The 54719-nt window shown below is 73.3% G+C and carries 62 protein-coding genes and 1 pseudogene (1 of these 63 running past the window's edge); 34 read left to right on the top strand and 29 right to left on the bottom strand.

The features are described from left to right. Positions 1-1268, bottom strand: partial view of a 3-oxoacyl-ACP reductase gene (locus AB0J24_RS18465; protein ID WP_358682835.1) — the 5' portion only. Its footprint begins 100 nt before the window's first position; the window shows 1268 of its 1368 coding nt (coding positions 1-1268); the start codon lies at positions 1266-1268; the stop codon falls past the left edge of the window. Beyond that, positions 1265-2632 (bottom strand): acetyl-CoA C-acetyltransferase, encoded by a 1368-nt coding sequence (locus tag AB0J24_RS18460; protein ID WP_358682833.1) that lies wholly within the window; start codon positions 2630-2632, stop codon positions 1265-1267. Before AB0J24_RS18460 ends, AB0J24_RS18465 begins: the two co-directional genes overlap by 4 nt. Before the next feature lie 88 nt (positions 2633-2720). Between AB0J24_RS18460 and AB0J24_RS18455 the strand changes: the two genes are divergently transcribed. Then, positions 2721-3407, top strand: coding sequence for a TetR/AcrR family transcriptional regulator (locus AB0J24_RS18455; protein ID WP_358682831.1), 687 nt, complete (start codon positions 2721-2723; stop codon positions 3405-3407). Further along, complete coding sequence (locus tag AB0J24_RS18450; RefSeq protein WP_358682829.1) at positions 3404-5383, top strand: acyl-CoA dehydrogenase; 1980 nt, start codon at positions 3404-3406, stop codon at positions 5381-5383. The genes AB0J24_RS18455 and AB0J24_RS18450 overlap by 4 nt, the downstream gene beginning before the upstream one ends. Positions 5384-5450: 67 nt before the next feature. On the opposite strand, the gene AB0J24_RS18445 is transcribed toward AB0J24_RS18450, so the two are convergent. Then, entirely contained in the window at positions 5451-5636 is a 186-nt protein-coding gene (locus AB0J24_RS18445) for a hypothetical protein (RefSeq protein ID WP_085913327.1), read from the bottom strand. A 211-nt stretch (positions 5637-5847) separates the two neighbouring features. Between AB0J24_RS18445 and AB0J24_RS18440 the strand changes: the two genes are divergently transcribed. From AB0J24_RS18440 to AB0J24_RS18420, 5 genes are all read left to right on the top strand, one after another. Next, positions 5848-6318, top strand: a complete 471-nt coding sequence (locus AB0J24_RS18440; protein WP_358682826.1) for an Rrf2 family transcriptional regulator — start codon at positions 5848-5850, stop codon at positions 6316-6318. A gap of 9 nt (positions 6319-6327) precedes the next feature. Continuing rightward, the gene (locus AB0J24_RS18435) at positions 6328-6807 is read left to right on the top strand and encodes a carboxymuconolactone decarboxylase family protein (RefSeq protein ID WP_358682824.1); all 480 of its coding nucleotides are present in this window, start codon (positions 6328-6330) and stop codon (positions 6805-6807) included. 125 nt (positions 6808-6932) lie between these two features. Beyond that, the gene (locus tag AB0J24_RS18430) at positions 6933-9251 is read left to right on the top strand and encodes an FdhF/YdeP family oxidoreductase (protein ID WP_358682823.1); all 2319 of its coding nucleotides are present in this window, start codon (positions 6933-6935) and stop codon (positions 9249-9251) included. Positions 9252-9355: 104 nt separating this feature from the next. Further along, positions 9356-10573, top strand: a complete 1218-nt coding sequence (locus AB0J24_RS18425) for a multidrug effflux MFS transporter (RefSeq protein WP_358682821.1) — start codon at positions 9356-9358, stop codon at positions 10571-10573. A gap of 42 nt (positions 10574-10615) precedes the next feature. Beyond that, positions 10616-12457, top strand: a complete 1842-nt coding sequence (locus AB0J24_RS18420; protein WP_358682819.1) for an ABC transporter ATP-binding protein — start codon at positions 10616-10618, stop codon at positions 12455-12457. 11 nt (positions 12458-12468) lie between these two features. Here the strand turns inward: AB0J24_RS18420 and AB0J24_RS18415 are convergent, their stop codons facing one another. From AB0J24_RS18415 to AB0J24_RS18405, 3 genes are all read right to left on the bottom strand, one after another. Continuing rightward, positions 12469-13017: a bifunctional nuclease family protein gene (locus AB0J24_RS18415; RefSeq protein WP_358682817.1), complete on the bottom strand. Its 549-nt coding sequence runs from the start codon at positions 13015-13017 to the stop codon at positions 12469-12471. A 130-nt stretch (positions 13018-13147) separates the two neighbouring features. Continuing rightward, the gene (locus AB0J24_RS18410; protein WP_358682815.1) at positions 13148-13885 is read right to left on the bottom strand and encodes an SDR family oxidoreductase; all 738 of its coding nucleotides are present in this window, start codon (positions 13883-13885) and stop codon (positions 13148-13150) included. Between the two features lie 445 nt (positions 13886-14330). Beyond that, positions 14331-15326 (bottom strand): AraC family transcriptional regulator, encoded by a 996-nt coding sequence (locus AB0J24_RS18405; RefSeq protein ID WP_358682813.1) that lies wholly within the window; start codon positions 15324-15326, stop codon positions 14331-14333. 121 nt (positions 15327-15447) lie between these two features. On the opposite strand from AB0J24_RS18405, the gene AB0J24_RS18400 reads away from it, so the two are divergent. From AB0J24_RS18400 to AB0J24_RS18390, 3 genes are all read left to right on the top strand, one after another. Then, positions 15448-16323, top strand: a complete 876-nt coding sequence (locus AB0J24_RS18400) for an NAD(P)H-binding protein (protein ID WP_358682811.1) — start codon at positions 15448-15450, stop codon at positions 16321-16323. Then, entirely contained in the window at positions 16320-16748 is a 429-nt protein-coding gene (locus AB0J24_RS18395; RefSeq protein ID WP_358682809.1) for an anthrone oxygenase family protein, read from the top strand. Before AB0J24_RS18400 ends, AB0J24_RS18395 begins: the two co-directional genes overlap by 4 nt. 125 nt (positions 16749-16873) lie before the next feature. After that, positions 16874-17152, top strand: coding sequence for a hypothetical protein (locus AB0J24_RS18390; protein ID WP_358682807.1), 279 nt, complete (start codon positions 16874-16876; stop codon positions 17150-17152). Between the two features lie 72 nt (positions 17153-17224). Here AB0J24_RS18390 and AB0J24_RS18385 read toward each other — a convergent pair whose 3' ends face one another. Further along, positions 17225-18688: an oligopeptide:H+ symporter gene (locus AB0J24_RS18385; RefSeq protein ID WP_358682805.1), complete on the bottom strand. Its 1464-nt coding sequence runs from the start codon at positions 18686-18688 to the stop codon at positions 17225-17227. A 101-nt stretch (positions 18689-18789) separates the two neighbouring features. Then, a complete protein-coding gene (locus AB0J24_RS18380; RefSeq protein ID WP_358682803.1) occupies positions 18790-19779 on the bottom strand; it encodes a Gfo/Idh/MocA family oxidoreductase in 990 nt (329 codons plus the stop codon). A gap of 143 nt (positions 19780-19922) precedes the next feature. Between AB0J24_RS18380 and AB0J24_RS18375 the strand changes: the two genes are divergently transcribed. Further along, the gene (locus AB0J24_RS18375) at positions 19923-20330 is read left to right on the top strand and encodes a VOC family protein (protein WP_358682801.1); all 408 of its coding nucleotides are present in this window, start codon (positions 19923-19925) and stop codon (positions 20328-20330) included. A gap of 79 nt (positions 20331-20409) precedes the next feature. On the opposite strand, the gene aroQ is transcribed toward AB0J24_RS18375, so the two are convergent. Genes aroQ through AB0J24_RS18355 form a run of 4 tightly spaced genes read right to left on the bottom strand, consistent with a single transcriptional unit; the run spans position 20410 to position 22714 of the window. Then, positions 20410-20883 (bottom strand): type II 3-dehydroquinate dehydratase, encoded by a 474-nt coding sequence (gene aroQ, locus AB0J24_RS18370; protein ID WP_358682990.1) that lies wholly within the window; start codon positions 20881-20883, stop codon positions 20410-20412. A gap of 9 nt (positions 20884-20892) precedes the next feature. Beyond that, positions 20893-21561 carry a response regulator transcription factor gene (locus tag AB0J24_RS18365; protein ID WP_358682799.1) on the bottom strand — a complete coding sequence of 223 codons (669 nt, stop codon included), beginning with the start codon at positions 21559-21561 and terminating at the stop codon, positions 20893-20895. After that, a complete protein-coding gene (locus AB0J24_RS18360) occupies positions 21558-22121 on the bottom strand; it encodes a histidine kinase (RefSeq protein ID WP_358682988.1) in 564 nt (187 codons plus the stop codon). The genes AB0J24_RS18365 and AB0J24_RS18360 overlap by 4 nt, the downstream gene beginning before the upstream one ends. Then, positions 22112-22714 carry a hypothetical protein gene (locus AB0J24_RS18355; protein ID WP_358682797.1) on the bottom strand — a complete coding sequence of 201 codons (603 nt, stop codon included), beginning with the start codon at positions 22712-22714 and terminating at the stop codon, positions 22112-22114. Before AB0J24_RS18355 ends, AB0J24_RS18360 begins: the two co-directional genes overlap by 10 nt. A 167-nt stretch (positions 22715-22881) precedes the next feature. Between AB0J24_RS18355 and AB0J24_RS18350 the strand changes: the two genes are divergently transcribed. The 3 genes from AB0J24_RS18350 to AB0J24_RS18340 all read left to right on the top strand — a co-directional run bounded on the left by AB0J24_RS18350 (position 22882) and on the right by AB0J24_RS18340 (position 24328). Continuing rightward, positions 22882-23421 carry a DUF1707 domain-containing protein gene (locus tag AB0J24_RS18350; RefSeq protein WP_358682795.1) on the top strand — a complete coding sequence of 180 codons (540 nt, stop codon included), beginning with the start codon at positions 22882-22884 and terminating at the stop codon, positions 23419-23421. 102 nt (positions 23422-23523) lie between these two features. Further along, positions 23524-23856, top strand: coding sequence for a metalloregulator ArsR/SmtB family transcription factor (locus tag AB0J24_RS18345; RefSeq protein WP_358682793.1), 333 nt, complete (start codon positions 23524-23526; stop codon positions 23854-23856). After that, positions 23840-24328, top strand: coding sequence for an SRPBCC family protein (locus AB0J24_RS18340; protein WP_358682791.1), 489 nt, complete (start codon positions 23840-23842; stop codon positions 24326-24328). The genes AB0J24_RS18345 and AB0J24_RS18340 overlap by 17 nt, the downstream gene beginning before the upstream one ends. Positions 24329-24398: 70 nt before the next feature. On the opposite strand, the gene AB0J24_RS18335 is transcribed toward AB0J24_RS18340, so the two are convergent. Then, positions 24399-24971 carry a DUF1992 domain-containing protein gene (locus tag AB0J24_RS18335; RefSeq protein ID WP_358682789.1) on the bottom strand — a complete coding sequence of 191 codons (573 nt, stop codon included), beginning with the start codon at positions 24969-24971 and terminating at the stop codon, positions 24399-24401. A gap of 104 nt (positions 24972-25075) precedes the next feature. Between AB0J24_RS18335 and AB0J24_RS18330 the strand changes: the two genes are divergently transcribed. Both AB0J24_RS18330 and AB0J24_RS18325 read left to right on the top strand, forming a co-directional pair. After that, on the top strand, positions 25076-25723 hold the full coding sequence (locus AB0J24_RS18330) for a nuclease-related domain-containing protein (RefSeq protein ID WP_358682787.1): 648 nt from the start codon (positions 25076-25078) through the stop codon (positions 25721-25723). A gap of 72 nt (positions 25724-25795) precedes the next feature. Then, positions 25796-27934, top strand: coding sequence for a chorismate-binding protein (locus AB0J24_RS18325; protein ID WP_358682785.1), 2139 nt, complete (start codon positions 25796-25798; stop codon positions 27932-27934). A gap of 85 nt (positions 27935-28019) precedes the next feature. Here AB0J24_RS18325 and AB0J24_RS18320 read toward each other — a convergent pair whose 3' ends face one another. Beyond that, positions 28020-28733: an alpha/beta hydrolase gene (locus AB0J24_RS18320; protein ID WP_358682783.1), complete on the bottom strand. Its 714-nt coding sequence runs from the start codon at positions 28731-28733 to the stop codon at positions 28020-28022. 98 nt (positions 28734-28831) lie between these two features. Here AB0J24_RS18320 and AB0J24_RS18315 point away from each other — a divergent pair, with 98 nt between their 5' ends. Together AB0J24_RS18315 and AB0J24_RS18310 are read left to right on the top strand one after the other, a co-directional pair. Next, a complete protein-coding gene (locus tag AB0J24_RS18315; RefSeq protein ID WP_358682781.1) occupies positions 28832-29716 on the top strand; it encodes an alpha/beta hydrolase in 885 nt (294 codons plus the stop codon). Then, the gene (locus AB0J24_RS18310; RefSeq protein ID WP_358682779.1) at positions 29716-30723 is read left to right on the top strand and encodes a TIGR03617 family F420-dependent LLM class oxidoreductase; all 1008 of its coding nucleotides are present in this window, start codon (positions 29716-29718) and stop codon (positions 30721-30723) included. The genes AB0J24_RS18315 and AB0J24_RS18310 overlap by 1 nt, the downstream gene beginning before the upstream one ends. A gap of 99 nt (positions 30724-30822) precedes the next feature. On the opposite strand, the pseudogene AB0J24_RS18305 reads toward AB0J24_RS18310, so the two are convergent. The 5 genes and pseudogenes from AB0J24_RS18305 to AB0J24_RS18285 all read right to left on the bottom strand — a co-directional run. After that, positions 30823-31203, bottom strand: a pseudogene (locus tag AB0J24_RS18305) (transglycosylase family protein); the annotation flags it as partial. Positions 31204-31586: 383 nt separating this feature from the next. Next, the gene (locus AB0J24_RS18300) at positions 31587-31991 is read right to left on the bottom strand and encodes a hypothetical protein (RefSeq protein ID WP_358682777.1); all 405 of its coding nucleotides are present in this window, start codon (positions 31989-31991) and stop codon (positions 31587-31589) included. Between the two features lie 2 nt (positions 31992-31993). Then, positions 31994-32626: a class I SAM-dependent methyltransferase gene (locus AB0J24_RS18295; RefSeq protein ID WP_358682775.1), complete on the bottom strand. Its 633-nt coding sequence runs from the start codon at positions 32624-32626 to the stop codon at positions 31994-31996. Positions 32627-32675: 49 nt separating this feature from the next. Continuing rightward, complete coding sequence (locus AB0J24_RS18290; protein WP_358682773.1) at positions 32676-33080, bottom strand: hypothetical protein; 405 nt, start codon at positions 33078-33080, stop codon at positions 32676-32678. Positions 33081-33139: 59 nt separating this feature from the next. After that, positions 33140-33664, bottom strand: a complete 525-nt coding sequence (locus AB0J24_RS18285; RefSeq protein WP_358682771.1) for a PadR family transcriptional regulator — start codon at positions 33662-33664, stop codon at positions 33140-33142. Between the two features lie 473 nt (positions 33665-34137). On the opposite strand from AB0J24_RS18285, the gene AB0J24_RS18280 reads away from it, so the two are divergent. The 10 genes from AB0J24_RS18280 (at position 34138) to AB0J24_RS18235 (ending at position 39893) form a co-directional block, all read left to right on the top strand. Beyond that, positions 34138-34461 carry a putative quinol monooxygenase gene (locus tag AB0J24_RS18280; protein WP_358682769.1) on the top strand — a complete coding sequence of 108 codons (324 nt, stop codon included), beginning with the start codon at positions 34138-34140 and terminating at the stop codon, positions 34459-34461. Between the two features lie 295 nt (positions 34462-34756). Next, the gene (locus AB0J24_RS18275) at positions 34757-35317 is read left to right on the top strand and encodes a L,D-transpeptidase (protein ID WP_358682767.1); all 561 of its coding nucleotides are present in this window, start codon (positions 34757-34759) and stop codon (positions 35315-35317) included. Positions 35318-35446: 129 nt separating this feature from the next. Next, positions 35447-36289: a class I SAM-dependent methyltransferase gene (locus AB0J24_RS18270; protein ID WP_358682765.1), complete on the top strand. Its 843-nt coding sequence runs from the start codon at positions 35447-35449 to the stop codon at positions 36287-36289. 138 nt (positions 36290-36427) lie between these two features. Beyond that, on the top strand, positions 36428-36901 hold the full coding sequence (locus AB0J24_RS18265) for a hypothetical protein (RefSeq protein WP_358682763.1): 474 nt from the start codon (positions 36428-36430) through the stop codon (positions 36899-36901). A 186-nt stretch (positions 36902-37087) separates the two neighbouring features. Next, positions 37088-37558, top strand: a complete 471-nt coding sequence (locus AB0J24_RS18260; RefSeq protein ID WP_358682761.1) for an Asp23/Gls24 family envelope stress response protein — start codon at positions 37088-37090, stop codon at positions 37556-37558. Continuing rightward, entirely contained in the window at positions 37555-38031 is a 477-nt protein-coding gene (locus tag AB0J24_RS18255; protein ID WP_358682759.1) for a hypothetical protein, read from the top strand. The genes AB0J24_RS18260 and AB0J24_RS18255 overlap by 4 nt, the downstream gene beginning before the upstream one ends. Before the next feature lie 66 nt (positions 38032-38097). Beyond that, complete coding sequence (locus tag AB0J24_RS18250) at positions 38098-38301, top strand: hypothetical protein (protein WP_358682986.1); 204 nt, start codon at positions 38098-38100, stop codon at positions 38299-38301. A gap of 7 nt (positions 38302-38308) precedes the next feature. Beyond that, complete coding sequence (locus AB0J24_RS18245; protein WP_358682757.1) at positions 38309-38758, top strand: Asp23/Gls24 family envelope stress response protein; 450 nt, start codon at positions 38309-38311, stop codon at positions 38756-38758. After that, positions 38755-39294, top strand: a complete 540-nt coding sequence (locus AB0J24_RS18240) for a DUF6286 domain-containing protein (protein ID WP_358682755.1) — start codon at positions 38755-38757, stop codon at positions 39292-39294. The genes AB0J24_RS18245 and AB0J24_RS18240 overlap by 4 nt, the downstream gene beginning before the upstream one ends. Next, on the top strand, positions 39294-39893 hold the full coding sequence (locus AB0J24_RS18235) for an alkaline shock response membrane anchor protein AmaP (protein WP_358682753.1): 600 nt from the start codon (positions 39294-39296) through the stop codon (positions 39891-39893). The genes AB0J24_RS18240 and AB0J24_RS18235 overlap by 1 nt, the downstream gene beginning before the upstream one ends. Here AB0J24_RS18235 and AB0J24_RS18230 read toward each other — a convergent pair. Next, positions 39890-40732 (bottom strand): hypothetical protein, encoded by an 843-nt coding sequence (locus tag AB0J24_RS18230; RefSeq protein ID WP_358682751.1) that lies wholly within the window; start codon positions 40730-40732, stop codon positions 39890-39892. The genes AB0J24_RS18235 and AB0J24_RS18230 overlap by 4 nt on opposite strands. A gap of 201 nt (positions 40733-40933) precedes the next feature. Further along, entirely contained in the window at positions 40934-41878 is a 945-nt protein-coding gene (locus AB0J24_RS18225; RefSeq protein WP_358682749.1) for an aldo/keto reductase, read from the bottom strand. A gap of 89 nt (positions 41879-41967) precedes the next feature. On the opposite strand from AB0J24_RS18225, the gene AB0J24_RS18220 reads away from it, so the two are divergent. The 3 genes from AB0J24_RS18220 to AB0J24_RS18210 are packed head-to-tail and all read left to right on the top strand — an operon-like array spanning position 41968 to position 45250. After that, on the top strand, positions 41968-42522 hold the full coding sequence (locus AB0J24_RS18220) for a Chromate resistance protein ChrB (RefSeq protein WP_358682747.1): 555 nt from the start codon (positions 41968-41970) through the stop codon (positions 42520-42522). Further along, positions 42519-45065: a cation-transporting P-type ATPase gene (locus tag AB0J24_RS18215; RefSeq protein WP_358682745.1), complete on the top strand. Its 2547-nt coding sequence runs from the start codon at positions 42519-42521 to the stop codon at positions 45063-45065. The genes AB0J24_RS18220 and AB0J24_RS18215 overlap by 4 nt, the downstream gene beginning before the upstream one ends. Beyond that, the gene (locus AB0J24_RS18210) at positions 45062-45250 is read left to right on the top strand and encodes a hypothetical protein (RefSeq protein ID WP_358682743.1); all 189 of its coding nucleotides are present in this window, start codon (positions 45062-45064) and stop codon (positions 45248-45250) included. Before AB0J24_RS18215 ends, AB0J24_RS18210 begins: the two co-directional genes overlap by 4 nt. Positions 45251-45326: 76 nt before the next feature. On the opposite strand, the gene AB0J24_RS18205 is transcribed toward AB0J24_RS18210, so the two are convergent. The 5 genes from AB0J24_RS18205 to AB0J24_RS18185 form a co-directional block, all read right to left on the bottom strand. Further along, entirely contained in the window at positions 45327-45734 is a 408-nt protein-coding gene (locus AB0J24_RS18205) for a hypothetical protein (protein ID WP_358682741.1), read from the bottom strand. Between the two features lie 290 nt (positions 45735-46024). Then, complete coding sequence (locus tag AB0J24_RS18200; protein WP_358682739.1) at positions 46025-46378, bottom strand: hypothetical protein; 354 nt, start codon at positions 46376-46378, stop codon at positions 46025-46027. A 171-nt stretch (positions 46379-46549) separates the two neighbouring features. After that, positions 46550-47329, bottom strand: a complete 780-nt coding sequence (locus AB0J24_RS18195) for a GAF and ANTAR domain-containing protein (RefSeq protein WP_358682737.1) — start codon at positions 47327-47329, stop codon at positions 46550-46552. Positions 47330-47385: 56 nt separating this feature from the next. Next, positions 47386-48183: an MBL fold metallo-hydrolase gene (locus AB0J24_RS18190; protein WP_358682735.1), complete on the bottom strand. Its 798-nt coding sequence runs from the start codon at positions 48181-48183 to the stop codon at positions 47386-47388. Positions 48184-48264: 81 nt separating this feature from the next. Continuing rightward, a complete protein-coding gene (locus AB0J24_RS18185; protein WP_358682733.1) occupies positions 48265-48717 on the bottom strand; it encodes an Lrp/AsnC family transcriptional regulator in 453 nt (150 codons plus the stop codon). Positions 48718-48822: 105 nt separating this feature from the next. Between AB0J24_RS18185 and AB0J24_RS18180 the strand changes: the two genes are divergently transcribed. Beyond that, positions 48823-49446, top strand: coding sequence for a LysE family translocator (locus tag AB0J24_RS18180; protein ID WP_358682731.1), 624 nt, complete (start codon positions 48823-48825; stop codon positions 49444-49446). 211 nt (positions 49447-49657) lie between these two features. On the opposite strand, the gene AB0J24_RS18175 is transcribed toward AB0J24_RS18180, so the two are convergent. Further along, a complete protein-coding gene (locus AB0J24_RS18175) occupies positions 49658-50347 on the bottom strand; it encodes a DUF1345 domain-containing protein (protein WP_358682729.1) in 690 nt (229 codons plus the stop codon). Positions 50348-50654: 307 nt separating this feature from the next. Between AB0J24_RS18175 and AB0J24_RS18170 the strand changes: the two genes are divergently transcribed. Next, positions 50655-51614: a PHB depolymerase family esterase gene (locus AB0J24_RS18170; RefSeq protein ID WP_358682727.1), complete on the top strand. Its 960-nt coding sequence runs from the start codon at positions 50655-50657 to the stop codon at positions 51612-51614. Between the two features lie 277 nt (positions 51615-51891). On the opposite strand, the gene AB0J24_RS18165 is transcribed toward AB0J24_RS18170, so the two are convergent. Continuing rightward, complete coding sequence (locus AB0J24_RS18165; protein ID WP_358682725.1) at positions 51892-52074, bottom strand: hypothetical protein; 183 nt, start codon at positions 52072-52074, stop codon at positions 51892-51894. 432 nt (positions 52075-52506) lie between these two features. On the opposite strand from AB0J24_RS18165, the gene AB0J24_RS18160 reads away from it, so the two are divergent. Then, positions 52507-53163: a class I SAM-dependent methyltransferase gene (locus AB0J24_RS18160; protein WP_358682723.1), complete on the top strand. Its 657-nt coding sequence runs from the start codon at positions 52507-52509 to the stop codon at positions 53161-53163. Between the two features lie 415 nt (positions 53164-53578). On the opposite strand, the gene AB0J24_RS18155 is transcribed toward AB0J24_RS18160, so the two are convergent. Next, positions 53579-54719, bottom strand: a 1141-nt coding sequence (locus AB0J24_RS18155; RefSeq protein ID WP_358682721.1) for a protein rep, incomplete at its 5' end; no start/stop codon positions are given.

Below are 54719 nucleotides of genomic sequence, written 5' to 3'. Positions count from 1 at the left end.
ACCGGCAACCCGCCCTGGCGCAGCGAGTTGATCCGGCGGCCGCCCTCCCGGGTGGCCAGCGGCATCGACGCCGTCATGTCGGTCTCGATGAACCCCGGCGCGACCGCGTTGATCGTCGCACCGCGCTCGGCGAACCGCGGGGCCAGCGCGCGCACCATCCCGATCACCCCGGCCTTGGACGCCGCGTAGTTGGTCTGCCCGCGGTTGCCCGCGATCCCCGACTGCGACGACACGCAGACCACCCGGCCCGCCTCGCGCAGCGGCGACCCGGCGGCCAGCAGAGCGTCGTTGATCGTCAGCTGGGCACCCAGGTTCACCGCCAGGACCGCGTCCCAGCGGTCGGCGGTCATGTTCGCCAGCAGCTTGTCCCGGGTGATGCCGGCGTTGTGCACCACCAGGTCGACACCGTCGTGCCGGTCGGCCAGATGCGTGAGCAGCCGGTCCGTGGCGTCCGCGGCGGTGATGTCGAGCTGCAGGGCGGTACCACCGGTGCGGTTCGCGGTCTCCGCGAGCCGCTGCCCGGCGGCCGGGACGTCGACCGCGACGATCGTCGCACCGTCCCGGGCGAGGGTCTCGGCGATCGACGCGCCGATCCCGCGTGCCGCCCCGGTGACCACGGCGACCCGCCCGGCGAGCGGCCGCTCCTCGCCCCGCGGGTCGTCCACCTCGGCGGGTTCGGGCAGCACCCCGACCGGGGCGGCCACGTGCACCACCTGGCCGTCGACGTAGGCCGAGCGGGCCGACAGGAAGAACCGCACCGACGAGTCGATCGCGACCGGCGCCGCCTCCGCCGCGACCACCAGCAGGTTCGCGGTGGCCCCGGCGCGCAGCTCCTTGGCCACCGACCGGACCAACCCGTCCAGCGCCTGGGCCACCGCGGCCGCCTCGGCACCCCCGGCCTCGAACGCCTCCGCCGGCTCGGCACCGATCAGCAGCAACCGGCCCGACGGACCCAGCTTGCGCACCGCCGGGGTCAGGATCTGCTGTGCCGCGGCGAGATCAGCCAGCGTGCGCGCCCCGGACAGGTCGACGACCACGCCGTGCAGCTTCTCCTCGCCCACCTCACCGAGAGCCGGCCGGCCGCTCTCCTCGACCAGCGCGGCGACCGCCTCGGCGAACCGGCCACCGGACCCGCCCACGGACGCCACCAGGACCGGGCCGGCGAGCAGCGGGTCACCCGGCCGGTGCCGGCGCAGCACCGGCACCCTCGGCACGCCCAGCTGCTTCGCGATGCCGGTGTTGGACAGGGTCGCCAGCAGGTCGCTCACTTCTTCGCCTCCAGGATCGCGACGACGCCCTGGCCGCCCGCGGCGCAGATCGAGATCAGGCCGCGCTGGTCGCGGCCCTCGGCGTCGGCCTTCTCCCGCAACAGCTTCGCCAGGGTCGCGACGATCCGCCCGCCGGTCGCCGCGAACGGGTGCCCGGCCGCCAGCGAGGAGCCCGCGACGTTGAGCCGGTCGTCGTCGATCGGGCCCAGCGGAGTGTCCCGGCCGAGGCGCTCCTTGCAGAACCGGGCATCCTCCCAGGCCTTGCGCTGCACGAGCACCACCGAGGCGAACGCCTCGTGGATCTCGTACAGGTCGAAGTCCTGCAGGGACAGCCCGTTGCGTTCCAGCAGCCGCGGGACGGCGAACACCGGCGCGGTGAGCAGACCGTCCTTTCCGTGCCGATGGTCGGCTCCGCCGGCTCCGCCTCCGTGCCGATGGTCGGCTCCGCCGGCTCCGCCTCCGTGCACGTAGTCGACGCCCGCGGTCTCCGCGTCCACGACGTGCGCCAGCACCGGCAGCCGGTGCTGCGCCGCCCACTCGTCCGAACCGAGCAGCACCAGCGCGGCGCCGTCGGTCAGCGGTGTGGAGTTGCCGGCCGTCATGGTGGCGTCCGGGCCCTTCCCGAACACCGGCTTCAGCTTCGCGAGCTTGTCCACCGAGGAATCCGGGCGCAGGTTGTCGTCGCGGGTCAGCTTCAGGTACGGGGTGAGGAGATCGTCGAAGAACCCGCGCTCGTAGGCGGCCGCCAGGTTGCGATGGCTGCGCACGGTCAGCTCGTCCTGCTCGGCACGGCCGATGCCCCACTCCAGCGCGGTGCGGGCGGCGTGCTCGCCCATCGACAACCCGGTCCGCGGCTCGGAGTTCTGCGGGATCTCCGGAACGATCTGCCCCGGCCGCAACTGCCCCACCAGCTTCAGCCGGTCCAGCGTGGTGCGCGCCGCGTTGAGCTTCACCAGGACCCGGCGCAGGTCGTCGTTCAGGGCGATCGGGGCGTCCGACGCGGTGTCCACACCGCCCGCCACCCCGGACTCGATCTGCCCGAGGGCGATCTTGTTCGCGACCGCGATCGTCGCCTCCAGGCCGGTGCCGCAGGCCTGCTGCACGTCGTAGGCGGGGGTCGCCGGGCTCAGCCGGGAGCCCAGGACCGCCTCCCGGGTCAGGTTGAAGTCGCGCGAGTGCTTGAGCACCGCCCCGGCCACGACCTCGCCGAGCCGCTCACCCGCCAGCCCGAACCGGGCCACCAGGCCGTCCAGGGTCGTGGTGAGCATGTCGAGGTTGGACGCGCCGGCGTACGCGCGATTGGCCCGTGCGAACGGGATCCGGTTGCCACCGATGACGGCGGCGCGCCGGGTGCTGGCTGGCATGGGGTCGTCCCTCCTGGGGTAGGACCGGGTGTGCGGGAGAACTACCACCGGGTAGCCGATACTCAAGGTACACGGTACCCTCGGTGCCGTGAAGGTGGGACGGGACAGGCGGGACAGCCGATGGGACGCGCACCGCGAGCAGCGGCGCGTCCAGCTGGTCGCGGCCGCGATCGGGGCCATCCGCCACCAGGGCGCCGGGATCGGGATGGACGAGATCGCCGCCGCCGCCGGAACCAGCAAGACGGTGATCTACCGGCACTTCGGTGACCGCAGCGGCCTCTACACCGCGATCTGCGAGTCGGTCGCCGGGGTGCTGCTCACCGAGGTCCGCCGGGCCACCGCCGACGCACTGGCCGACCCGTCCGGCGGACACCGCGGGGCCGTCGCGGCGGGCATCGACGCGTACCTGCGGCTCATCGAGAGCGACCCGGAGCTCTACCGCTTCGTGGTGCACCGTCCGCTGCTCTCCCAGGGCCCGGCAACCGGTCGTCGCGGCCCCCGGGAGCACGGCACCGTCGACCCGGTCAACGACCTGGTCACCGTGATCGGCGACGAGATCGCCGCCGTGATCGGCACCCGCCTCTCCGGTGACGACGGTCCCGCCGCGGCCCGGATCTGGGGACACGCCATCGTCGGGCTGGTCCGGGGAGCCGCCGACGACTGGCTGGCCCGCCCGGACGGCACCACCCGCGAGCGGCTCACCACCCACCTCACCGACCTGGCCTGGTCCGGACTCTCCGGCCTGGCACCGCACGTGCAGGAGGTTCAGCAATGACTCCCACCCTTCCCGCGCCGGACCGCATCCCGACGGACGCCCTGCGCGACGTCGTCGACGGCCGGTGGGCCGACGTCCGGCGGGAGACGCGCGAGCAGCTGGCCACAGCAGGCGTGCTCGCCGATCCGGACGCCTCCTCCGAGGAGTACCGCGCCCGGATCACCGACGCGCTCAAGATCCTGGCCGACTCCGGGCGGCCGCAGAGCGGGTTCGCCCCCTCGGTCGGCGGCCGGGGCGATGTCGGCGGCGTCGTGACCGCGTTCGCGATGCTCGCCTACGGCGACCTCTCGCTGCTGGTCAAGGCCGGGGTCCAGTGGGGGCTGTTCGGCGGTGCCGTGCAGGTGCTCGGCACCGCGCGGCACCACGAGCGCTACCTGCGCCGGATCATCGACGGCGAGCTGCTCGGCTGCTTCGCGATGACCGAGGCCGGGCACGGTTCGGACGTGCAGCACCTGCACACCACCGCGACCTACGACCCGGGGGCCGGGGAGTTCGAGGTGCACACGCCGTACCCGCAGGCACGCAAGTCCTACATCGGCAACGCGGCCCGGGACGGCCGGATGGCCGTGGTGTTCGCCCAGCTCGTCACCGGCGGTGCGACGCACGGCGTGCACGCCTTCCTGGTCCCGATCCGGGATTCCGACGGCAACCCCGCACCCGGCGTCACGATCGGTGACGACGGCCGCAAGGCCGGCCTGAACGGGGTCGACAACGGGCGGCTGAGCTTCGACCGGGTCCGGATCCCGCGGGAGAACCTGCTCAACCGGTTCGCCGACGTCGCCGAGGACGGCACGTACTCCTCGCCGATCGAGAACGAGACGGCCCGGTTCTTCACCATGCTCGGCACCCTGGTGCGCGGCCGGATCTCGGTCGCCGGTGGGGCCGGTGGCGCGACCCAGAAGGCGCTCGCACTGGCGGTCCGGTTCGGGGAACGGCGCCGCCAGTTCTCCCACCCCTCGACCGGCGAGGAGATCGCCGTCCTGGACTACCTGGCCCACCAGCGCAAGCTGCTGCCCGCGCTGGCGACGACGTACGCGCTGCACTTCACCCAGGAGGACCTGGTGGCGCGGATGCACGACATCCAGTCACCCGGCTCGGGCCCGGTCGGCGCTCGCGAGCAGCGCACCCTGGAACAGGCCGCCGCCGGGATCAAGGCGGTCGCGACCTGGCACGCCACGCAGACCATCCAGACCTGCCGGGAGGCCTGCGGCGGCGCGGGCTACCTGGAGGAGAACCTGCTCCCCGCGCTGAAGGCGGACACCGACGTGTTCACCACCTTCGAGGGGGACAACACGGTACTGCTGCAGCTGCTGGCCAAGGAGCTGCTGTCGGACTACGGCCGGACGATCCGCAAGGGCAACCCGCTGCAGATCGCACCACTGCTCGGTCGCCAGCTCACCGCGGTGCTGTCCGAGCGGACCGGCCTGGCCTCGGCGGCCCGGCGACTGCCGCTGCGCGGCCTCGACCTGACCGACCCGGCCCGCCGCCGCGCGCTGCTGCGGGTGCGCCGCGACGACACCCTGGCCGCCGCGATCCGGAGCCTGGCGCCGGCGATGCGCCGGGGCAACGACGAGTTCACCGTCTTCAACGCCCACCAGGACCTGCTGCTGACCGCCGCCCGGGCGCACGTGGACGTGCTGGTCGAGGAGTCGTTCGCGGCGGCGCTCGACCGGATCTCCGACACCGGCGTGCGCGCGCTCCTGGGCCGGGTCCACGACCTGCACGTGCTGAGCGTGATCGAGCGCGAACGGGCCTGGTACACCGAGACCGGGCGGCTGACCGCTGCCGAGTCCCGCTCGGTGCGCCCGCTGGTCAACGAGCTGTGCCGGGAGCTGCGGCCCTACGCCCGCACGCTGGTCGACGCGTTCGGCATCCCGGAGAACCTGCTGGCCTGCCCGATGCTCGACGACGAGGCGTGGGCCCCGGCACCGGGCGCCCCGGCCGAGCCGGTGACCGCCCAGGTCGAGACGGGCTGAGCCCGCGCACACGAACGGCCGGCCCCGTGGACCTCGGGGCCGGCCGTTCGAGCGTGGTGGGCCGGGATCAGGCCGCGAGGCCCAGCGCGTCGAGCACGCCACCGACGGTCGAGAGCAGGTCGGCGACGGTGGAGTCGACGTACTCGGCGATCGGGGTGATCTCGGCGGCGCTGGCCGAGCCGGCGAGGCCGAGCATCAGCAGCGGGGCGGCCAGGCCGGCGACGGTGATTCCGGCGATGCGGCGCTTGCTCATGGTGATCGTTTCCTTTCGGGGAGCGGACTGACCCGGCCATCGTGGGTCGCCCGAAGCGGATCTTCCAGACATCCGGCGGAGATGTAACCGCCCGCTTACACCCGTCCGCCGGGGCAATCTTCCGGACATATGGAGTCTATCTCACCGCCTTACGGCCTATCGCTTACTATTCCTGGACATCTGACATCCAGGATGTGTAGTGTCCAGATCTATGCGGATGGGACGGGGCGTCGAGTGGGCGCTGCACTGCTGCGTCAACCTCGCCTGGGCCGGCGTGCCGGTGTCCACCGCACGGCTCGCCCAGCTCTACGACCTGCCGTCGGCATACCTGAACAAGCAGCTCCAGGCACTCGTCCGGGCCGGGGTACTCGCCTCGGTGCCCGGGCCTCGGGGTGGTTTCGCGCTGGGCCGGGAGCCCGCGCAGGTGTCCCTGCTCGATGTCGTCGTCGCCCTGGAGGGCCCCGAGGACGCGTTCCGGTGCACCTCGATCCTCGCCGCGGGGCCGGGTGGCGAGCCCGGCCGCGACTACGCCGGCTCCTGCGCGATCTCGCTGAGCATGCGCCGGGCCGAGCTGGCCTGGCGCCGCGAGCTGGCGGCCCGATCGCTCGCCGACGTCGCCGCCGACGTCCTGCGTCACACCCCCGGCGCGGCCGACCGCGTCCGGACCGCGCTCACCACCTGAGGAGAGATCATGGAACCGCGCATCACCAGGCCGTACTCGCACGTGCCGGACAGCTATCGCGCGCTGCTGGCGTTGGAGGGCTCCACCCGCGACGACTCCGTGCTCACCCGCGAGATACAGGAGCTGGTGCGGTTGCGGGCCAGCCAGATCAACGGCTGCGGGTTCTGCGTGGACATGCACTCGCACGACGCGCTGGAGGCCGGAGAGAGCACCGAGCGGCTGCTCGCCGTCGCCGCATGGCGGGAGGCGCCGTACTTCACCCGCGAGGAGCGGGCCGCGCTGGCGCTCGCCGAGGCGGTGACCCGGTTGGCCGACCGTCCGGATCCGGTGCCCGACGAGGTCTGGGACGCCGCCGCCGCGGTGTTCGACGAGCGCGCGCTCACCCTGCTCGTCACCACCATCGCCACGATCAACGCCTGGAACCGGGTCGCCGTCACCACCCGGCAGGTCGCCGGCAGTCACCGCCGCGGGGGCGCCCGCGCCGTGTGAGCCGACCCACCTCGTTCCGGCGGGAGACCGCGGCCGGGCGCGCTTAGGCTCGACGGTGCAGGAAACCCGGCGCCGGACATCGGCGCCGGACGTTCGACACCGAAGTCTGTGCAGGTGAGGAAGCCGTGGCCGTCTCCCCGATCCATCCGCCGGTCGACGCCGAGGAGTCCGAGCTCCGGGTGACCGAGCGGAAGACGAGCGCGGCCGGGGCGAAAGCCGTGGCCGTCTCGATGCGACGCTCGCTGGCCGAGCAGGGTGTGGTCAAGACCGCACGCAACCTGCTCGGGTTGAACCAGGTCGACGGTTTCGACTGCATGAGCTGCGCCTGGCCGGACCCGGAGCCCGGCGAGCGGCACACCGCGGAGTTCTGCGAGAACGGGGCCAAGGCGGTCGCCTGGGAGGGCGACCGTCGCCGGGTCGGTCCCGAGTTCTTCGCCCGGCACTCGATCGAGGACCTGCGCACCCGCAGCGCACACTGGCTGGAGAGCCAGGGCAGGCTGGTGCACCCGATGGTCCGCCGCGGCGGCGGCGCGCACTACGAACCGATCAGCTGGGACGACGCGTTCGGGCTGATCGGTGAGCACCTGCGGGCACTCGCCTCGCCGGACGAGGCGATCTTCTACACCTCGGGCCGGGCCTCCAACGAGGCCGCGTTCGTCTACCAGCTCTTCGCCCGCGCCTTCGGCACGAACAACCTGCCCGACTGCTCGAACATGTGTCACGAGTCGACCGGTGTCGGCCTGGCCCAGTCGATCGGCATCGGGAAGGGTTCGGTGTCGCTGCGCGACATCCACGAGGCCGAGCTGATCGTGATCTCGGGGCAGAACCCGGGCACCAACCATCCCCGGATGTTGTCCGCGCTGGAGCGCGCCAAGAAGAACGGCGCCCGGATCCTGGCGATCAACCCGCTGCCCGAGGCCGGGTTGATGAAGTTCGACAACCCGCAGCACGCGCGGGGCATGACCGGGATCGGTACCCGGCTCGCCGACGAGTTCCTGCAGATCCGCTCGGGTGGTGACCTCGCGCTCTGGCAGGCCTTCGGGCACCTGCTGCTGGCCGCCGAGGAACGCGACCCCGGCACCGTGCTCGACCACGACTTCCTCGACCGGCACACACACGGCTTCGAGGACTACGCCGCCCACGTCAGGGATCTGGACCGGGACGCCGTCGTCGCTGCGACCGGGCTCGACTGGGTGCAGATCGAGCGGGCCGCCGCGATGCTGCTGGCCTCGGAGCGGACCGTGAACTGCTGGGCGATGGGCATCACCCAGCACCGCAACGCGGTCGCCACGATCCGCGAGATGGTCAACGTCGCGCTGCTGCAGGGCATGATCGGCAAGCCGGGCGCCGGGCTGTGCCCGGTCCGCGGCCACTCGAACGTGCAGGGCGACCGCACGATGGGGGTCTGGGAGCAGATGCCCGACACCTTCCTCGACGCCCTGCGCGACGAGTTCGGCTTCGAGCCGCCGCGCGAGCACGGTCACGACTCGATCGCCGCCGTGCAGGCGATGGCCGCGGGCCGGGCGAAGGTCTTCGTCGGGCTGGGCGGCAACTTCTCGCAGGCCATGTCGGACACCGGGGTCACCGAACCCGCCCTGGAGCAGTGCGCGCTGACCGTGCAGATCTCCACCAAGCTGAACCGCTCGCACGTCGTCGCGGGCACCGACGCGCTGATCCTGCCGGCGCTCGGCCGCACCGAGTCCGACCTCACCGGCGGCCGGGTGCAGCAGGTCACCGTCGAGGACTCCATGTCGGCGGTGCACGCCTCGCGCGGCCGCTCACGGCCGGCCGGGGAGCTGTTGCGCTCCGAGGTCGACATCGTCTGCAACATCGCCCGCGCCACCCTCGGCGACGACCACGTCGTGCCGTGGGCCGGGTTCGCCGCCGACTACGACCGCATCCGGGACCGGATCGGCCGGGTCGTGCCGGGCTGCGAGGCCTACACCGAGAAGGTGGCCCGCTCGGGCGGCTTCACCCTCCCGCACCCGCCGCGGGACTCCCGGCAGTTCCCGACAGCGTCCGGGAGGGCCGAGTTCGCGGTCAGCCCGCTGACCGTGACCACCCTCCCCGAGGGGCGGCTGGTGCTGCAGAGCCTGCGCAGCCACGACCAGTTCAACACCACCGTCTACGGCCTGGACGACCGTTACCGCGGCATCCACTCCGGCCGCCGGGTGGTGTTCATCTCGCCTGCCGACCTGCGCGAGCTCGGTTTCGCCGACGGGGACCGGGTGAACCTGGTGAGCGAGTGGACCGACGGGACCGAGCGCCGGGCCGACGACTTCCGGCTCGTGTCGTACTCCACGCCGAAGGGCTGCATCGCCGCGTACTACCCGGAGACCAACCCGCTGATCGCGCTGGACTCCTACGCCGAGCAGTCCCGCTGCCCGACCTCGAAGTGGGTCGAGGTGCGGTTGGAGCCCGCGACCGCGGCGCCCGCGATGTGAGAGTGGTCACCCAGAATACGGGTGGACCTCGGAATCCCGCTCACGACCGGTGCGGTTGAACGTTCCGGGGGTCCACGTGCGTGGGCCCCACGGAGGGGGACCGGGTGAGTGCCACGACCACCGCGGCTCCGAGCAGGCTGCGGATCGCACTGATCCTCGGTGCGCTGATCGCGCTCGGACCGCTCACCATCGACACCTACCTGCCGGCGTTGCCCCAGGTCGGGCAGGACCTGGGCGCATCGGGTACGACGGTGCAGCTGACGCTGACCGGTACGCTCGCCGGGCTCGCGCTCGGCCAGCTGCTGATCGGCCCGCTGTCGGACGCCTACGGCCGTCGGCTGCCGCTGCTGTTCGGCACCGGTGTGCACGTGCTGGCCTCGGCGCTGGTCGCGGTCGCACCCTCGATCGAGGTGCTCACCGCGCTGCGCGTGCTGCAGGGGGTCGGGGCGGCGGCCGGCGCCGTCGTCGGGCTGGCGATCGTGCGGGACCTGTTCACCGGCCGCGCCGCGGCGACCATGCTCTCCCGGCTGATGCTGGTGATGGGTGCCGCGCCGGTGCTCGCGCCGACCGTGGGCGGGTTGCTGCTGACCTGGACGTCCTGGCGCGGGGTGTTCCTGTTCCTCGCCGGGTACGGCCTGGTGATGCTGGCGGTGGTCACCGCCGGGCTGCCCGAGACGCTGCCACCGCAGCGCCGCCGGTCCGCCCGGTTCGGCCCCACCGTGCGCACCTACGGAACGCTGCTGCGCGACCGCGCCTTCGTCGGGCTGGTGCTGGTCGCCGGGCTCTCGATGGGCGCGCTGTTCAGCTACGTCTCCGGCGCCGCGTACGTCTTCCAGGAGCAGTTCGGGGTGGACCAGCAGACCTTCGGGTTGCTGTTCGGCGCGGGCGCCATCTGGCTGGTCGTCGGCACCCAGCTGAACCCGGTGCTGCTGCGCTACGTGGAGCCCCGCCGGGTGATGACCGGAGCGGTCGGCGCCGGCGTGCTGGCCGGGCTGGTGCTGGCCGTCCTGACCGCGACCGGGACCGGTGGGCTGCCCGCCGTGCTCGCCGGGGTCTGGGCGTTGCTGCTGACCTGCGGTTTCATCCTGCCGAACGCGCCCGCGCTGGCGCTGGCCCGGCACGGCCGGACGGCCGGCACCGCCGCCGCGTTGCTCGGTTCGCTCCAGTTCGGCATCGGCGCGGCGACCTCGCCGGTGGTCGGCCTGCTCGGCAACGACGCGGCCGCGATGGGCCTGTCGATGTTCGGCGCGATCGGACTGGCCGGAGCGGCGCTGGTGCTCGTCGTGCGGCCGTGGACGCTGCCCGACCTCGACGAGTCCTGATTCATTGACCTGAAGTCAACTTCAGACCATAGCGTCCGCCGCATGGACGCGAGCATCTACATGGCCATGCGCAACGCGGGCACCGAGCCGGGTCGACGCCGGCGGCCCGCCGCCGAGACCGGTCGCCGGATACTCGGCCTCGCCCGGCCGCACCGCAGGCGAATCGCCTGGTTCCTCGCCACCAGCACCGTCGGCGCGGTGCTCACCGTGGTCACGCCGGTGCTGGCCGGGCGGGCGACCGACGCCATCACCGGTGGCGCCCCGCTCACCGTGCTCGGCGTCGTCGCCGGACTGATCGCGGCCGCCGCGGTCGCCGAGGCCGGGGTCGGCCTGGTCACCCGCTGGCTCTCGGCGAACCTCGGGGAAGGGCTGATCCACCAGCTCCGCACCACCGTCTTCGACCACGTGCAACGGATGCCGGTCGCGTTCTTCACCCGCACCCGGACCGGGGCGCTGGTCTCCCGGCTGAACTCCGACGTCCTCGGCGCGCAGCGGGCGTTCTCCGACACCCTCGCCGGGGTGGTGTCGAACCTGGTGACGCTGCTGCTCACGCTCGGCGTGATGCTCGCGATCTCCTGGCAGGTCACGGTGCTCGCGGCGCTGCTGCTGCCCGCGTTCCTGGTTCCGGCCCGGCTGATGGGACGCCGGCTGGCCGCCCTGGAACGCGCCGCCGCGGACCACAACGCGGCGATGAGCACCCGGATGACCGAGCGTTTCTCCGCTCCCGGTGCGACCCTGATCAAGCTGTTCGGACGGCCGGCGCAGGAGTCCGCGGAGTTCGCCGACCGGGCCGAGCGGGTGCGCGCGATCGGGGTGCGCTCGGCGATGCTGCAGTGGGTCTTCGTGACCGCGCTGACGCTGGCGTCCTCGCTGGCGGTGGCCCTGGTGTACGGCGTCGGCGGCGGGTTCGCGCTGGCCGGCGCGCTGTCCGCCGGTGATGTGGTGTCCCTGGCGATGCTGCTGACCCGGCTCTACCAGCCGCTGACCGCACTGGCCGGAGCCCGGATGGAGATCATGACGGTGCTGGTGAGCTTCGAACGGGTCTTCGAGGTGCTCGACCTGGAGCCGTCGATCCGGGACCGCCCGGGGGCCCGGGAGGTGCCGGACGGGCCGCTCGACGTGGAGTTCGACCGGGTGTCGTTCGCCTACCCGACGGCCGATCAGGTCTCGCTGGCCTCCCTGGAGGAGGTCGCGACCCTGGACACCCGCGGCGGTGAGCAGGTGCTGCACGACGTCTCCTTCACCGCACCGGCCGGACGGATGGTCGCGCTCGTCGGGTCGTCCGGCGCGGGGAAGTCGACCGTCGCGCAGCTGGTCGCCCGGCTCTACGACGCGTCCTCCGGCACCGTCCGGATCGGCGGCGTCGACGTGCGCGACCTGACCGCGGAGTCGGTGCACCGGGCGGTCGGGTTCGTCACCCAGGACGGGCACCTGCTGCACGACACGGTCGCCGCGAACCTGCGGATCGGCGCACCCGACGCCACCGACGCACAGTTGTGGGAGGCGCTGCACCGGGCCCGGCTCGACGACGTGGTGGCGACCCTGCCGGACGGCCTGGAGACCGTCGTCGGCGAGCGCGGATACCGGCTCTCCGGTGGCGAACGGCAGCGGCTGACCGTCGCCAGGGTGCTGCTGGCGAAACCGCGGATCGTGGTGCTCGACGAGGCCACCGCCAGCCTCGACACGACGTCGGAGGCCGCGGTGCAGGCCGCGCTCGCCCAGGCGCTGGAGGGACGGACGGCGATCGTCATCGCGCACCGGCTGACCACCGTGCGCGACGCCGACGAGATCCTCGTGCTGGAGGGCGGGCGGATCGTCGAGCGGGGTGTGCACACCTCGCTGCTGGAGCTCGACGGCCGCTACCGGGCCCTGAACGCTGCGTGAGGTCCGGCGAGCTACTTGAAGTCCTCCGGCGACACGTCGTCGATGAACTCGCGGAACTCGCGCAGCTGCTGCTCGGGATGCTCGGCCGGCTCGGTGGGGATCCCGCCGGTGGCCGCGCGGGCCTGAGCGGCGATCCCGCTGGCGTCCTCCGAGTCGGGCGGCAGGACCTCCTCGATCGGCTGGCCGACCTCGTCGAGCACGTGCTCGGCCATCCCGATCGGCAGGCCCTCGCGGACCGCGATGGCCAGCGCGTCGGACGGCTTCACCTCGAGCCGCACGTCACCGTCGAACACCAGCTCGGCGGTGTAGACGCCGTCGGTGAGGTCGCTGATCTCGACCGACTCACAGGTCCGCCCGAGCGCCTCCACCACGGGCAGCAGCACGTCCTGGGTGAGAGCCACGCTGGAGTCGTCGCGCCGCCCGGCCGCGATGACCTCGGCCTGCGGCGGTCTCAGGAACACCGGGACGCAGCGGTCCCCGCCGGCCTCGCCGAGCAGCAGCACCGGCTGCCGTGAGCGAGCGTGAACGATCAGTCGAAGGACGTGCATCGTCCGGGTCATCCGCCCTCCTGTGACAGGGGTCACGGCAGTATCCCATCCCGGAGGGCGGTCCGTGTCTCACAACGAGACGTATCCCGCCGGTCGGGCGGGTGTCGGCGGCGGAACCCGGTCGAGCGCTCCCGGCACGGCATCAGCCGCGGGCCAGCCAGGGCATCGTGGTCTCGGTGATGGTCAGGAACGGCACGTTCGCCGACAGCGGCAGCCCGGCCATGTAGACGACGGCCTCCGCGACGTGCCGCACGTCGAAGGTCCGCTCCGGCCGCACCGAACCGTCCGCCTGCCTCGCCCCGGCCTCGACGCCTGCGGTCATGTCGGTCGCCGCGTTGCCGATGTCGATCTGTCCGCAGGCGATGCCGAACTCCCGGCCGTCCAGCGACAGCGACTTGGTCAGCCCGGTGACGGCGTGCTTGGTCGCGGTGTAGGCGGCGCTGCCGGGGCGCGGGGCGTGCGCCGAGATCGAGCCGTTGTTGATGATCCGGCCGCCCTGCGGGTCCTGTGCGCGCATCGCACCGAACGCCGCCCTGGCGCACAGGAACGAGCCGGTCAGGTTGGTCGCCACCGTCGCCGTCCAGTCCTCGACGGAGATCTCGTCGACGGTGCCGACGGGTCCGAACGCGCCGGCGTTGTTGACCAGCAGGTCGATCCTTCCCCAGCGGTCGGTGACGGTGGCGAACAGCGCCGCGACCGATCCGGGATCGGTCACGTCGGTGGGGACGCCGAGCGCCCCGGCGTGCCCTGCGGCGACGGCGTCCAACCGGTCGGGGCGCCGGCCGGCGAGGGCGACCCGCCAGCCCGCGTCGAGCAGACCCCGCGTCACCGCCGCCCCGATGCCCGATCCGGCCCCGGTCACCACCGCCACCCCGCTCATGGCCCCACTGTGGCAGGTGCACGGCTGCGAGCCACAGAACACACGGTGTCGCGTCGCCGGGCCGGCTGCCCACACCGGGGACGCCGACAGGATCGGGAACTATCGGGCCCTCTCGGACCGAGCCGAGAATGCTGCAGACGGCGGCATGAGAGCAGATCGATGTCGCCGTCTACCCGTCTCTCGGATTTCTCCGAGAGATCACGACAGACCGGCATCGGCGCCCGGATCGGCTCCGCTACCCCATTCTAGCCCGAGAGCGAGACACACGAATAGAGCGCCAGCGAGCTGGCTCGATGACACCGCATACCGCTCTCTACCGTCCTAGCGATACTGCTCGATAGCGGACGATCGAACAGTATCGACGGTCGCGATCCGACCGTGTCGTCGCAGCGTAACAGCACTGCGTCGAACGTGTGTGCGACACCCCGGATGCTCGGGTGAACGGTCAGATCGCGTCGGCGAACGCGCCGATCCCGGCCGGTCCACGCCCCGCCGCCCGCCGCCGCACCTGCCCGGCAGGCTCACCGACGACCCGCAGGAACGCCCGGGCGAACGCCGCCTGCGAGCGGTAGCCGAAGCGGCGGGCGACCTCCGCGACCGTGACGTCTCCCCCCGACAGGACGTCGACCGCCGCGTGCATCCGCCAGCGGGTCACGTAGGCCATCACCGGCTCACCGACCAGTTCGGTGAACCGCGCGGAGAACGCCGACCGGGACATCGCGGCCGTCTCGGCCAGCGCCACGACCGTCCAGGCCCGATGCGGTTCCCGGTGCACCGCGGCGAGTGCCCGCCCGATCCGGTCGTCGGCCAGCGCGCCGAGCCAACCGGTCCGGGCCCCCTCGTCGCGCTCCAGCCAGCCCCGGACCGCCTGGATGACGAGCACGTCGGCCAGCCGGGTGATCACCGCCTCGCTGCCCGGACGGCCGTCCTCGACCTCGGCCGCCATCAGCCGGAACGTGTCCTGCAGCCGGTCCCCGGCCGGGGACGGTTCGAACCGCAGCAGTGCCGGGAGCCGGTCGACCAGCTCACCGGCGGCGGGATGGCCGAACCGCACGGCACCGCACACCATCCGGGTCAGCGGGCCGTCACCGCCGTGCCGGAGCAGGGCGTAGCGGTCGTCGAGCATCGGGTGCGGGATGGCCCGGATGTCCGGGGCGAACGCCCCCGGAGCACTGCGCAGCGCGTGACCGGTGCCGTGCGGGACGAGCGCGAGCTCACCGGGCCGCAGCACGATCTCGTCCTGTCCGTCGACCGCGAGGCGGCACCCGCCCGAGGTGACCACGTGGAACCAGAGACAGCCGGGCGTCGCCGGCAGCGTGATCCCCCACGGAGCACCGAGCTCGGATCGGCCGTAGAAGACGCCGTCCATCCGCAGGGCGTGCAACGCCTCGCCGACCGGGTCGGTGACCGGGAACGGCGGGAACGACAGGGCTGCCTCCATCCGGCCATCATGCCGGACCGTCCACGCCGCAGGACGGACGAGCAACGGATCCGGACTGATGGGCATCGTTCGTCCCACGTCGGCCGGTCATCGTGGACTCATCCGAGGAGAGGGGAACATCATGATCACTGTTCTGGGGGCGACCGGGAACGTCGGTTCGCAGGTCGTCCGCGACCTGCTGGCGGACGGCGTCGCCGTGCGGGCGGTGGCGCGCACCGCGGGCCGGCTGGCGGCCGCGACCACGGCGGGCGCCGAGCCGTGGGCCGGCGACCTGACCGACACCGGCTTCCTGCTCCGCGCCTTCGACGGTGCGGCGGCCGCGTTCGTCCTGCAGCCGCTCGACCTGTCCGAACCCGATCACGCCGACCACCAGCGCCGGGTCGGCGAGTCGGTGGTCGCCGCGCTGCACGGTGCCGGCGTCGGGCGGGTGGTCGCGCTGAGCTCGCTGGGCGCCGAGGTACCCGGCGGGCCCGGCCTCGCCGCGACCGGGTTCCTCGGTGCACTGCACGAGCAGGAACGACGGCTCGCGGAGCTGGACGCCCGGGTCACCCTGCTGCGCCCCGGCATGTTCCTCGAGTCGTTCCTGCCCGCGCTCGGACCGATCCGGGAGGACGGCGTGCACCACGACTCGATCGACCCGGACGTGGCGTTGCCGGTGGTCGCGACCCGCGACGTCGGGCGGGCCGCCGTCACGGTGCTGCGCGACCCCTCGGCCCCCCGGGTCGTCGAGGTGCCGGGTGCGGCCGACCGGACCGTGCCCGAGGTCGTCGCCGAGCTGGGGCGGGCACTGGGCGTGCCCGATGCCCGCTACCGCAGGCTCGGCGACCCGGAGATGACCGCACTGCTGGAGCAGGTCGGGCTGCCGGCGGACGCGGCCCGGCTGCAGGTGGCCATGAACCGGGCGTTCAACGAGGGCCGGGTGCGTGCACACCAGGTACGTGGTGACACCGCGGGCCTGCTGACCCTCGAGGAGTGGGTGAAGGAGACCGTCACGTGAGCACCGCGCCGGCCGGTCTCGGCACCGCTGCCGCTGCCGGTTCCGGCCTGCTCGGCGAGGTCTACCTGGCGTTCTCGACGGCGGTGCTGCCCGCCCTGCGCCGGCGTCCGGACGCCGAGGCGGCCGCCGCCATGCGGGAGGTCAACCGGGTGATCCTCAACCCGGTCTTCGGGACCCTGTTCGGCGGGACCGCGCTGGCCTGCGGTGCGGCGCTGGTCGTCGCGGCACTCGACGGGGAGCCGCTGCGGGCCGCCGGGGCGGTCGCCGGGCTGGCCGGTTTCGCCGTCACGGCGGCGGTGAACATCCCGCTCAACACCGCGCTGGAGGGCGGCGGCCCGTGGTCGGCGTTCGACCGGCGGTGGACGCTGGCCAACCACCTCCGGACGGCGACGTCGGCACTCGCCGTGGTGCTGCTGCTGCTCTGAGTCCACACCGCTCGAACGTGTGTGCGACATCTCGGCGACACCGCTGGCGGCGGGCCGGGGACGGGAGGCACCCTGATCCCGGCCCGCTCCCCCGGGCCGGATCCGGAACCCACCCACGGGGGAGCATGAACGCCCACGAACGACGCCGGTCCGCCGCGCTGCGCGCCGACCGGGAGACCGTGCTCGCCGCCGCGGCACGGCTGCGCCACGAGGCGGTCCAGGCGCACTACGCCGGCCTGGCCCGTCCCGAGTTCGCCTTCGGCCTGGCCTCGATCCTCGAACTGTTGGCGTTGCGGGTCGCCGACCTGGCTCCCGACGTCCGCGCGCACGTCGTGCGGGTCGCCCGGGAGATGACCGGGGACGGGCTGGACCTGCCGTCGGTCCGGCGCACCCGCCGCCGGTGAGCGCTGTCCACACGCCGGCCGGGTTGTCCACAGATGTGCACACAGCTGGGGACAACTCGAACCGGCGTTCGATCAGCGGACACCCTCCATCAGGACCTTCAACCTCGGCACCATCGCGATCACGACCAGCCCGACCACGATCGCCACCACGCCGGTGATGCCGAAGTAGGCGACCTCGTTCTCCCCGCTGTAGAACTGCGCGAACACGCCCGCGAGCACCGAGCCCATCGCGACCGACAGGAAGAACAGCGCCACCATCTGGGTGCGGAACGCCTGCGGCGCCAGCTTGGTCGACAGCGACTGGCCGACCGGCGAGGTGAACAGCTCGGCCACGCAGAACACCAGCAGGATCCCGGCCAGTGCGAGCAGCGGGGTGCCGTTCGGGCCGGTGCCGGCCAGCGGCACGAACAGCAGGAACGCGACGCCGACGACGACCGTGCCGACCGCCATCTTCGTGGGCGACGAGGGCTGTCGCGGCCCGAGCTTCGTCCAGACCGCCGCGAACACCCCGGCGAGCAGCACCACGAACAGCGGTTCGATCGCCTGCACGGAGCCGGTCGGCACCTCGAACAGGCCGAAGACCGAGCGGTCGACCCGCTCGTCGGCGTAGATCGTGAGCACCGTGAAGATCTGCTGGAAGATCGCCCAGAACACGGCGCTGGCGATCCACATCGGCAGGAACGCGAGCACCCGCCTGCGCTCGACCGGCGCCACCTTCGGACTGGTCAGCAGCAGCGCGAAGTAGCCGACGGTGGCGAGGGCCACGATCGCCGTCACGACGTAGTCGAGCCGGCCGGCGGTGATCACCCCGGTGAGCGTCAGCACCAGCAGCAGGGCGACCACGGCGGCCCCGATCAGCCCGGCACGCAACCGGTGCGTGCGCGGCAGCGGGTTGGGCACGATCCACCCCTCGGGCGGCAGGTTCCGGCGGAAGGCCGTGTACTGGACCAGGCCGAGCGCCATGCCCGCGGCGGCGAGACCGAATCCCCAGTGGAAGCCGGCGGCCGTCTGCAGGACCGGGGTGAGGATCTGACCGGCGAGCGCCCCGATGTTGATGCCCAGGTAGAAGATCGAGAACCCGGCGTCGCGACGGTCGTCGCCCTCGCCGTAGAGCATCGCGATGATCGTGGAGGCGTTCGCCTTGATCCCGCCGCTGCCGAGTGCCACGAGCACGAGCCCGACGGCGAGACCGGTGCCACCGGGCAGCACGGCCAGCGAGATGTGCCCGGCCATCACCGAGAGCGCGCTGCCGAACAGCACCCGCTCCGGGCCGAACAGCCGGTCGCCCGCCCAGGCCGCGAGGATCGTGGAGAGGTAGACGGTGCCGCCGTAGGCGCCGACGACGCCTGCGGCGACGCCCTGGTCGTAGCCGAGTCCGCCGTCGGTGACGGAGTAGTACATGTACAGCAGCAGGATCGACTGCATGCCGTAGAAGGAGAAGCGCTCCCACATCTCGACGCCGAACAACGTGCCGAGCTGGGAGGGATGCCCGAGGAAGGTCTTTCCCGGGAGCGGGGACGAGGTCAGGTGAGACACCCGGCCGGTCTACACCCTCCGATTGCGCCGAGTAAAGATCAGTCGCCCGACCGATGTCGCACCGCAACGATCGAAGCGGCGCCGCTGCTCGGCTCCCGCTCTCACAGCGTGGCCGGGCCCTCCTGGGGGACCACCCCGAGCTGGTCGGCGACGGCCGCCATCACGTCCTGCACCGCGACCGTGTCGGCCAGCGGCATCACCGGGCTCTCCTGCTCCCCGGCCGCGACCCGCTCGGTGACCTCGGCGATCTCGTGCGAGTAGCCGCCGCCGGTGGCGGGCAGCACGATCTGTTCGGGTTCGGCGCCGTAGCGGTGCAGCTCGATCCGGTCCGGGTGGTGGAAGCGCGGCGGCACCTCGATCCAGCCCTCGGTGCCGATCACCCGGGCGGAGCCGGGCATCGCGCACCGCAGGCTGACCTGCAGGGCGGCACTGCGACCGTCCGGCCAGCCCAGCAGGATCGACTCCTCCAGGTCGACGCCGGTCGGCGCGAGCGCCCCGGTCGCGGTGACCACCGAGGGGGCGCCCAGCAGCATCTGCGCGAAGGAGATGGGGTAGACGCCGAGATCGAACAGCGCGCCCCCGCCGAGCTCCGGCGCGAGATAACGGTCGCCCACGCCGGAACGGTTCCGCACGCCGAGATCGGCCTGCACCGACCTGATCTCGCCGATCGCGCCGTCGGCGACCAGCTCGCGGAGCCGCACGACGGCCGGGAAGAACCGGGTCCACATCGCCTCCATCGCGAAGACGCCGGTGCGCCGGGACGCCGCGGCGATCTCCCGGGTGGCGACCGAGCTGACCGTGAACGCCTTCTCGACCAGGACCGCCTTGCCGGCCTCGATCGCGCCCAGTGCGACCGCCCGGTGCTGCGGGTGCGGGGTCGCGACGTAGAGGACATCGACCTGCGGGTCGTCGAGGATCGCGCGGTAACCGGTGTGCGCGCGGGCGATGCCGTGCCGGTCCGCGAACGCCGCGGCGCGTTCCGCGGAACGCGACGCCACGGCGACCACCTCGGCACCGGGCACGTGCGCGAAGTCCCGCACGAGGGCCTCGGCGATCCGGCCCGGGCCGACGACTCCCCATCTGACGGTCATGGCTCCGATCCTGCCCGACCACACCGACGTTTCCGGTGCCGGGCATCGACCTGCCGGGCCAGCGATGAGAATCCGGTGCCGTCCCGGTCTCCCCCTTCGACACGGCGCCGAGCCACGGCGCCATCGAGCCCAGGGGGCCTACGATGCCGAACGCGATCTTCGTCAACCTGCCGACCAGCGACCTGGCCACCGCGAAGGCCTTCTACGGTGCGCTCGGCTTCACGCTGAACGAACAGTTCTCCGACGAGCAGACCGCCTCGTTCGAGATCAGCGACGCGATCGTCGTCATGGTCATGACCGAGGCGCGGTTCACCGAGTTCACCGAGCAGTCCGGCACCGCCGCCCCGGGGACGGCCCGCGAGGTGATCAACGCACTGGGTGTGGAGAGCCGCGACGAGGTCGACCGGATCGCCGACGCCGGCCTGGCCGCCGGGGGCAGCCAGGGCGGGAAGACCCAGGACCACGGCTTCATGTACGGCCGCAGCGTCGACGACCCGGACGGCCACCGCTGGGAGTTCGTCTGGATGGACGTCTCCGCGATGGAGGGCTGAGCGCCGCACCGCGATCGGCGTTCCGGGAGTGCAGCGCGTGCCGTCGCAGCGCCTGCACTACCGGGACGCCGATCACGGGTCAGGCCGAGCGGGCCGGCCGGAGCTTCCGCACCAGGCCGTCGATGGCGAGCGCGTACCCGTCCACCCCGAACCCGACGACGATCCCGGCCGCCACCGGCGAGATGTAGGAGTGGTGCCGGAACTCCTCCCGGCCGTGCACGTTCGAGATGTGCACCTCGACGGTGGGCAGCTCGGCGCCCTCGATCGCGTCGTGCAGGGCCACCGAGGTGTGGGTGTAGGCGGCGGCGTTCAGCACCAGGCCGAGCGCCTCGCCCCGCTTCACCGCGGCGCCGGCCTCCTGGATCCAGTCGACCAGCGTGCCCTCGTGGTTGGTCTGCCGGAAGTCGAGCTCCAGGCCGTGCCCGGCGGCGGCCGCCGCGCAGAGCGCCTCGACGTCGGCGAGCACGGCCGTGCCGTAGACCTCCGGGCGGCGGACGCCCAGCAGGTTCAGGTTCGGACCGTTGAACACGTACACGGTGGTCACCGCCGCGATCCTGCCACCTCACCCGGTCCAGCCGGGGCGGACCAGCCCCGACTCGTAGGCCAGCACCACCAGCTGCGCCCGGTCCCGGGCGCCGAGCTTGCTCATCGACCGGCTGACGTGTGTCTTCGCGGTGGTCGGACTCATGTGCAGGCGGGCGGCGATCTCGTCGTTGGACAGTCCGGCGGCGACCTCGACGACCACCTCCCGTTCCCGCTCGGTCAGCGCGCCCAGCCGCGCGGCGCCGGCCGGGCCGCCGCGGGAGCGGGCGGCGAACTCGGCGATCAGGGTGCGGGTGACCCCCGGTGCGAGCAGTGCCTCGCCGGCGTGCACGACGCGGATCGCCCGGATCAGGTCGGCCGGCTCGGCGTCCTTCACCAGGAAGCCACTGGCTCCGCTGCGGATCGCGTCGAACACGTAGGAGTCGTCGGTGAAGGTGGTCAGCACGATCACCCGCACCCCGCCCAGCGCCGGATCGGCGCCGATCTCGCGGGTCGCGGTGATGCCGTCGGTGCCGGGCATCCGGATGTCCATCAGCACCACGTCCGGCCGGTGCTCGCGGGCCGCGCCCAGCGCCTGCGCCCCGTCGGCCGCCTCGGCGACGACCTCCAGGTCCGGCTGGGAGCCCAGCAGCGCCCGGAAACCGGAGCGGACCAGGGCCTGGTCGTCGGCGAGCAGCACGCGGATCATCGCTCACCCCCGCCCGCGGGCAGGGTGGCGAGCACCCGGAACCCACCGGTCGGGCCGGGACCGGCCTGCAGGGTGCCGCCGACCGATCGGGCCCGCTCGCGCATGCCGGTCAGCCCGGTGCCGTCGGTGACGTCCTCGGCGGGACCACGGCCGTCGTCGTCGACCTGCAGCTCCAGCGACTCCGCGGAGTAGGTCAGGGTGACCACCGCGGTCGCCGCGCCGGCGTGCCGGCGGGTGTTGGTCAGCGACTCCTGCACGATCCGGTACGCCGCGAGATCGGTACCGGTCGGCAGCGGCCGCGGTTCACCCGCGGTGTGCCGGCGCACCGGCAGCCCGGCGGCGCGGGCCTCGTCGAGCAACGCGTCGAGCCGGTCCAGACCGGGGGTGGGCAGCCGGGGAGCCGCCTTGTCGACCCCGCGCAGCACGCCGAGGGTGGAGCGCATCTCGCGGAGCAGGTCCCGGCTGGCCCGCTTGATCTCGGTGAGTGCGGTGCGGGCCTGCTCCGGATCGTCGTCCATCAGGAACAGCGCCACCCCGGCCTGGACGTTGATCAGCGACACGTGGTGGCCGAGCACGTCGTGCAGCTCCTGGGCGATCCGCAGCCGCTCCTCGCCGACCCGGCGCCGCCGCTCCTCGTCGGCGGCGCGGCGGGCCTGCTCGATCCGCTCCCGGCGGACCCGCCACAACAGTCCGGCCGCGACCAACGCGGCGAGCCAGGCGAGCACCGGTGCCGATGCACCCCCGGCACCTCGCGGCCGGCCAGCAGTAGCCAACCGAGCAGCGCCGCCGTGGCAACACCCACCACCGCGAGCGCCCGGTGGTGCTGCCCGGCCGCAACGGCGGAGACCAGGGCGACCGCGAACGCGAGCCCGGTCGGCCGGCCGGGGGGGTACCCCAGGCCGAAGTAGACGACCACCGCGCCGGCCGCGACCGCCAGCGCGGCGACCCGGTCCGCCCGGCGGAACACCAGCGCGAGCGGTCCGATCGCGAGCAGCGCGATCCCGAGCCCGTCGAGCGTTCCGGGAACGGCCCCGCCCCAGGGCCGGTGCAGCGCGAACGCCGTGCCGCCTGCGGTGAGCAGCGCGACCGCCGCCGGGAGGACGAGGGTCCGCAGCACACCGCCCCACCAGCTCGGACGGGTCGAGGTGGGCACGTCCGTCACGGTAGACCGGGGGCCGACGGTCCGCGTCGTCCGCGTGGGGACGTCGTGGCTACCGCGCCGGGAGTAGCCGGGGCGGGGCGGCCGCAACCGGGGCAGCAGGCCGATCGGCGACCACGGACGGACGCGCGGTACCCGGTCCCGCGGCCACGCTCTCCGGCATGACCCACACCGCTCACACCGCCGGGTCCGGCACGGCGTCTGCGCCCGCCCCGGACCCACCGGCCGCACCCGTCCGGTCCCCCCGTTCCGCGTCCGGGCCCGGGCACCGGACCGTGCCGCCCGGTGGCGACGCCGTCCTCGCCTCGGACGCCGAGCGGGAACACGTGACGGACCGGCTGCGGGCGGCTGCCGCCGAAGGCAGGTTGACCCTGGCCGAGGCCGACGAACGGCAGGCCACCGCCTATGCCGCGCGGACCCGCGACGAGCTGGTCCCACTCGTCTCGGACCTGCCCCGGCCGGCCGGGCGGCGGCGCCCGCAGCGCGGGCCGCTGACCCCGCGGGCCCGGCGGATCCTGGCCGTGCACGGCGGGGTGACCGCCGCGGTGTTCCTGTTGATGCTGCTGGCCTGGCTGATCGGACCGGCGCCGTTCGTGCCGGTCGGGCCGCTGCTGCTGATGCTGCTCGTCCTGTTCGTGCACTCGCGGCGGGCCGAGCGCGAGCCCGGGCCGGACGCGACCCTGCCCGACGAGCTCCGGTGACCGGGCCGGGCCCGTCGCGCCACCGCGACGCGCCCCGCCGTCCACGGACGTGTCCGGAGCGCCGGGATTGACACGCAACCATTTGGTTGCATAATTGGCGTCGTGACCGACGTGGACGCCGTCTTCCGGGCCCTGGCGGACCCGACCCGGCGCCGCATCCTCGACCGGTTGCACGAACGGGGCGGGCAGACGCTCGGCGAACTGTGCGCGGGGCTCGGGATGAGCCGGCAGGCCGTGTCCAAGCACCTCGCGCTGCTGGAGTCGGCCGGGTTGCTGTCCGCCGTACGCCGCGGCCGGGAGAAGCTCCACCACCTCGACCCGGTGCCCATCCAGGAGATCCACGACCGGTGGATCGGCAAGTTCGAGCGCAGCCGGGTGCAGGCGATCACGTCCCTGCGCGCCGCGCTGGAGGACGGCGATGACCGAACCGAGTGACCGCACCTACGTCTACACGACCTACATCCGCAGCAGCGCCGAGCAGGTGTTCCGGGCACTGACCACGCCGGAGTTCACCATGCAGTACTGGGGCGGTTCCGAGCTGACCTCGGACTGGCGGGTCGGCAGCAGGCTGGAGGCGCTCCATCCGGACCGGGAGGACTTCGTGGGCGAGATCGTCGCCGTCGAGCCGCCGCACCGGTTGTCCTACACCTTCACCGGACGCGCGGAGCAGGAGCGCGGACGGCCGCCGACGCTGGTGGAGTTCACCGTCGACCCGTTCGGCGAGGAGGCAGTGCGGCTGCGGGTCGTGCACACCGGGTTCACCCCGGACGAACACGGCGAGAAGGACCTGCACGACATCGGCGAGGGCTGGCCCGCGATCCTGGCCGCGCTGAAGACACTGCTGGAGACCGACCGGCCGCTGGCGTCACCGGGAGAGTTCGCGCCCCGGATCCCGGCCCGCGCCTGACCGGACGCCGCGGCGGGCCACCGCCGGGGACGGAAGCCTGCCGGCGGGAGCAGGCGGCGGGTCCACCCGCTCAGCCCGCCCGGCCGTCCGTGTCGGCCCCGGTCGGGCCCGGCCGGGCCCGTCGACGACGCCGGAAGCGGGACCACCACCGTCGACGGGCCGGCTCCGACGGGACCCCGTGCCCTGGCCGCCCCACACCGGTGGTCCGTTCCTCCGACGCCGGGCCCGTCCCGTCCCGTGCCTCGCGGGCGGCACGCCACCGGGCGACGACCGCGTCCGCGTCGGGCCTGCGGATCGGCACCCTCGGCCCGGCCGGGTACCGCATGTGGTCGACGACCCGGGCGTCGACCTCCTCGACGTGCTCGCGGACCCGCCGCTCGTCGGTGAACCGGGCGACGGTGTCGTCGAGCCGGTCGAGCTCCTTGCGCAGCTGGATCGACGGTGGCAGCAGCGCCTCCCCGGAGAGCCCCTCGCGCTGCAGGTAGCCACGGACCCACCAGTCCCCGTCCACCGGGCCGATCCGCCCGGCGCCCGGCAGCGGCTTCCCCTTCCCGGGCAGGTCGTCGAACTCGCCCCGCTCGACGGCCTCCCGGATCGCCCGGTCGACCGGCGACTCGGGGCGTGCACCCGCAGCGTCTGTCACCGGTCCCGCACCAGCCCTCTCCGGTCCGTCACCGACCACCTCACGAACCGACGGTACCGCCGCAACGGGCGTTGCTGTCGGGGGTCGGGTCCACACTCACCGGCATGACCGACACCAGCCCGCTGATCGACCGCTCCCGCACCCTCGACCTGGCCCGGCACCATCCGGGCCGCCGGGCCGGGCACGTCGCCGCGCACGTCCGTGGCTCCGGCCTGCCGGACCGCAACTGGCGGCTCGGCGCCGACGGCGAGCTGCGCACCGCCCGGCTGCTGGAGCCGCTCACCGGGCGTACCCGCCGCGACCGGCTGCTGTGCAGGCCACCGCGTTGGCGGGTACTGCACTCCGTCCCGCTCGACGGCGGGGCCGCCGATCTCGACCACGTGCTGATCGGGCCACCGGGGATCTGCGTGATCAACACCAGGCATCACCGGCACCGCACGGTCCTGCTCGACGGCGACCGGCTGGTCGTCTCCGGCACCGCCACCGATGCCGTGCCCCGGGCCCGCACCGAGGCCGACCGGGTGCGGGAGCTGCTGCTGCCCCGGCTCGGGCCGGGTGGCGCCGCCGTGCCGGTGCGGCCGGTGATCGCGGTGGTGGGCACGCCGGTCCGGGTGCGCCGCTGGCCGGACGACGTGGTCGTCGCGACCGAGGGGGCGTTGGTGCCCGCCCTGCGCGGGCTGGCCCCGCTGCTCGATCCCGCGGAGGTCGACCGGATCCACGAGGTCGCCCGCCGACCGGCGAGCTGGGCCTGAGCGTGCTCGCGCGGACGTGCACTACGCCACCGGCCCCTTCCCGGCCGCCGATCGGGTCAGCATGCTCTGGCGGTGACCTCCCCCGCCTCCGCGCCGGCCCGGTTCCGCCTGCACGCGCGGCCACTGGACCTCACCGTGGGGGCCGCCGAGCTGGCCCGCGGGCTCGCCCACCGCGAGCGGATGGTCGCCTTCGCCGGGGGCTGGGGGTGGGGAGCCCTGGTGGCCTGCGATCCGGTGCAGGTCGCCCCGCCGGGGGTGGATCCGTTCGCGGTGCTCGGTTCGGTCCCCCGCGCCGCGGCCGGGGCGGAGCGGCGGGCCGTGGGCGGGGGCTGGTTCGGCGCGATCGACCACGCCCGGCCCGGGGTCCGGCCCGATGCGGTGCTGGGCTGGTACCGCGACGTGCTGCGCCACGACGGACAGCGCTGGTGGTTCGAGGCGCTCGTCGCCGACACCGCGGACGGGGCCGACCGGCACGCGGGGGCCGATGGCGCCGACCTCGGTGCCGGCGACCTTCCGCTGCATCCGGACGAGGACTCGGCGCAGCGCCGGTTCGCCGAGCTGCTCGCGGACCTGGACCGGGCCGGCCGCGGGTCGGGCACACGGTCGGGGCCCGCGCCCTCCGCACCGGTGCGGCTGGAGGTGGAGCGGTGGCCGGACCGGGACGCGCACCTGGCCGCCGTCGAGCGCTGCATCTCCGAGATCAGGCGCGGTGAGATCTTCCAGGCCAACATCGCGACCGAGCTGCAGGTCCGGCTGCACGGCGACGTGCACGAGGCGTGGGCGTCGCTGGTCGGTGACGCGCCACCGGCCCGGTCGGCACTCGTCGTCGCGCCCGGCCGGGCGGCGCTCAGTGCGAGCCCCGAGCTGTTCCTGCACCGCAGCGGGAACCGGGTCCGCACGGCGCCGATCAAGGGGACCCGTCCGCGCATCGGCGCGGACGACGAGCGGGAACGCCGCCGCCTGGCCGCCTCGATGAAGGACGCCGCGGAGAACGTCATGATCGTCGACCTGATGCGCAACGACCTGGCCCGGGTCGCCACGCCCGGCGGCGTCCGGACCGGGCGGCTGCTGACCGTGGAACCACATCCCGGGGTGTGGCACCTGGTCTCCGAGGTCTGCGCGACGCTGCGCGACGACGTCACCGATCGCGACCTGCTCACCGCGGCGTTCCCACCCGGCTCCGTCACCGGCGCACCGAAGATCCGGGCCTGCGAGGTGATCGCCGACTGCGAGCACCGGGAACGCGGCCTGTTCACCGGTGCCGTCGGTGGCGTCAGCCCGCTGGCCGGGCTGGAGCTCAACGTCGCGATCCGCACCCTCGATCTCGGCCCGCCCGGGCCGGACGGCGCGCGGCGCGGGCGGCTCGGCGTCGGCGGCGGGATCACCGTCGACTCCGACCCGGCCGAGGAGTTCGCCGAGTGCCTGACCAAGGCGGCACCCGTGCTGGCGGCGCTGGGCGGCCCGCCCACCCCGGCGGCGATCGCGGTGACCCGCCCCGCGGATCGCGCCGCGGGCCTGTTCGAGACGCTCGCCTGCACCGACGGCCGGGTGAGCCGGGTCGGGGAGCACGCGGCCCGGCTGCGACGCAGCTACCTCACCGTCACCGGTCAGGCGCTGACCGCGCCGCTGGAGGCCGAGATCACCGCCACGGCGCACGGACTGACCGGGCACCACCGGCTGCGGGTCGAGGCGTTGCCCGGGGACCCCGCGCGGGTCGTCGTGCGCGCCACCGCATGGGACGGCCCGGTCCCGCTCGGCGAGCAGCCCGGCCTGGTACTCGACGTGTGCCGAAGCACCGACGGCGAGTCGCACAAGTTCGCCGACCGGCGCTGGCTGACCGGGCACGAAGCAGCGACCGGCGAGCGCATCCCGTTGCTGTGCGACCCCGCCGGGCGCATCCTGGAGTCCACCCGTTCCGCCGCCGCGGCGGTCCACCGTGGACGGTTGTGGGTGCCCCCGCTGGACGGTCGGATCCTGCCCGGGACCGGGCGCCGCGCGGTGCTGGACCAGCTGGCGCCGGATGCGGTCCGGATCGCCCCGCTGCCCCTCGGTGAGCTCGCGCGATCCGACGGGTTCTTCCTGGTCAACGCCCTGCGCGGGATCCAGTGGGTGCGCGAGGTGCAGGAGGGCGGGGTGCCCGTCGCCCGGTGGGGCGCGCCGGACCCGCTCACCCTCCGGCTGGCCGACGGGATCGGCCGGACCGCGCACTGAGCCGGCCGCCTCCCGACCCACAGCCCCGCACCGCACCGCACCCTGCCCCGGTCGCCGGCGACCAGGACCCGTCCCTGGCCCGCCCTCACTCCGCCAGATCGAGCAGGATCCGGGCCAGCTCGTCCGGTCGGTTCTGCGGCACCAGGTGCGTCGAGTCGATCTCGACGTAGCGCCAGGCCGCCGAGCGCCGGGCCCGGGCGGCCGCGGCGGCGAAGGCGCCGCCGGTGACGTCCTCCCGGACGGCCCGCAGGTAGGTCCGGCGCAGCGGCCACTCCTCCACCGGTCGGGTCAGCCGGACCGGCTCGGTGAAGGTCCGCACCGGTTGCGGCGAGCGCCGTGGCCCCGACCACGCGGCCTCCGCCGGGTCGTCGTAGTGCCGCTCCGGAGCCGGTACCAGCCAGGGCGCCCCGAGCCCGTCCGCACCGGGCGCCGGCACGATCGCGGCGAGCGCCGGTGCGAGCGAGACGACCGAGCGACCGTCGTCCGGGACGAAGGCGTCCAGGTAGACGAGATCGCGCACCCGGTCGCCGATCTCCTCGAGCGCACCGGTGACGACCATGCCGCCGTAGGAGAAGCCCAGCAGCACGATCTCGCGCAGGTCCTCGTACAGCACCGCGTTGACCACGTCGCGCACGTGCACCGACAGGTCCACCCACGGGCCGGCCAGGTGCGCCCGCTCCCCGATCCCGGTCAGTGACGGTGTCACGACGTCGTGACCCGCCGCCCGCAACCGCGGTCGCAGCAGGTGGAAGCCGTGCGCACCACCCCATGCGCCGTGCACCAGCACGAAGGTCGTCATGGCACGGAGTGTGGTCCGCGACAGCGCGCATTGACCACCCGTCGCGCCGTGGCGGACGATCCGGCGAGTCCGATCCGACACCAACGGCGGTGCGCTCCATGACGACCGACACCTTCACCCTCGACGGCCGCGACGGCACCGCCGTCACCGCGTACCGGTGGCTGCCGGACGGCCCTGCCGTGCGCGGGATCCTCCAGATCACCCACGGGATGGGTGAGCACGCGCTGCGCTACGTCGCGCTCGCCGAGAAGCTGACCGGGCACGGCTTCGCCGTGTACGCCCAGGACCAGCGCGGGCACGGGGCGACGGCGGGTGGGCCGGACGGTTACGGGGTGCTCGGTGAGCACGGTTGGGGTGAGCTCGTCACCGACATCGGGCTGCTGTCGGGACACGCCAGGGCGGAGCATCCGGGGGTCCCGCTGGTGCTGCTCGGGCACAGCATGGGGTCGTTCGCGGTGCAGCAGTTCCTGGTCGCCGACGCCGATCCACCGGATGCCGTGGTGTTCTCCGGCACCGCCGCGCTCGATCTCATGGAGCAGGGCCTGGACCTGTCGAGCCCGCTGGACCTGTCGTCGTTCAACGCACCGTTCGAGCAGCGCACCGGCTTCGAGTGGCTCTCCCGGGACCCGGCCCAGGTGGACGCCTACGTCGGCGACGCCCGCTGTGGTTTCGGCCTGGACCTTCCCGGGACCCGGGCGATGTTCGCCGCGGCCCGCCCGCTCGCCGACGTCGCGACGCTGAAGCGGATCCCCGGCGGGCTGCCGGTCTACGTCGTCGTCGGTGACGAGGACCCGGTCAACGCGGACCTGGCACTCGTCCGCCCGATCACCGAGCGCTACGCCGCGGCCGGGCTGTACGACGTCACCCTCCGGATCTGGCCGGGCGCCCGGCACGAGGTGTTCAACGAGACCAACCGCGACGAGATCGTCGCCGACCTGCTGACCTGGCTCGACCGGGTCGTGCCCGAACGGAGGGACGGATAGTGCGCGTCGACACCACCGGTGGCTTCTCGGCCGATCCGCTGGAGACCGAGCAGACGGCGATCGAGGCGGAGAAGGACGGTTACGACACCCTCTCGGTGCCGGAGACCTCCCACGACGTGTTCGTCGCACTCGCGCTCGCCGCCCGGGCGACCGGCCGGATCCGGTTGCAGTCGGCGATCGCGGTGGCTTTCGCCCGCAACCCGATGACGCTCGCGTACCAGGCGAACGACATCACGCTGGTCTCCGGCGGACGGCTGGAACTCGGGCTCGGCTCGCAGGTGCGCCCGCACATCGAGCGCCGGTTCGGGATGCCGTGGAGCAGGCCCGCGGCGCGGATGGAGGACTTCGTGCTGGCGCTGCGGGCGATCTGGGCGGCGTGGGCGACCGGCGACCGGCTGCGCTACGAGGGCGAGTTCTACTCGCACACCCTGATGACCGAGTTCTTCTCGCCGGGTCCGAACCCGCACGGCACGCCACCGGTGATGCTGGCGGCGGTCGGGGAACGGATGACCGAGGTCGCCGGCCGGGTCACCGACGGCCTGCTCGCGCACTCGCTGACCTCGCCGTCGTACCTGGCGGAGGTCACGCTGCCCGCGCTGCGTCGCGGCCGGGGTGGCGGGCTGGACGGCTTCGACGTGTGCCTGCCGGTGTTCGCGGTGCTCGGCGCCGACCCGCAGGCCCGGGCGGCGGCCGCCGCCGGGGTGCGCAGGCAGATCGCGTTCTACGCGTCCACCCCGCCGTACCGGCCGGTGCTGGAGCACCACGGCCGCGGCGAGCTGGCGGACCGGTTGAACCGGCTGTCCCGGCAGCAGGCGTGGGACGAGATGGCCGATCTCGTCGACGACGACGTACTCGATCTCTTCGCGGTCTCCGGTTCGCCGGACGAGGTGGCGGCCGGGATCGTCGCACGCTACGGCGACCTGGTCGACCGGGTCTCGCTGAACACCCCTTACGACGCCGATCCCGCGCTGGTCCGCGATGTCGTCACCGGGCTGCGCGCCGCCTGACCGGCTCCGCACACACGACGACGGGCGGCGCCGGCGTGGCCGGTCGCCGCCCGTCGATCGAGCGTGCCGTGTGGCTCAGCGCAGGCCGAGCTTGCTGGCACAGGCCGGCCAGGCGCCCCAGCCCTGGCCCTCGAGCACGTTCTCCGCGACGCGGATCTGCTCGGCCTTGCTGGCGTTGTGCGCCTGCCCGGTGCCGCCGTAGGCCTTCCAGGTCGACGGCAGGAACTGCAGGCCACCGGAGTAACCGTTGCCGGTGTTGATGCTCCAGTTCCCGCTGGACTCGCACTCGGCGAGCTTGTCCCACGTCGAGGTGGGCACGGACTGGGTCGGCACGGACTGGGTCGGCGCGACCGCGGCGGCCGGTGCGACGGGGGTCGAGGTCTCGGGGGCGGCGTTCGCGGTGCCGGCCAGGGCGAGCGGGGCCCCGACCGCGAGGATGCCGGCGGTCAGAGTTCCGACAAAACGCCCACGGATGGACATACGGGTGCTGCTCATGGATTCTCACCTGGGTCCGGACCCACGACTTTCCGGGCGGGCCGTCCGACGCGGGGAGCGACGTCCGGTCTCACGGGCGGTGCGCCCGCGGCCCGCGGCCCCGTCCCGTCCGTAACGGATCGACTGGCCGGAAACCATGGGACGGGGCCGTCCTGGCGTGGCGGTACCGGCGCTTCGGTGCGTACTCCGGCCGCGGACGGCCGGGAGCGACATCGAAGGTCGCCGATATCCCGAGATCGGGTCAAGCCGAGCTCGGGTGACGTATCACACCGAGATAACGAGAATAGACATAACAGCAGGTCAGAGCCGAAATCACACGATCACGAACGGTCAACCGCCGGTTCGTCTTACTTTCATTCCGGAGACGTTCATCGGGTCTTCGGCCCCGGATCGCCGACCTTGCGCAGGGTGAACACGGCGATCCGGACCACCATCGCGTCCAGCAGCAGGGCGCCGAACATCCACGGGTCCAGCCAGGCCGTCCAGGAACCACCACCGGCGACCGCGACCAGGCCCGGCACCAGGAACAGGGCCACCCCCAGGCCACCGGCCACGGCGGCCGTCAGCAGCGCCGGGGCGTCGGCGCCGCGGACCACCATCACCAGGGCCACGCCCGCGACGATGGCGACGATCCCGTCCAGCGCCGCCAGGAACGGCCCCTCCGCACCGGTGCCGGCGGCCAGCCGGGCGTGCACCAGCGCGGTCAGCGCCAGCAGCACCATCAGGATGCGGCGCCCGACGACCGGGCCGCGGTCGGTGCTCGCCGAACCCACCACTACCGCACCCTCAGGACCAGCAGCCGGCAGTCCACCTGCTGGCCCGACCGGTACGGGGCGATCTCGATCGAGACCGCCTCGACGAGGTCGCCGGCGCACAACCGGTCCACCTCGGCCCGGTAGCCGCCGGACTCCCACACGTCGTCCAGCACGGTAGCGACCAGGAACCCGCCCGGCCGGATCACCCGCGCGAACTCCGACAACGCCGAGGGCCCGACGTGGGCATGGGTCAGCGTCCCGACGCAGACGACCACGTCGTAGCGGTCGTCGGGGAGCTCCAGCGCCGCCGTCAGGTCGGCCTCGCGCAGGTCGCGGTAGACACCGGTGGCGCGGGCCTGCGCCAGCATCCCGGGTGAGAGGTCCAGCCCGTCGATCGTCCGCACGCCACGCCGGTGCAGCTCGACCCCGACCAGGCCGGTGCCGCAGCCGGCGTCGAGCACCTCACCGTCGGTCCCGGCGGCGGCCACGACCGCCTCGGCCGTCACCGACGGCGCGACGTAACCCTGCACCTCGCCGGTGACGTCGGCGTCGTAGGTGGCCGCCCATTCGTCGTAGAGGGCACGGGCGTCGTCCGGGCCGCTCAGCGTGTACGCGCGTTCCAGGTGGGGGTCGCCCCCGGTACTCGTCGCCATCCGCCGATCATCGTGGAGAGCGGCGTGGCTGTCATACGCCGGGTGGTCGTCAGCGCCGGAACAGCCGCCTGCCCGGGCGGTCCGCCGCGAGCAGGGACAGCGCACAGAGTGCGCCCCAGCCCGCGGCGACCATCGTCGCCTTCTCCCGGGCGTCGCGGTCGGGCAACCGGGAGCCGAGCACGGCCAGGTCGGCGACGTCCGCGCCGACCCGGACGGCGATCGCCGTCCTCAGCGGCGTGCCCGCCGGGGCGGTCAGCATCGCCAGGCCGGACACGAGGTCCCGGCCGCCGACCGCCATCGTGAACGTGCGCTGCTCGGACGTCGGCTCCCCACCGTCGCCGACCAGCCTCGTCGGCCGCAGGAACAGCTCTGGCTTGGCGGTGATCGCCGCGCCGTAGGCGGCGGTGGCCGCACCGAGCAGGCGCGGGATCCAGGTCAGGTCACGTCGGGACATACGCCCGGCATACCCGCTCCGGGCGCGGAGCATCCGGGCACCGGGGGGTCCGGCCGCGCTCACATCTCGTCGAGGAACGCCAGCGCGGCCTCCGCCGAGACCCGCCGCCAGGCGATGAGCATCCGGTCGAAGTCGTCGGCTCCACCCCGCTCGACACCGTCCTGCTCGCTGCGCAGCGCGTCGACGATCGGTTCCAGCTCACGGCGCTGCGCCGCGACCAGCGGTGCCGGATCCGCACCGCGCCGGTGCAGCAGGGCCAGCTTGAGCAGGAACTCCGAGCGCAGGTCACGCACGTGCGGGACCGGCGCGGCCAGCCAGGCCTGCAGGTGTTCACGGCCCGCGTCGGTGGAGGTGTAGAGGGTGCGCGGCGGCCCGCCGCCGGTCTCGACGGCCTCCGCGGTGATCAGCCCGGCGTCGACGAGCCTGCCGATCGCCCGGTAGACGACCGGGCGCGGGATCTGCCAGACCCGCCCCAGGTGTCCGTCGGCCGCGGTGAGCGCGGCGATCGCGAACCCGTGCACCGGCCGTTCGCCGGCGACGGCGAGCACCGTCCACTCGGCGAGCCCGAGCCGGGCACTGGTCATGACCTCCAGCCTAGGTTCACCGGTTGGCGGCGGCCTCGTTGCCCAGGTCCCGGGACGAGCCGCGGCCGGGTGGAACCCCGGCCCGGGATCGCTCCACCACCAGGTCCTGCCCGTCGCCGCACAGCACGGCCCGCCCGTCCGGCCGGACCTCCCGGCTCGCTCGACGGTGCGATCGGGATCCCCGGACATCGGCTGCGCCCCGGAGATCACCGGCCACAGCGTCACCTCGACGACGACGCCGTCGCCGACCGGGCGGGCGGTACCCCGGTGACGGACCGGGCCGCTGGCGGCGCCGGATCCTCGACCACCCGGTAGGCGCCCGGCAGCGCCGGTGAGATCCGCGCCCGGCCTGCCGGCCGGAGACGCGCACCGGGCGTCCAGCATTGAGACGCACGGGAGGGTGCGGTCCGTGGAAGGATCACATCCGACGTTCCCGACGACCGCGAACAGACGACCGTGAACAGGAGGCCGGCGTGATCCTCATCGTCCTCAAGGCGCAGATCCGCCCGGACAAGCGCGAGGAGTGGCTGTCCGGGATCTCCGAGTACAAGAAGAACGTGAACTCGGAGCCGGGCAACATCTCCTTCGACTACTTCGAGAACTGCGAGAAGGAGAACGAGTTCGTGATCGTGGAGGTGTTCCGTGACGGCGACGCCGGTACGGCGCACGTCAACACCGATCACGCCCAGAAGTTCTTCCCCTTCATGTCCACCGTGGTCTCGGAGAAGCCGAAGATCAACTACCAGGACCTCGACGGTGACGCGTGGAACGAGATGGCCGAGGTGACCCCGCAGTAGCGACCCCGCCACGGCACGCCGAAGACGCCGGCCCCCCCCCGCCACGGGGGGGCCGGCGTCTCGCGTCGGTCACCGTGCCGGCCGCCGCCGCCGGCGGGCCGTCGGGCCGGCGGGCCGTCCGGCCATCGGACGGCACGGGACGATCGGGACAGCAGCGCACCGGCTGCGGACGCGGGTGACCGACCGGGCAGACTCACCGTCGAAGTCGATCTTTGCGCAGGGCAACCGCCCGGCGTGGGGACGACCGCACGGCGCCGCACACCCCGGGCGGCGCGGGACCGACGAGGAGCCCCGGATGGACACCCCCACCCCCGCCGACCGGCAGCGGACCCGCCGCGTCGCCGCACTCGCGCTCGGCATCACCACCGTCGCCGGCGTCGCACTCGGCGGGACCGCGCTCGCCGCCTCACCGGCCGCGCTGGCGGCCTGGTCCCAGCCGCTGGTGCCCGGCACCCCCTGCTCGATCACCGCCAGCGCCTGCGTCGACCTGGACACCCAGCAGTCGTGGCTGATCACCGACGGCGAGGTGGTCCGCGGCCCGGTCCCGATCGCGTCCGGCGGGCAGGGCCGGGAGACACCGGTCGGCCACTCACTGCGCGTCTACCGCAAGGAGGCGAGCCACGTCAGCGGGGAGTTCCTGGGTGCCGACGACCGGCCGGCGCAGATGCCGTGGTCGGTGTTCTTCGAGGACGGTGGCATCGCCTTCCACGGTGGCGACCCCGAGCGCGCGTCGGCCGGCTGCATCCACCTCGACGACGCGGACGCCCGCGCGTACTTCGAGCACCTGCAGATCGGTGACCAGGTGCAGGTCGTCAGCGCCGCGGAGGAGGCTGCCGCCCGGGACGCGATGCGCTGAGCGGGCCCCGGTGCGGGGGGCGGGCGCCGTCACCGCATCGGGGGTTGCTCGACCTTCCGGGTAACGCCCCGCCCGTCCCGGCGCGACACACCGGACGTACCGCCGTGCCCACCCCTCCCGGAGCGCCCGATGTCTGATGACCAGACCGCACGCCCGTCGCCGGTCGCGCTCGCCCGCCGGGCCGCCCGGCTCACGCTCAGCGCGGGGGTGCGGGCGACCGCGGCGCCGGTCCGCGGTCTCGCCCGGCTCGGCCGGGACGACGCGGACCCACGCTGGGCGGGCCAGACCTGGCTCTGGCAGCCCGGCTGGGGACGACGCACGCACGAGCGGCTCTACCGGCACCCGGATCCGTACGCGATCGGGCTGAGCCCCTACGAGCAGCAGAAGTACGCCGCGGTCATGGACGCGCTGTCGGGCCGCCGGTTCCGGCGCGTCCTGGAGGTCGGCTGCGGTGAGGGCGATCTGTCGGTGCGGCTCGCGGGACACGCCGACGCACTGCTCGGTGTCGACATCTCGACCGCGGCCGTGGAGCGGGCGGCCGCCCGGGTCCCGTCGGCGACGTTCGTCCGCCGGACGCTGCCCCGCGAGATGCCGGACGGCACGTTCGACCTGATCGTCTGCAGCGACGTCCTCTACTACTGGGAGCCGGTCACTCTGCGGGTCGGCATCGCGGCCCTGCTGGACCGGCTGCGGCCCGGTGGCGCGTTGCTGGCCTACCACTACCGCGGCGGATTCGGCCAGGTGAACACCGCCGACGCGGTGCACGACGGGTTGCATGCGGCCGCCGCGGCGCGCGGCCTGGACGCCCGCAGGCAGGAGACCGTCGCCGGGGTGGGGCCCGGAGCCGCCGGGGCACGGTTCTCGCTGGTCGTCCGGCCGTCGGCCCGGCAGGGGCAGGTCGGCGGGGCGTCCGCGGTGCCACAGCCGCGCACCGGGGAGATCGGGACTCCGGCCCGCGTGCGCCGCCCCTGAGCGGCCGGGTTCCCGCGCCTGGTTCCTGAGTACCGGGCTGCCCCGGACGGCGGGTCATCGACTGCACCGTCCGGCAGTTGTCGTCAGGGCGACGTGGACCTGTCGCGACCTGTGCGAACGCGGTTAGCGTTGCGCCCCATGACGGTCGACGCGGACGGTCCTGCCGGCATGGCCGACGCCCGGCGGGTGGTGACGATCCCGGAGCTCACCGCGCCCAGCTACCTGCAGGCGGTGCTCTCGGTCGCCTACCGCGACGAGCGCAACAGCGTCCCGCTCACCGTGGCCACCCCGGCCGGTCTGGTGTTCGGCAACGCCGTGCATCCGGCGGCCTGGCTGCGCCGCCTCGGCGACCAGCTGCGCGGCCTCACCGCCGACGACCCGCGCAACGACTCGGCCCAGGCGATGGCCGAGATGTTCGACGACATGGCCGAGGGCCGCGGCGACGAGCGACCGGGCCGGGACATCCCGATGAAGGACATCCACTGGATCTACTTCACCGACGCACTCATCGTGCCGACGGCGGCGGCCGCGCCGAACTACGTCGACCCCGCCTGCTGGCAGGTGGCGCTGCGCGAGGTCTCCGCCTGGACCATCGGCCTACCGCCGCGATAGTGACCACGGTCACTCACTCCTTCGCGTGAGGATCGACCGTTGCGGGCCCTCACATGTGTGTCGGGCGGATCAACAGGGCACTGGTTGTCATCCGCTGGTCGTCGTCCACCGGATGACGTCCAGGCCCGATCCGGTTCCTCACCCGGCCCGACGGATCTCGGGCCACGATCAGGAGGCGTGAACACCATGAGCAGCACCACCGACGCGAAGACCCCCGCCGTCGCCGGCACCCCGTCGGCCCTGCAGTCCGAGCACGGCAGCACCCGGATCGCCGAGACCGTCGTCTCGAAGATCGCCGGGCTGGCCGCCCGCGAGGTCAACGGCATCTACGCTCTGGGCGGCGGCGCGGCCCGCGCCTTCGGCGCGCTGCGCGAGCGCATCCCGGGCGGCACCACCAACGCCTCGCAGGGCGTCTCGGTCGAGGTCGGGGAGAAGCAGGCCGCGGTCGACATCAACGTCGTCGTGGAGTACGGCGTCTCCATCGCCGACCTGGCGAAGGCCGTGCGTCGCAACGTCATCTCCGCCCTGGAGCGGATGACCGGGCTCGAGGTCGTCGAGGTCAACATCTCGGTGGACGACGTGCACCTCCCGTCCGACGACGACCACGACGAGGCCAAGGAGACCAAGCGGATCGACAACTCGTCGCGGGTGGCGTGAACGCCCCGACCACCGCGGCCGGAACCGTCGCCGACCGGATCGCCGCTGCCACGCTGAGCTGCCCCGCGGTGGCCCGGCTGCACGGCGGCCGGTTCGGCGAGGTCGCCACCTACCTGCCGGGGCGCCGGATCAGCGGTGTCCGTCTGCGGTCCACACCCGATGACGATCCGGCCGGGACCGGCCCGGCCGGCATCAGCACGCCCGGGATCAGTACGACCGGGATCAGCACGACCGGGATCAGCACCGTGGAGATCCACGTGGTCGGCCGTTATCCGGCGACGGTCGACGAGATCGCCACCCAGGTCCGCACCGCCCTGCGCCCGCTGGTCGGGGCGGCACGGGTGGACGTGGTGGTCGGCGACTACACCGGACCGGCCGATCCCACCGGCACCGCCGAGCCCGCACCGGCCCGCACCTCGGGTGCGGTACCGGCCACCGGTCAGATCGAGCACCCGCCCGCGGACCGCGGCTGAACCGCCACCGGAGCTCCGTCCAGCCGGTTCCACCCACTTGTGAAGGACGTGACCGCGATGCCTCTCATCACCAACACCCAGATCGGCCTGCTCGCCGGCCTGCTCCTCGGTATCGCCGGGGTGGTCGGCGGGTTCGGCGGGTTCGTCGTCGCACTCGTGCTGGGTGCGATCGGTCTGCTCGCCGGGCGCTGGCTGGACGGCGGACTCGACCTCACCGAGCTCTCGGAGCGCTCCGGGTTGACCGGGCGCGGCTCCGACCGGGTCCGGTGAACCCGTCGTGACCGCCACCGCCCCGGAGTCGTCCGCGGCTCCGCCCGAACCCGACGACAGCCCGACCCGGGTGCTCGAACCCGGCGCCGGCCCGGAGGCCGAGCGGCGTGGCCGGCTCGACGTCGCCGACCAGGTCGTCGAGAAGATCGCGGCCGCCGCACTGGCCGAGACCGACGGGGTCGGCGGCGCGTCCGGGACCGTCGACCGGATGCTCGGCCGCGACGAAGCAGGCGGCCGCCCGCGGGTGACCGCCACCGTGTCCGGCCGGTCGGTCCGGCTCGACGCCCGGATCTCCGTCACCTACCCGTCCCCGGTCGCCGCGACCTGCGATCGGGCCCGCGCACACGTCGTGCGGCAGGTGGAGTCGCTGACCGGTCTGGGGGTCGCCAGGGTGGACATCGAGGTCTCCGCGCTGACCCACCCGCGGCCTGCGTCGGCGGGGAGGGATCTCGCATGATCCGCCATCCCCGCCGCTCGGTCGCCGCCTCACTGGTCGCGCTCGTGCTGCTGGCGGCGTGCGTGCTGCTGGCGGTCGCCGTCGTGCAACACCTGCTCGGGCAGCCCCCGGTGCTGCCCTTCGCCGAGCTGAACGCGCTCGCCGCCGGTCTGACCGGCGCCGACGTCGCGTTCCTCGCTCTCTGCGGGGCGCTCGCGCTCGTCGGGCTGGTGCTGGTCGTCGTCGCGCTCCGTCCCGGTACCCCCACGGTGCTGCCGCTGGCCGATCGGGACGGCGCCGGCGTCACCGACACCGGGATCACCCGGCGCAGCCTTGACCGGGCGCTGTCCCACGCGGCCACCGGTGTCGACGGGATCACCCGGGCGTCCGTGTCGAGCTCCCGGCGGAAGGCGTCGGTCTCGGCGCACGCGAGCTTCGGCGACGCGGCGGCACTGCGCACCGCGGTCCGGGACGCCGTGTCCGAGCGGCTCGCCGAGATCGGCCCGGCCCGCAGCCCGCGGGTCCGGGTGAAGGTCACCGGAACGAAGGAGTCGTGATGGCCGCCGCGAACCCCCCGGCCCGCCTCAACCGGAGCCTGCTGCTGCTCATCGGCCTGGTGCTGCTGGTGGCGGGTGCGGCCGGACTCGCGTTCGGCAGTGGGGCGCTGCGGTCGCTGCTGCCCGGGCTCGATCCCTCCGTGCCGCTGCTGCCCGGCGCGCTCGACCCACCGGCGTGGGTGCCGTGGGTGACGCTGGCGGCCGCCGTCGTCGTCGGGCTGCTGGCGCTGCGCTGGCTGCTGGCCCAGGCTCGGCGCCGGCCGCGGACCACCCGATGGGGACTTCCCGCGGCCCAGGTCGCCGGCCGTGACGCCGGCAGCACCCGGTTGCACTCCGATCATGCCGCCGCCGCGCTCGCCGCCGACGTCGAGTCCTACGACGGGGTCCAGCGGGCCGCCGCCGTGCTCACCGGCGACCGGACGCGCCCGGAGGTGTACCTGGACGTCACGGCGGAGACCGGAGCAGACCTGGCCGCGCTGCGCGGGCTGATCGACGACCACGCACTGCCCCGGCTGCGTTCCGCGCTCGGCGCCGACGGCGCACGGACCGAGCTGGTGCTGCGGTTGGTGGAGGCGAAGCGGGCCGCGCGGGTCGGTTAGCGGGAGCCGTCCACGAAGGTCCCGGCGATCCGCAGGCCGCTGCCGCCCGCCATCCGCAGCAGCCCGGCCATCGCGATCACCAGACCGGCCATCTCGCAGGTCTCCTCGGCGCCGGCCAGCAGGTTGTAGCCGAACGCGTGCACGTCGCCGGTCTGCTCGAACACCAGCCCGCCCACGGCCTCCAGGCCGACCGCGCCGAACAGGAACACGGCGGCACCGGCGACCACGGTCCAGCTGCCCGGACGACGCAGCAGCATCGGCAGGCAGAGCGCGGCGACGACGAGCACCAGCACCGACGCCGGGATGATCCACGCGTAGGTCAGCAGGCCGCTGGTGCCGAACGTGGTGTGGATGATCCAGCCGATCTGCTCATGGTTCGCGGCGGTCTCGTCCATCGCCACGACCGCGCAGGCCAGGCTCAGCAGGATCCACCGCCAGCGCTCCCGGCGCACCGAGGTCGCCGCGATGAGCGCGAGGATCGCGGCGTTCCCGAGGTGCATCGCCGAGCTGAACCAGGTGGAGATGTTCAGCTCGTTGCCGAGCCGGATCGGCCCCGGGATCTCGAACCCGGGGCGGCCGATCCCGTACACGGCGGCACCGAAGTGGGCGATCGCCAGCAACGCCGCGATCGCCCCGGTGACGGCCACCACCCGCGCGGGCCGCAGCAGGGCCAGGTGCGGCCCGCCGGTGGCCGGCTGCACCGCCGGGGACGGCTCGGCGGGTGCAGCCGCCCGGGCACCCGTCGGGGCGGCGCCCGCCGCGCGCTCGTCGAACCGCGGGATCACCTCGGTCGCCGGGTCCTCGTCGGCGCTGCGCGTCATGTGGTGCTGGGCGGTCATGTCCCCTCCTTCTGCGCGGCCGGGACATTCGCACCGCTGCCGCGTCCGCGTGGCTCCGCATCGCTCGGGGAACGGGAGGCGCAGGACTGGCGTCGGAACGTCGGCCGTCAGGTGACTAGAAGGTAAACGAGCGTCCGTCCCACGGGAAACGCGGCACCGGCTCGCAGCGCGGCGGTCTCCCCCGATCGGGGACCGGCGGGGTCATGACCAGGGGCGGGCCGACCGGGCCGACCAGTACTGCCGTGCCGGTTCGGCGAGCGCGTCCAGCTCGTCCGTCGAACCGGCCGGGACCGTCCACTCCGCACCGGCGACGTTGCTGGCGAGCTGTGCGGTGTCCACCGGGCCGAGCAGCACCCGCCACGCCCACGGGTTCGCCAGTGCCGCGGCGACGGCGAGCCGGTCCGCCGGGACGCCGAACCGGTCGGCGAGCGCGACGGCGGCGGCGTCACCACCGGGCGCCAACCGCCCGTTCGCGAACACCTCCTTGAGGATCACCCGGGCGCCGGCGTCGGCGGCCTCGGCCAGTGCGGGCCCGACCGAAGGTTCGAGCAGGTTCCAGGTGGACTGGATCGAGGTGAACAACGGCTCGCCGTCCACCTCGATCTCGAGAGCGCGGCGCACCGCGTCGGCCTGTGCGGGACCGGAGGTGGAGATCCCGACCCGGATGCCGCGGTCGCGCAGGTGCGCGAGTGCGCGGTGCACCCGGGCGTCGTCGAGCACGCCGGTGTCCAGGGTCGCCGAGTGCACGTGGTAGATCCCGAGCCGGTCCCCCAGCAGCTCCCCGGTCAGCGCGTACTGCTCGGTGAAGGCGTCCAGCGAGTGGTCCTTGGTCTCGTGCCGGTCGGCGTCCATCCGCCAGCCGCCGACGTAGCGGTAGCCCCACTTGGATCCGATCTCGACGTCGTCGATCTCGGGGTGGGCGGCCAGCCAGCCGGCCAGGAACTCCTCGGCGCGTCCGTAGGACCGGGCGACGTCGACGTAGCGCAGTCCCGCCGCGTACGCGGCGTCGAGCAGCTCGTGGGTGCGCGCCCGCAGGGTCTCGACGTCCCGGGTGTCCCCGAGCCGTTCGGCGCGACCGGAGGTGATGTAGGCGGGGCGGGCGACGGCGGCCAGTCCGAGGCCGAGCCGGGACGCGGGGGCGGACATGGGCACAGCCTGCCGTGCCGGGCCCGGGCCTGCCACCGTCGATGAAACACCTGTTGCATGTGCTTGACCCCGCCCGTAGCGTCCCCTCCATGCCAACCGAGGGCTGGGTCCTGCTGCTCGCCCAGTTGCCGGCCTCGCCGTCGAGTCCGCGCGTGACACTGTGGCGTCGTGCCAGGGCGGCCGGCGCCGTCGGCCTGCAGAACGGCGCGTGGGTGCTGCCCGGCACCGACGCGCACCGCGAGTTCTTCGACGGCCTGGCCCGCTACGTCCGCGAGCACGGTGGCACCGCCTACGCGATGGAGACCGTCGCCCGCGACGACGACGGGATCGTCGCCCGCTTCCGCGCCGAGCGGGCCAAGGAGTTCGCCGAGTTCGCCGAGCGGGCCGGCGCGCTGCTGGCCGAACTGGAGAAGGAGTCGGCGCGCGACAACTTCTCGTTCGCCGAGCTGGAGGAGAACGAACAGGACATCGACCGGTTGACCGGTTGGCTGGCCAAGATCACCGCCCGGGACTTCTTCCCGGACGAGCGGCTCAAGGAAGCGGAGGCCACACTGGACCGCTGCCGCCGTTCGATGGAGGCCTTCACCGAGGCCGTCTACCGCGCCGAGGGTGTCGCGCCGGACCTGCCGCCGCGCGCGGAATGAACGCGCACTCCGCCACCGCGAGCGCGGTCGCGGAGCAGCTCGGCACCGACCCGGCCGTCGGGCTGGGCGACGACGAGGCCGCCGCCCGGCTCGCCGAGCACGGACCGAACCGGTGGGTCGTTCCGCGCCGGGTCACCTTCCGCAGCGTGCTCACCGACGAGATCACCGAGCCGATGATGCTGCTGCTGGCCGCGGTGGCGGTGCTCTACGGCATCTGGGGCCGGATGGAGGACACCGTCGCCATCGTCGCGATCATCGTGGTGGTCGTGCTGGTCGAGGTGTTCGCCGAGTACCGCGCGAAGTCGGTGATCGCCGCGCTCGGGACGCTCACCGCACCGACCACACCGGTGCTGCGCGGCGGACGCACCCGCTCGGTGGCCACCGAGGACCTGGTCCCCGGTGATGTGCTGCCGCTGTCGACGGGCACCCGGGTCGCCGCGGACGTCCGGCTGAGCGAGACCTGGGGCCTGCGGATCGACGAGTCCGCCCTGACCGGTGAGTCGGTGGCCGCCGCCAAGCACGCCGGTCGGGTGCTCGACGATGCGGCCGCGCTCGGCGACCGGACCAACCTGGCGTTCGCCGGGACCACCGTCGTCGCCGGACGGGCCCGCGGCGTGGTCGTCGCCACCGGGACGGCGACCGAACTGGGCGCGGTCACCGGGCTGGTGGTCGCCGGTCGACCGCCGCGCACCCCGCTGCAACAGGCGATGCGGGACCTGTCGAAGGCGCTCGCCACGCTGGCGATCGCGTTCAGCGTGCTCGTTCCGCTGATCGGCGTGCTCGGTGGGCAGCCGTGGCGGGAGATGGTGCTGACCGGGCTGACACTGGCGTTCGCGACCGTCCCCGAGGAGCTGCCGATCATCATCAGCCTGGTGCTGGGGCTCGGTGCGTACCGGCTGTCCCGCCGCCGTGGCCTGGTCCGCCGGCTGCGCGCCGCCGAGACCCTCGGTGCGGTCACCGTCATCGCGACCGACAAGACCGGCACGCTGACCGAGAACCGGATGGCCGTCGACCAGGTCGAGCCGGTCGGCGCGACCACCGAGGAACTGCTCGCCGCGGGCGCCGCCTGTACCGAGGCGACCCCGGAGCCGGACGGCGGTTGGGCGGGCGACCCGACCGACGTCGCCTTCCTCGTCGCGGCCCGGGACCGTGGTCTGCCGCCGCCACCGGAACCGGTGCACCGGTTCGCCTTCGACCCGGTCCGCGAATCGATGACGGTGGTGCTGCCGGACCACCGCGTGGTCACCACCGGCGCCCCCGAGTCCGTCCTCGCCCGCTGCCGCACGACCGATCCCGCCCTGCTCGACCGCGCCGGGCAGCTCGCCGCCCGTGGACTACGGGTGATCGCCGTCGCCACCGCGACGGTGACGGAGGTCCCCGCCCGGGTCGAGGACGCCGAGCGGGACCTGGAGTTCACCGGGTTCGTCGCACTGTCCGACCCGCCCCGGCCGGGAGCGGCCGCCGCGGTCGCCGCGGCGCACCACGCCGGCATCCGGGTCCTGATGGTGACCGGCGACCACCCGGCATGTGCCCGGGCGATCGCCACCCGGGTGGGGATCCCCGGTGACGCCCTGCTCACCGGCCCCGAGCTGGACCTGCTCGACGACGACGCCCTCACCGACGCCGTCACCCGGGTGACCCTGTTCGCCCGGGTGACACCCACCCACAAGCTGCGGCTGGTCACTGCACTGCAGGACCGTGGGGAGATCGTCGCGGTGACCGGTGACGGGGTGAACGACGCCCCCGCGCTGGCCCGCGCCGACGTCGGCGTCGCGATGGGGTCCTCGGGCACCGACGTCGCCCGCGACGCCGCCGATCTCGTCCTCGCCGACGACGACGTCTCCACCCTCACCCGCGCGCTGCGCGAGGGGCGCACGCTGCACGACAACCTGCGCAAGGGCGTGAAGTACTACCTGGCCTGCAAGGCGGGTCTGGTCGCGACGGCCGCCGCCGGGGTCGCCGCGGGCCTGCCGATCCCGTTCGCGCCGATCCAGATCGTGGTGCTGGAGATGTACATGGACGTCGCGGGCACGGCGACGTTCGCCGCCGAGCGCAGCGAGCGCGACGCGATGGAGCGGCGACCGCAGGGCAGGACCGAGCGCTTCCTCGACCGGCCGCTGGTGACCGATCTGCTGGCGGGCGGGGCGTCGCTGTTCGCCGCGGTCGGCGGGCTCTACCTGGTCGCCGCCCTCACCGGGACGAACAGCGCGACCGCCCAGACGCTCGCCTTCGTGGCCTGGATGTCGGGCTATCTCGCCCTGGCGTGGGTGATGCGGACCGAGCGCACCCCGCTGCTGTCGGCCGGGCTCCTCTCGAACCGGTTCCTGCCGTTGTGGACGGTGGTGACGGCCGCGTCGCTCGCCGTGATCATGACCGTGGCCCCGCTGCGGGACGCGTTGCGACTGGTGCCGCTGACCGGCGCCCAGTGGCTCGTGGCGGTGCTGGTGCCGATCGTGGCGGTGTCCTGGATCGAGGTCCGCAAGATGGTTCGTGACGCGCGCGGCGCACGGCCCGGCGCCGTCCGCGCCACACCGCCTGCGTGACCTCCGGCCCGATCCGGTCCCGGGCCGGCCGGCGATGTCGCAAGGCCCGGAACGCCCACTTCACCCTGGTCGCGATGGACGAGAACCGGCGCCCGGTGCCGGTGCCGGTACCCGTCACCGACGAGGAGGGACACCACTGGAACGAGGCCGGGATCCGCCGCGACCAGCGGCGCTCGGCGCCCTGAAGCGCCACCACCGATCGGCCCCGGACACACGTCCGCCCCCGGTGGCCGATCGGCCACCGGGGGCAGGACGTGGGGCTCAGCCGACCGAGTCGCCCGATCCGGACTCCTGCGCGCAGGCGTCGGACTGGTCGGTGACCGAGTCGCCCGACTTCGACTTCGCCTCGCCACCGAGACCCAGGGCGCCGGTCAGACCGTTCAGCAGCCCGGCCCCGTCGACCGGGACCTGCCCGCCGAGCACGTTCACCGGGATGTTGTTGTTGCAGATCTGGATCGGCACGTTGATGTTGTTGCCGTTCAGAGCGCCCACCAGGCCGCCGTCGGCGCTCTTGTCGATCGCGCCGCCGTCGTGCGAGCCGTGGCGCTCCGCGTCCTTCGAGGTGTCCTTCGAGCTCTCCGCGGCGTAGTCGCCGGCGAACGCCAGCGGGCTGACCGCGAGCAGGGAGGCGGCGGACGCCGCGACGATGATTCCGGCCTTCTTCAGCACAGTTGTTCTCCTGATGAGTCTCGAGCCCGTGCGTCGACGGTCCCGGATACCTGTCGGCACGCTGACAAAATGGGGGAGCCCGTGCCGGCTGCGCTGCAATCTATCCACCGGCCACCGCGGAGACAATTTCCGTGACCCCATCGGGTGGCGAAACTACTTTACGTGTGGATACTCCCTCGATCCGGTTCTCTGCAGAACCGGCCGAGCCGGTGGACGCGGGGCAGGATCCGGACACGACGGCGCCCCGGGGCCACAGGGCCCCGGGACGCCGTCGATGAGCTACCGGGCGATCAGTCGTCGATCGAGTCGCCGGCGCCGGCCTCCTGCGCGCAGGCGTCCGACTGGTCGGTGGCGGAGTCACCGGAGAGCGCCTTGCCCTCGCCGGCGATACCGGCGGCACCGGTCAGCCCGTTGGCGGCGGCCGCACCCTCGACGGGCACCTGGACGCCCAGGACGTTGACCGGGACGTTGTTGTTGCACGCCTCGACCGGCACCTGGACGTTGTTGCCGTTCAGGCCCGCGACGACGCCCTCGGCGCCCTTGTCGATCACGTTGCCGTCGTTGCCGGCGAACGCCAGCGGGGAGAGCGCGAGCAGGCCCGCGGCGGACGCGGCGACGACGAGGCCGGCCTTCTTCTTCAGCACAGTTCTTCTCCTGATGAGTTACGGAACCGCGAGTCCGCGGAACCGGCACCTGCCGGCACGCAGACAGAAAGGGGGGAGCCCGTGCCGGCTGCGAACAACGTAACGGCCGGAATCGTCGCCATCAAACCCGGCAACACCATCGTGCCGGCATATTACTTTCCGTATGGTTACTCACCTTTTCGGGGCGGATCGCCGAACACCGGGCCCGGGACGCCGGGCGGGCGCCGGCGCGGGACCCCGCCCGGCGGCGGCACTCCGCGCCTCCGCGGTGAGCCACCGCGCGACGTCGACGAGCTTGAGGTTCGAGTCCTGCGAGGAACGGACCAGCAACTCGAACGCGCCCTGGTCGTCGAGGGTGAACCGCTCCATGAGGATCCCCTTCGCCTGGCCGATCACGTCCCGGGTCTCGACGGCGTCGGCCAGCCCCTCGATCCGCCTGGCTCCGTAGACGGCGATCGCCGCCTGGGTGGCGAACGCCCCCGCGATCAGCCGGGCCGTCTCGTCGAACGCGTGCGGCGAGCGCGCATAGAGATTCAGTGCCCCCGGCGACACCTCCGCCGGGGCCATCGTGAACGACAGCAGGCCACGCACCCCGCGCCGGCGGGCCGCCGCGGAGAACCGCGGCCACCGGGTCTCGACGGCGAAGTCCTCGACGTGCACGGTCGTCGTCGTCCCGGTCAGGGCCGCGTCCACGCAGGGGCCTTCGGTCAGCTCGACCTGCAGCGCGTCGAGCTCGGCGACGAGCGGATCGACGGAGCCGTGCGAGGACAGGCTCCCGTCCCGGTCGCGCATCGTCATCCCGGCGAGCTCGACACCCGGGACGTTGAGCACCGCAGCCGCGCACAGCCTGGTCAGGACGGTCTCCGGGTCGTCCTCGGTCACCCGGGCGACCAGGGCGGCCGCACTGCGCGACAGCACCCGATGCAGTTCCTCCGGATCGAGATCGTGCACGACGGGGCTCCTCCGGACGGTGGGTTCGGCGTGGACGAACCCCCGACCGTAACCGCTCAGCGCCGTTCCGAGTCCGGGTCGAGTCCCAGATGCCGCAGATAGCGGGCCGCCGAACGGACGACGGCGGGATGCGCGTCCCCCTGCACGACGTGGCCCCACCAGGCGCCGTACAGCGAGCGGTAGCGGTACCCGGACAATGTCCGGACGGCGCGGCGCACCACGTCCGGATGGGCCGGGATCAGGTTCGGATAGCTGTACATGAAGCCGACCCAGCGACGGTCGGGGACGACCGTCACGATGTCACCGGCACAGACCGCTCCGTGCCCGTCGGGACCGTCCGCCCAGTGCAGCACCGCGCCGCCGGCGAAGTGCACCCCCAGGTGGACGAGGGCGCGACCGGGCAGGATCTCGTGCTCGGTGCCGCTCCACGGCTCGACCTCGGCACCGCGGGGCACCCAGCCCAGGTCGGCCGCGTGGACGTGGATCGGCACGTCACCGAACTCGCGGCTCCAGGCCGACATCGTCGAGTAGTAGTGCGGGTGCGAGATCGCGATCGCCGCGATCCCGCCGAGCTCGTGCACCCGGCCCACGGTCTCGTCGTCGAGCAGGGCGGTGCAGTCCCACAGCACGTTCCCACCCGCCCCCGGTACCAGCAGGGCCCGCTGCCCGATCCCCAGATCCGGCGTCGTCCCGACGCCCCACAGGCCGGGGACCTCCTCGCGGACCTCTCCCCGGAACCCCTCGTCGCGCAACCGGGCCGGGGTGGTCCAGCGCTGACCCGCCCAGTCGACGTACTCGCGCTCGTCCACACAGACCGGGCACGGCCCGGCGCCGTCGCCGAGCGGGAACTGCACTCCGCAGCGCGGACAGAGCGGTCGGTCGTCCAGGTGCACGAGCCCGGTGTTCCCGCGAGGGCCTGACCCGAATCCCACCGGTCAGACGGGCAGCGGCCGGTCCTCGACGACGCTCTTCATCACCAGCGTCGAGCTGAGCCGCTGGACACCGGGCAGGGCGGCGAGCCGGTCGTCGTAGAGATGCTGGAACGCCGACAGATCCCGGGTGATCACCCGGAGCAGGTAGTCGGGGTCACCGAACAGCCGCTGCGCCTGCACGACGTTGGTGATGCCCGCGACGGCCGCCTCGAACGCGGTGACGGTCGCCCGGTCGGCGTCACGCATCGTGACGAAGACCAGCGAGTCGAAACCCAGACCGAGCACCCCGGGATCGAGGTGCGCCCGGTACCCGGCGATCGCGCCGGACTCCTCCAGCGCACGCAGCCGCCGGTGACAGGGCGACACGCTGAGCCGGACCCGTTCGGCCAGCTCGGTGACGGTGATCCGGCCGTCACGCTGCAGCTCGGCAAGAATCTTCCGGTCGATCGCATCCACAGCCCAGATCTTCCCTCAACCGTCGGGATCCTGCGCAACTCTGGAAACACCTTCCGGCTCTTCCGCCATAGCGTTTCCCGAGTAGGTCCGACCGGGGGGGCAGGCATGGCGGTGCAGGCGATCGTCTCGTTCTGGGGGCTGTCGTTGCTGCTCGTCCTCACCCCGGGTGCGGACTGGGCGTACGTGATCGGGGCCGGACTGGCACAGCGCACCGTGCTGCCTGCGGTCGCCGGGCTGCTCGCCGGTCACCTGGCGCTGACCGGCGCCGTCGCCGCCGGGATCGCCGCGCTGGTCGCGAGCTCGCCCGCCACTCTGACCGCGCTCACCGCGGTCGGTGCCGCCTACCTGATCTGGCTGGGGTCGATCGGGCTGGCCCGCCCGGCCGGTGCGGCCCCCGGCCCGGGGGCCGGCCCCGGTAGCGGGGCGTGGCTGCGTCAAGCCGTGAAGGGGGCCGGGACCAGCGGGCTGAACCCGAAGGCCCTGCTGCTGTTCCTGACCCTGTTGCCCCGGTTCACCGACCCGACCGGGGGCTGGCCGGTCGGCGGGCAGATCCTGGTGCTCGGCGCGGTCCACGTCGCCTGCTGCGGGGTCGTGTATCTCGCGGTCGGGACGGGCGCCCGGCGGCTCCTGTCGGCCCACCCGGGCTGGACGCGCACGGTGTCGCGGATCTCCGGCGCGGCGATGGTCGCGATCGGGGCCGGGTTGCTCCTCGGACAGTTCGCCTTCTGAACCGGGTGCGTGATGCGACCAGGCGCTGCGCCACCGGCCGCCGCTCCGGGTGGTGTGCGGCCCGGTCACGCCCGGCAGGCCGCGGGCTCCCCGGATCACGACGCGGTGACCGGCCGTCCGGGTAGCCGGCGGGCTGCTCCGGGCCTACGCCCCGCGACCCGACCGGTGACAAGCGGTGACCGACCCCTCGCCGGAGGGCTCGGGCACCCGATCAGGCGCCGGCCAGCGCCGACACCGCCGTGGCGATCGTGACCGTGTTGAAGACGAACGCGATCACCGCGTTCACCGTGACGGTCCGGCGCATCTCGCGGGAGAGCACGGTGACGTCGGTGGTGCCGAACGTGGTCATCACCGAGACGGCGAAATAGACGTAGTCGGCCCACCCGGGGACACCGTCCCCGGGGAACTGCAGGGCTGCACCGTCCTCGACGAGGTCGTCCGCGTGGAACGCGACCGCGAACGAGACCAGAACGCACAACCACCCCACGACGATGAGGACGACCGCCACCGCGATCCGGATCCCGTCGGGCAGGCTGCCGCCCCCGTGCCCGGGCATCCACAACACCGCGACGGCCAGCGCGACGCCCGCGAAGAAGAGCGAGGCCCCCGGGCCTGGTGCCGTACCCAGCACGTAGCGCTCCAGGACCGTCCCGCGACTCTCCCGGTGTGCCCAGTCGTGGATCTGGGCCGGTGTCGCCCGTACGAAGGCCGCGGTCGTCAACACCAGGTAGGCGCTCAGGTAGATGAGCAGGAGCAGCACCCAGCCGTCGACGAGCGCGAGCCCCGTGTCCTGCGTCTCGGCGACCACGATCATCACGACTCCGCCGAGCAGGGCGAGAGTGGTGCTCGTTCCCGAGCGTCGCCACTCGGGCAACCAGAACCGGGCCAACCCGTCCGACATCGCGCAGCCTCCTCCGGTCGGCCGGGGCGGAGCCTGCGGCCGAGTTGCGCGGAACGCTAGCCCGAGTGTCGCGTGGAGCGCACCGCCGGCGGGCCGGCCAGACCACACCGCCGGCGGGCCGGCCAGACCACGCTGCCGGCGGGCCGGCTCGGGGTTTGACCATGCCGTAGCGGCACGGCCTGTACTGGGCTCCGACCGACTGGAAGGGGTGGTTCCGGTGAGCTCGGATCTCCCGGTGGCGGACGGGAACGGGCCCGGTGGCGGCACGGATCGACGTCGCCTGGTACGCCTCGTGGCGGTGGTGGCCGTGGCGGTTCTGGCCCTGGCCGGCATCGTCGCCGCCGGTACGGCCACGTCACGGGGCCCGGCGGCGGGGGCCGATCGGCTGGGCAGCTACTCCAGCTCCGAGGGGCGCCTGATGTACCAGGTCCACGCCCCGCCGTCCTGGCGGCCCGACCGGCCGATGCCGGTGATGGTGGCGATCCACGGCTGCGGCATGACCGGCTACGGGCTGAACTCCATGAAGTCGATGACCCGGTTCGACGACCTCGCCGACCGCGCGGGATTCCTCGTCGTGTACCCGACCCAGTCGTTGCTGCGCAACGGCTACCTGTGCTGGAACTCGTTGTCCCCCGACCACCAGGAGCGGGGGCGGGGCGAACCCGAGCTGATCGCCGGGGCCATCCGGCAGGTCATCGACGAGTACGGCGCCGATCCCACCCGGGTGCACGTGGCGGGCGCGTCCTCCGGCGCGGGGACCGCCGTGATCCTCGGCGCCACCTACCCGGATCTGGTCGCGACCGTGACCTCGGTGGCCGGCGGCGAGTACCGCTTCCACCTGGCCGAGCACGACCTGGACGCCGTCACACCCGTCGACACCGCGCAGCTCGCGCTGGAGGAGATGGGCCCGCGAGCCCGGCCGGTTCCGATGATCGTCGTGCAGGGTGACCAGGACGAGGTCGTGCCGCCGATCATGGCCGAGCGGTTGGTGCACCAGTGGCTGGTGCTCGGGTCGCTCATCGCGACCGGCCGACCCGAGGTCGACACCACACCGCACGACGTCGAACGCGTCGAGCCGCCCGGCGCCCACCCCTACACCCGCACCAGCCATCGGGTCCCAGGTCAGGCGACCGTCGACTCGTACCTGGTCGAGGGGATGGGGCACACCTGGTCCGGGCCGCGGGCGTCCGGGACCTTCACCGACCGGGCCGGGCCCGACCTGTCGACGATCGTCTGGGAGTTCGCGTCGCAGCGGCCGCTGCGGTGACATGTGCCCCCACCGGATCCGTCCGGCAGCTTCCGGTTCAGCACTGCTGCCACCCTGTGGGGTGAGCCCGCCTCGCCGGTGTCGTCGGCACCGGGCCGGGTGTTGTGCGGTGGGCCCGGAACCGGCTCACCGCGAACTCGGCGGCGTCGAGCTCCGAATCCTGCTCCGTCGAGCCGTGGCCGATGCACTCGCCGTCGGTCCAGCTTGCTCGGCGACGACGCGATGTGCCGCCCCTACCTCGGCGATCGTGCCCGGGCAGGAGTGCGACCGCGCCTCATCAGGGCGACTCGTCGCGCTGGACGTAGGGCCTGGCCAGGCCGTGCGCGGTGCCGAACGGGATCCCGGTCTTCTCGCCCAGCTGCGGCCAGGAGGAGGCGCTCGCGCTGGTAGAGGGCAGCCAGCAGCCGACCGACCCGCTCCTTCGCCGCGTCCCGGTCGGCGTCGGCCAGACGCACCGCACGGACCAGGTCCTCGTCGGACAGTTCATCGAGCGGACGAGCGAGGAGACGGGCGAGTTCGGCGAGCTCCTCCGGGTCCACGGGTCGAGTGTTGGTCGTACCATCTTTCGAGTTGTCGAAAGACACGCCGGTACGGCCGCCTGGGCATCTTCAGATGCTGAACCTTCTTCCGGCACCCCCTGGCGCGCCGAGGGCGCTGTTCACACCGCTGCTGGGCCGTCCCGGCAGTCGGTTCGCTCCCGACCACAACGACGGGCGAACGACTCGTCCAGTCGTCGAAGCCGAGAGTCGGAGCGGCCACCGATACACCCGGGACGCCGCACCGCTTCGCGGGCAGGGGAGCCTCGGGAACCTCCCGGCGGCGGCACCAGCAGGCTGCACGCTGCGAGCCGGCCGACGCGTAAGTGTCGGAGCCCCTGTCTATCGTCCGCCACATGAGCGAGCCGGAGGCGGTCGATCGGACACGTCGAGACTACGACGATGTCGCCGAGCTCTACGACGAGATGGTGCAGAGGGGTGACCTCGTCACAGACGCCTTCTGCACAGCGATGGTCGACGCCTTCGCTCGTCTCGTCCGCGCGGGCGGGTCCGAGAACGCCGTGCTCGACGCCGGTTGTGGACCCGGCCAGTGGACCGACCACCTGGATCGAGCCGGCGTCCGGGCCTACGGGATCGACCTGTCGCCGGCCATGATCAGGATTGCCCGTCGACGTCGCCCCGACCTGCGCTACGAGGTCGGCTCCATGCTCGATCTGGGAGCACCGGACCAGTCGGTCGCCGGCATCCTGGCCGGCTTCTCGCTGATCCACACACCGCCGGACCTCCTGCCCCAGGTCGTGGCCGAGTTCGCCCGAGCGATCGAGCCGGGCGGGCCGCTCCTCGTCGGCGTGCAGGTAACCGACACCGCAGGCGCCGATGGCTGGGTCCCGTACGACCACAAGGCGTCGCCCGCCTACCTGTGGAACCTGGGCGCGCTCGGCGACGTACTGCACGTTCGTGGCTTCCACGAGCTCGGGCGCATGCGCATCGTTGCGCCCGCCCCAGGCAAGCCCCCGGCCGGCTACCTGCTGATGCGTCAGGAAGCTCGCTAGTGGGGCACGCGGCGAAGCGGTTGTCGACAACAAGGAGGCCCAGGACGCGAGCAAGGCGACGGCGCACCGTCCGCACGCTCACGATCAACCGCTGGCCACCATCTCCTCGCTGGTGCGCCCCAGGATCAGTGCCGGAAGCTGGAGGTCCTCCGGCGTCCGCGCGTCCTTGGGCCCACACCTGCTGCACGTCCCGATCAGCGACGCGCGTATCGTCCCCCGTCATCTTCTCTCGCCGGGAGTCCAGGCGAGCGCGGGGTACGTAGCGACTCGACCCCGAGCAACAGAAATCCCCCGGTAGCGCTGCTACCAGGGGATTTGGCGGAGCCGCCTGCGGGAGTCGAACCCGCGACCTACGCATTACGAGCCTGCGAGATGATCATGAGCCGCGACCTGGGGAAACATCCCCGGACGAGGGTTACTGTAGCTCATGATGCGTTGGTACGAGCCGGTAGGCCAGTCCTCGTGATCTGAGCCAGCGTTCGGCGCCGGGGAGTCCTTCGTCCTCGATGATCTCCAGGAGGTCCTCGGCTTCGTGCTGGACCCGGGCCCAGGTCTCCGGGGGAAGCACTAGTTGATCTTCTCCGTGCTGGTCGTCGGCCACGATCTCCTCCTCGGTACGTTCACGATGCAGACCCGCCCAGTCCCTCAGGGCGGTGGACCAGGTGATCTTCTTCCGGCCGGCGGAGGCCTGTTCGATCTCCCACCAGAGCCCGATGTCATCGGCGTTGCCGGTGGCCACGGCGTCACGAAGGATCTGGAACGGTGAACGGTTCCCGCCGCTGCGGGCGACCTTCCCGGCGGCGTTGACCGCCTCCATCGCTGCCTTGGAGACATAGACGGCCAGGGACTCGATGGACTCGACCGTCAGCTCCACCGGGCGGACGTCCAGGCCGCCCCGCTCCGCCACGGCGGTGAAACCCTTCCGGGCAAGGCCCTTCTCCCAGCGACCGAACATCCGGTCCCCCAGAGCCTCCTGGAGCTCTGGGGACACCAGACCGTCGAACACGATCATCGCGTGGCAGTGGACGTGCCAGCCGTTGGCGCCGTGCGTCAGCTCCACGACCCGCAACCACCCGACCACCCCGAACCTCTGCTGATCCTTGGTCCAGGCGCCACCGGAGGACACCGAGCGCCAGGCCGTGGTCAGGGCATCCCAGGACGCCCGCAACGGCGTCCCGGCCCGGTGCTGAAAAGTCAGGGTCACGAACGAGACCGAGCACTGCTTGCTGGCAGCGGCCCTCAGCACCGCCGCCACCTCCTGAGCCCGCTCCGCAGAGATCTTGCGAGAGCACTGCGGACAGGTCCACAAGCCACAGGACTGGAGCCCCGAGATCCCGGCCCGACGACCGTCCTCGGTCTCCGAACACCGGACCACCGCACCACCACCGGTGCGGAACGGCACCCGGCCGCACTTGCGCTGCCGCTTCTGCGAGGACCACTCCCACAGCGACCGCCTCAGCCTCATGGCCCGGATCTCGACCCGGCCGGTGGTGTCACCGGTGCCGGTCACCAGGTCCAGGGTGACCCCGCTGATCGCGATCGGATGGCAGAGCGGG

Source organism: Pseudonocardia sp. NPDC049635, assembly GCF_040659795.1.
In the GTDB taxonomy this organism is placed as follows: domain Bacteria; phylum Actinomycetota; class Actinomycetes; order Mycobacteriales; family Pseudonocardiaceae; genus Pseudonocardia.
Note: the sequence above shows the minus strand (reverse complement) of the source record. Positions and strands in the feature narration are given on the sequence as shown.

Bases quoted from the DNA above. Each gene is read 5' to 3' on its own strand.
- AB0J24_RS18460 (WP_358682833.1), bottom strand. From the start codon at position 2,632: ATGCCAGCCAGCACCCGGCGCGCCGCCGTCATCGGTGGCAACCGGATC.
- AB0J24_RS18450 (WP_358682829.1), top strand. From the start codon at position 3,404: ATGACTCCCACCCTTCCCGCGCCGGACCGCATCCCGACGGACGCCCTG.
- AB0J24_RS18445 (WP_085913327.1), bottom strand. From the start codon at position 5,636: ATGAGCAAGCGCCGCATCGCCGGAATCACCGTCGCCGGCCTGGCCGCC.
- AB0J24_RS18440 (WP_358682826.1), top strand. From the start codon at position 5,848: ATGCGGATGGGACGGGGCGTCGAGTGGGCGCTGCACTGCTGCGTCAAC.
- AB0J24_RS18435 (WP_358682824.1), top strand. From the start codon at position 6,328: ATGGAACCGCGCATCACCAGGCCGTACTCGCACGTGCCGGACAGCTAT.
- AB0J24_RS18420 (WP_358682819.1), top strand. From the start codon at position 10,616: ATGGACGCGAGCATCTACATGGCCATGCGCAACGCGGGCACCGAGCCG.
- AB0J24_RS18415 (WP_358682817.1), bottom strand. From the start codon at position 13,017: ATGACCCGGACGATGCACGTCCTTCGACTGATCGTTCACGCTCGCTCA.
- AB0J24_RS18410 (WP_358682815.1), bottom strand. From the start codon at position 13,885: ATGAGCGGGGTGGCGGTGGTGACCGGGGCCGGATCGGGCATCGGGGCG.
- AB0J24_RS18405 (WP_358682813.1), bottom strand. From the start codon at position 15,326: ATGGAGGCAGCCCTGTCGTTCCCGCCGTTCCCGGTCACCGACCCGGTC.
- AB0J24_RS18400 (WP_358682811.1), top strand. From the start codon at position 15,448: ATGATCACTGTTCTGGGGGCGACCGGGAACGTCGGTTCGCAGGTCGTC.
- AB0J24_RS18390 (WP_358682807.1), top strand. From the start codon at position 16,874: ATGAACGCCCACGAACGACGCCGGTCCGCCGCGCTGCGCGCCGACCGG.
- AB0J24_RS18380 (WP_358682803.1), bottom strand. From the start codon at position 19,779: ATGACCGTCAGATGGGGAGTCGTCGGCCCGGGCCGGATCGCCGAGGCC.
- AB0J24_RS18375 (WP_358682801.1), top strand. From the start codon at position 19,923: ATGCCGAACGCGATCTTCGTCAACCTGCCGACCAGCGACCTGGCCACC.
- AB0J24_RS18365 (WP_358682799.1), bottom strand. From the start codon at position 21,561: ATGATCCGCGTGCTGCTCGCCGACGACCAGGCCCTGGTCCGCTCCGGT.
- AB0J24_RS18350 (WP_358682795.1), top strand. From the start codon at position 22,882: ATGACCCACACCGCTCACACCGCCGGGTCCGGCACGGCGTCTGCGCCC.
- AB0J24_RS18340 (WP_358682791.1), top strand. From the start codon at position 23,840: ATGACCGAACCGAGTGACCGCACCTACGTCTACACGACCTACATCCGC.
- AB0J24_RS18330 (WP_358682787.1), top strand. From the start codon at position 25,076: ATGACCGACACCAGCCCGCTGATCGACCGCTCCCGCACCCTCGACCTG.
- AB0J24_RS18320 (WP_358682783.1), bottom strand. From the start codon at position 28,733: ATGACGACCTTCGTGCTGGTGCACGGCGCATGGGGTGGTGCGCACGGC.
- AB0J24_RS18315 (WP_358682781.1), top strand. From the start codon at position 28,832: ATGACGACCGACACCTTCACCCTCGACGGCCGCGACGGCACCGCCGTC.
- AB0J24_RS18295 (WP_358682775.1), bottom strand. From the start codon at position 32,626: ATGGCGACGAGTACCGGGGGCGACCCCCACCTGGAACGCGCGTACACG.
- AB0J24_RS18290 (WP_358682773.1), bottom strand. From the start codon at position 33,080: ATGTCCCGACGTGACCTGACCTGGATCCCGCGCCTGCTCGGTGCGGCC.
- AB0J24_RS18285 (WP_358682771.1), bottom strand. From the start codon at position 33,664: ATGACCAGTGCCCGGCTCGGGCTCGCCGAGTGGACGGTGCTCGCCGTC.
- AB0J24_RS18275 (WP_358682767.1), top strand. From the start codon at position 34,757: ATGGACACCCCCACCCCCGCCGACCGGCAGCGGACCCGCCGCGTCGCC.
- AB0J24_RS18270 (WP_358682765.1), top strand. From the start codon at position 35,447: ATGTCTGATGACCAGACCGCACGCCCGTCGCCGGTCGCGCTCGCCCGC.
- AB0J24_RS18265 (WP_358682763.1), top strand. From the start codon at position 36,428: ATGACGGTCGACGCGGACGGTCCTGCCGGCATGGCCGACGCCCGGCGG.
- AB0J24_RS18260 (WP_358682761.1), top strand. From the start codon at position 37,088: ATGAGCAGCACCACCGACGCGAAGACCCCCGCCGTCGCCGGCACCCCG.
- AB0J24_RS18240 (WP_358682755.1), top strand. From the start codon at position 38,755: ATGATCCGCCATCCCCGCCGCTCGGTCGCCGCCTCACTGGTCGCGCTC.
- AB0J24_RS18235 (WP_358682753.1), top strand. From the start codon at position 39,294: ATGGCCGCCGCGAACCCCCCGGCCCGCCTCAACCGGAGCCTGCTGCTG.
- AB0J24_RS18230 (WP_358682751.1), bottom strand. From the start codon at position 40,732: ATGACCGCCCAGCACCACATGACGCGCAGCGCCGACGAGGACCCGGCG.
- AB0J24_RS18225 (WP_358682749.1), bottom strand. From the start codon at position 41,878: ATGTCCGCCCCCGCGTCCCGGCTCGGCCTCGGACTGGCCGCCGTCGCC.
- AB0J24_RS18220 (WP_358682747.1), top strand. From the start codon at position 41,968: ATGCCAACCGAGGGCTGGGTCCTGCTGCTCGCCCAGTTGCCGGCCTCG.
- AB0J24_RS18215 (WP_358682745.1), top strand. From the start codon at position 42,519: ATGAACGCGCACTCCGCCACCGCGAGCGCGGTCGCGGAGCAGCTCGGC.
- AB0J24_RS18180 (WP_358682731.1), top strand. From the start codon at position 48,823: ATGGCGGTGCAGGCGATCGTCTCGTTCTGGGGGCTGTCGTTGCTGCTC.
- AB0J24_RS18175 (WP_358682729.1), bottom strand. From the start codon at position 50,347: ATGTCGGACGGGTTGGCCCGGTTCTGGTTGCCCGAGTGGCGACGCTCG.
- AB0J24_RS18160 (WP_358682723.1), top strand. From the start codon at position 52,507: ATGAGCGAGCCGGAGGCGGTCGATCGGACACGTCGAGACTACGACGAT.